General features: G+C 42.5%; 39 protein-coding genes and 2 tRNA genes. 17 read left to right on the top strand and 24 right to left on the bottom strand.

Annotated features, from left to right (window positions below; translation table 11 throughout):
* Positions 1-88 precede the first annotated feature (88 nt).
* Entirely contained in the window at positions 89-421 is a 333-nt protein-coding gene (locus tag V5804_RS06175) for a DUF3276 family protein (RefSeq protein WP_369590505.1), read from the top strand.
* Between the two features lie 102 nt (positions 422-523).
* Here the strand turns inward: V5804_RS06175 and V5804_RS06170 are convergent, their stop codons facing one another.
* From V5804_RS06170 to mgtE, 4 genes are all read right to left on the bottom strand, one after another.
* Positions 524-802, bottom strand: a complete 279-nt coding sequence (locus V5804_RS06170) for a type II toxin-antitoxin system RelE/ParE family toxin (protein WP_369590504.1) — start codon at positions 800-802, stop codon at positions 524-526.
* Between the two features lie 84 nt (positions 803-886).
* Positions 887-1,123 carry a hypothetical protein gene (locus V5804_RS06165; protein ID WP_369590503.1) on the bottom strand — a complete coding sequence of 79 codons (237 nt, stop codon included), beginning with the start codon at positions 1,121-1,123 and terminating at the stop codon, positions 887-889.
* A gap of 16 nt (positions 1,124-1,139) precedes the next feature.
* On the bottom strand, positions 1,140-1,598 hold the full coding sequence (locus V5804_RS06160) for a DUF5362 family protein (RefSeq protein ID WP_369590502.1): 459 nt from the start codon (positions 1,596-1,598) through the stop codon (positions 1,140-1,142).
* 58 nt (positions 1,599-1,656) lie between these two features.
* A complete protein-coding gene (gene mgtE, locus V5804_RS06155) occupies positions 1,657-3,027 on the bottom strand; it encodes a magnesium transporter (protein ID WP_369590501.1) in 1,371 nt (456 codons plus the stop codon).
* Positions 3,028-3,198: 171 nt separating this feature from the next.
* Between mgtE and ychF the strand changes: the two genes are divergently transcribed.
* Positions 3,199-4,296: a redox-regulated ATPase YchF gene (gene ychF, locus V5804_RS06150; protein WP_369590500.1), complete on the top strand. Its 1,098-nt coding sequence runs from the start codon at positions 3,199-3,201 to the stop codon at positions 4,294-4,296.
* A 93-nt stretch (positions 4,297-4,389) separates the two neighbouring features.
* A complete protein-coding gene (locus V5804_RS06145) occupies positions 4,390-5,346 on the top strand; it encodes a class I SAM-dependent methyltransferase (protein ID WP_369590499.1) in 957 nt (318 codons plus the stop codon).
* 655 nt (positions 5,347-6,001) lie between these two features.
* Here V5804_RS06145 and V5804_RS06140 read toward each other — a convergent pair.
* From V5804_RS06140 to V5804_RS06120, 5 genes are all read right to left on the bottom strand, one after another.
* Positions 6,002-6,508, bottom strand: a complete 507-nt coding sequence (locus V5804_RS06140; protein ID WP_369590498.1) for a hypothetical protein — start codon at positions 6,506-6,508, stop codon at positions 6,002-6,004.
* Positions 6,509-6,930: 422 nt separating this feature from the next.
* Positions 6,931-8,091: an efflux RND transporter periplasmic adaptor subunit gene (locus V5804_RS06135; RefSeq protein WP_369590497.1), complete on the bottom strand. Its 1,161-nt coding sequence runs from the start codon at positions 8,089-8,091 to the stop codon at positions 6,931-6,933.
* Entirely contained in the window at positions 8,088-12,461 is a 4,374-nt protein-coding gene (locus tag V5804_RS06130) for a CusA/CzcA family heavy metal efflux RND transporter (protein ID WP_369590496.1), read from the bottom strand. The genes V5804_RS06135 and V5804_RS06130 overlap by 4 nt, the downstream gene beginning before the upstream one ends.
* A 294-nt stretch (positions 12,462-12,755) precedes the next feature.
* On the bottom strand, positions 12,756-13,136 hold the full coding sequence (locus tag V5804_RS06125; RefSeq protein ID WP_369590495.1) for a hypothetical protein: 381 nt from the start codon (positions 13,134-13,136) through the stop codon (positions 12,756-12,758).
* Positions 13,137-13,470: 334 nt separating this feature from the next.
* The gene (locus V5804_RS06120; protein ID WP_369590494.1) at positions 13,471-13,755 is read right to left on the bottom strand and encodes a hypothetical protein; all 285 of its coding nucleotides are present in this window, start codon (positions 13,753-13,755) and stop codon (positions 13,471-13,473) included.
* Between the two features lie 368 nt (positions 13,756-14,123).
* Between V5804_RS06120 and V5804_RS06115 the strand changes: the two genes are divergently transcribed.
* Genes V5804_RS06115 through V5804_RS06100 form a run of 4 tightly spaced genes read left to right on the top strand, consistent with a single transcriptional unit; the run spans position 14,124 to position 21,124 of the window.
* Positions 14,124-16,058 carry an N-6 DNA methylase gene (locus tag V5804_RS06115; protein WP_369590493.1) on the top strand — a complete coding sequence of 645 codons (1,935 nt, stop codon included), beginning with the start codon at positions 14,124-14,126 and terminating at the stop codon, positions 16,056-16,058.
* A gap of 1 nt (position 16,059) precedes the next feature.
* Positions 16,060-17,286 carry a restriction endonuclease subunit S gene (locus V5804_RS06110; RefSeq protein ID WP_369590492.1) on the top strand — a complete coding sequence of 409 codons (1,227 nt, stop codon included), beginning with the start codon at positions 16,060-16,062 and terminating at the stop codon, positions 17,284-17,286.
* Positions 17,277-17,828 carry a hypothetical protein gene (locus V5804_RS06105; RefSeq protein ID WP_369590491.1) on the top strand — a complete coding sequence of 184 codons (552 nt, stop codon included), beginning with the start codon at positions 17,277-17,279 and terminating at the stop codon, positions 17,826-17,828. The genes V5804_RS06110 and V5804_RS06105 overlap by 10 nt, the downstream gene beginning before the upstream one ends.
* A gap of 17 nt (positions 17,829-17,845) precedes the next feature.
* A complete protein-coding gene (locus V5804_RS06100) occupies positions 17,846-21,124 on the top strand; it encodes a type I restriction endonuclease subunit R (protein ID WP_369590490.1) in 3,279 nt (1,092 codons plus the stop codon).
* A gap of 157 nt (positions 21,125-21,281) precedes the next feature.
* Here V5804_RS06100 and V5804_RS06095 read toward each other — a convergent pair whose 3' ends face one another.
* Positions 21,282-21,674 (bottom strand): YidH family protein, encoded by a 393-nt coding sequence (locus V5804_RS06095; protein WP_369590489.1) that lies wholly within the window; start codon positions 21,672-21,674, stop codon positions 21,282-21,284.
* 276 nt (positions 21,675-21,950) lie between these two features.
* Positions 21,951-22,024 (bottom strand) — tRNA-Ile (locus V5804_RS06090).
* Positions 22,025-22,330: 306 nt separating this feature from the next.
* On the opposite strand from V5804_RS06090, the gene V5804_RS06085 reads away from it, so the two are divergent.
* From V5804_RS06085 to V5804_RS06075, 3 genes are all read left to right on the top strand, one after another.
* The gene (locus V5804_RS06085) at positions 22,331-22,864 is read left to right on the top strand and encodes a DUF892 family protein (RefSeq protein WP_369590488.1); all 534 of its coding nucleotides are present in this window, start codon (positions 22,331-22,333) and stop codon (positions 22,862-22,864) included.
* Between the two features lie 316 nt (positions 22,865-23,180).
* A complete protein-coding gene (locus tag V5804_RS06080; protein ID WP_369590487.1) occupies positions 23,181-24,221 on the top strand; it encodes an LLM class flavin-dependent oxidoreductase in 1,041 nt (346 codons plus the stop codon).
* A 52-nt stretch (positions 24,222-24,273) separates the two neighbouring features.
* Positions 24,274-24,972 carry a sulfite oxidase-like oxidoreductase gene (locus tag V5804_RS06075; RefSeq protein WP_369590486.1) on the top strand — a complete coding sequence of 233 codons (699 nt, stop codon included), beginning with the start codon at positions 24,274-24,276 and terminating at the stop codon, positions 24,970-24,972.
* Between the two features lie 102 nt (positions 24,973-25,074).
* Here V5804_RS06075 and V5804_RS06070 read toward each other — a convergent pair whose 3' ends face one another.
* From V5804_RS06070 to V5804_RS06045, 6 genes are all read right to left on the bottom strand, one after another.
* Complete coding sequence (locus V5804_RS06070; protein ID WP_369590485.1) at positions 25,075-25,932, bottom strand: aldo/keto reductase; 858 nt, start codon at positions 25,930-25,932, stop codon at positions 25,075-25,077.
* A 118-nt stretch (positions 25,933-26,050) separates the two neighbouring features.
* The gene (locus V5804_RS06065) at positions 26,051-26,830 is read right to left on the bottom strand and encodes a GLPGLI family protein (RefSeq protein WP_369590484.1); all 780 of its coding nucleotides are present in this window, start codon (positions 26,828-26,830) and stop codon (positions 26,051-26,053) included.
* A gap of 2 nt (positions 26,831-26,832) precedes the next feature.
* Positions 26,833-29,628 carry an outer membrane beta-barrel family protein gene (locus V5804_RS06060; RefSeq protein WP_369590483.1) on the bottom strand — a complete coding sequence of 932 codons (2,796 nt, stop codon included), beginning with the start codon at positions 29,626-29,628 and terminating at the stop codon, positions 26,833-26,835.
* A gap of 771 nt (positions 29,629-30,399) precedes the next feature.
* A complete protein-coding gene (locus V5804_RS06055; protein WP_369590482.1) occupies positions 30,400-31,203 on the bottom strand; it encodes a DUF4249 domain-containing protein in 804 nt (267 codons plus the stop codon).
* 200 nt (positions 31,204-31,403) lie between these two features.
* Positions 31,404-33,728 (bottom strand): TonB-dependent receptor, encoded by a 2,325-nt coding sequence (locus V5804_RS06050; RefSeq protein WP_369590481.1) that lies wholly within the window; start codon positions 33,726-33,728, stop codon positions 31,404-31,406.
* A 210-nt stretch (positions 33,729-33,938) separates the two neighbouring features.
* The gene (locus V5804_RS06045; protein WP_369590480.1) at positions 33,939-34,646 is read right to left on the bottom strand and encodes a DUF2243 domain-containing protein; all 708 of its coding nucleotides are present in this window, start codon (positions 34,644-34,646) and stop codon (positions 33,939-33,941) included.
* Between the two features lie 386 nt (positions 34,647-35,032).
* On the opposite strand from V5804_RS06045, the gene V5804_RS06040 reads away from it, so the two are divergent.
* On the top strand, positions 35,033-35,617 hold the full coding sequence (locus V5804_RS06040) for a hypothetical protein (RefSeq protein WP_369590479.1): 585 nt from the start codon (positions 35,033-35,035) through the stop codon (positions 35,615-35,617).
* A 280-nt stretch (positions 35,618-35,897) separates the two neighbouring features.
* Here V5804_RS06040 and V5804_RS06035 read toward each other — a convergent pair whose 3' ends face one another.
* The 4 genes from V5804_RS06035 to V5804_RS06020 form a co-directional block, all read right to left on the bottom strand.
* Positions 35,898-37,163: an MFS transporter gene (locus V5804_RS06035; protein WP_369590478.1), complete on the bottom strand. Its 1,266-nt coding sequence runs from the start codon at positions 37,161-37,163 to the stop codon at positions 35,898-35,900.
* A gap of 468 nt (positions 37,164-37,631) precedes the next feature.
* Entirely contained in the window at positions 37,632-38,618 is a 987-nt protein-coding gene (locus V5804_RS06030; protein WP_369590477.1) for an aldo/keto reductase, read from the bottom strand.
* 191 nt (positions 38,619-38,809) lie between these two features.
* Positions 38,810-39,688 carry an AraC family transcriptional regulator gene (locus V5804_RS06025; protein ID WP_369590476.1) on the bottom strand — a complete coding sequence of 293 codons (879 nt, stop codon included), beginning with the start codon at positions 39,686-39,688 and terminating at the stop codon, positions 38,810-38,812.
* A gap of 330 nt (positions 39,689-40,018) precedes the next feature.
* A tRNA-Ser gene (locus V5804_RS06020) sits at positions 40,019-40,105 on the bottom strand.
* Positions 40,106-40,285: 180 nt separating this feature from the next.
* Here V5804_RS06020 and argB point away from each other — a divergent pair.
* Entirely contained in the window at positions 40,286-41,074 is a 789-nt protein-coding gene (gene argB / locus V5804_RS06015) for an acetylglutamate kinase (protein WP_369590475.1), read from the top strand.
* A gap of 65 nt (positions 41,075-41,139) precedes the next feature.
* Positions 41,140-41,952 (top strand): pyrroline-5-carboxylate reductase, encoded by an 813-nt coding sequence (gene proC / locus V5804_RS06010; protein ID WP_369590474.1) that lies wholly within the window; start codon positions 41,140-41,142, stop codon positions 41,950-41,952.
* Positions 41,953-42,009: 57 nt separating this feature from the next.
* On the opposite strand, the gene V5804_RS06005 is transcribed toward proC, so the two are convergent.
* On the bottom strand, positions 42,010-42,348 hold the full coding sequence (locus V5804_RS06005; RefSeq protein ID WP_369590473.1) for a hypothetical protein: 339 nt from the start codon (positions 42,346-42,348) through the stop codon (positions 42,010-42,012).
* Positions 42,349-42,978: 630 nt separating this feature from the next.
* Between V5804_RS06005 and V5804_RS06000 the strand changes: the two genes are divergently transcribed.
* The 3 genes from V5804_RS06000 to V5804_RS05990 all read left to right on the top strand — a co-directional run bounded on the left by V5804_RS06000 (position 42,979) and on the right by V5804_RS05990 (position 51,098).
* The gene (locus tag V5804_RS06000; RefSeq protein ID WP_369590472.1) at positions 42,979-46,206 is read left to right on the top strand and encodes a SusC/RagA family TonB-linked outer membrane protein; all 3,228 of its coding nucleotides are present in this window, start codon (positions 42,979-42,981) and stop codon (positions 46,204-46,206) included.
* A gap of 20 nt (positions 46,207-46,226) precedes the next feature.
* Positions 46,227-47,768 (top strand): RagB/SusD family nutrient uptake outer membrane protein, encoded by a 1,542-nt coding sequence (locus tag V5804_RS05995; RefSeq protein WP_369590471.1) that lies wholly within the window; start codon positions 46,227-46,229, stop codon positions 47,766-47,768.
* Between the two features lie 501 nt (positions 47,769-48,269).
* Positions 48,270-51,098, top strand: a complete 2,829-nt coding sequence (locus V5804_RS05990; protein WP_369590470.1) for a hypothetical protein — start codon at positions 48,270-48,272, stop codon at positions 51,096-51,098.
* Positions 51,099-51,172: 74 nt separating this feature from the next.
* Here V5804_RS05990 and V5804_RS05985 read toward each other — a convergent pair whose 3' ends face one another.
* The gene (locus tag V5804_RS05985) at positions 51,173-52,495 is read right to left on the bottom strand and encodes a vanadium-dependent haloperoxidase (protein WP_369590469.1); all 1,323 of its coding nucleotides are present in this window, start codon (positions 52,493-52,495) and stop codon (positions 51,173-51,175) included.
* Between the two features lie 3 nt (positions 52,496-52,498).
* Positions 52,499-56,077: a VCBS repeat-containing protein gene (locus V5804_RS05980; RefSeq protein WP_369590468.1), complete on the bottom strand. Its 3,579-nt coding sequence runs from the start codon at positions 56,075-56,077 to the stop codon at positions 52,499-52,501.
* 475 nt (positions 56,078-56,552) lie between these two features.
* Here V5804_RS05980 and V5804_RS05975 point away from each other — a divergent pair.
* Positions 56,553-57,671: beta-N-acetylhexosaminidase (locus tag V5804_RS05975; RefSeq protein ID WP_369590467.1), on the top strand; the 1,119-nt coding region annotated here is incomplete at its 3' end.

Here is a 57,671-nt window from a genome sequence, read left to right as displayed (position 1 = left end):
ATATTTGTGCCGATAACAGGCTTTTTTCTTTTGTAATTTTAAAAAAGCATTATATTTATCGCCGTCAAACAAATATAAACTATTGCAAATGGGAGATTTTGATAGCAGGGACCGGGAAGAGGTCTATTCGAAAAAGGTAAGGGCCGGTAAAAGGACTTATTTTTTTGATGTGAAAGCCACGCGCTCTAACGATTATTACGTAACCATCACAGAAAGCAAAAAGCGTTTGGAAGACGGCGTTTTTGTAAAACACAAGATCTTTTTGTACAAAGAAGACTTCGAGAAATTTGCAGAAGGCTTAAAAGAAACCACCGAATACATCAAAGCAAACCAGGAAGTTGCCGAAAAACGCTACGAATTTGTGGACAGCAACGAAAGCAGCACTTCTAAAATCACTGACGATATTTCTTTCGAACTATAATTTAACTTAAACACCCTAAACTTTATCAATACAAAATCCTGCTTTCGGGCAGGTTTTTTTGTTTGGGGCAAGAAACCAAGCAAATTTTTGAAGCTACACTTCTCAGGGGAAATTTTTGTAAATGTTTTTTCTGTGTTCCGCGACAACTAACCTAACAATATCTCCTTCTTCTAAAACAAATCCTACACGATAATTACCGGTTTTGTATCGGTAACATTCCCGCTGATCCTTTCTGTTAGTTTTAAGCTTTTTGATATTATTGATAGCTGTCAGATGATGGGCAGTTTCAATAGCTTTGATAAAATCTGATATGTTTATTTGAACATCTTTAGGCAGACTATTCGCAGCTTTAGCGAAAACTTTTTCGACGATATACTGCATTAAGATAGATTAAAGATTGCTTGCCCGGAAACGACAAAGGCAAGGCTGTAAAAGTTATTTTTGCTTAAATAATATATTGACAACTTATTTACCAAGCCGGGAAAGAAAATCAGCCGTTTCTGCGGGAGATAAAATATCGTTTTGAATACCTGCATCAATCGCACGGATCATTGCGGCATCTTCTTCATCTTCTGTAAAATCCAACACCTCAACATTAACATTCAAATGCTTTGCAAACTCAATTACATCTTGCTTTTGCTGTTCTGTGGTTACCTCTAAAACAAGTTTCATATCGTCCAAATATACTTTTAAATCTTTCAATAATTATAAGAACCTTTTACCTTGAAACGCCGCCAGTTAAAGTCCCAATCAAAACCATCAAATAAAACACAATGAAGGAAATAATCAAAATCCCAAAAAACCGGAAATAAGACTTTAGTTTTTGAAAAGCCAGGTTAAGGTTCACCTGGTCGCCGTATTCAAAACCTTTTTTTATCGCGCCGCCAAATTGGTACAAATATAAAGAAGGTATAAAAATAAGCACGCCAAACAGAAAGTACATAAAGCTCAGCCCGCTGCTCAACGCTTTCGGATTAAGGCCGGTGCCGTAAGTTTGCTGCAGTTTACCAACTACCGAACCAACCGAAAACGCACTGACGATGGTTAAAACACTGAAAACAAAACCGGCGCTCCCTAAAAAGTTGGCCCATTTTCCGGCTTCGCGCATGTAGGCTTCTGCTTCAAAAGTGATCAGCATTTCGCTTGCTTCGCCCGTTGCTTCTGTATTTTCTTCCATTTTTTGAAATTTTAATTACGGTAAATATTTTATCTTCTAAAACAATACTGTTTTTACCCTATAAAAGTTTGCCTTGCATAATCATTACGGCGATAGAAAAATAAATAACCAAACCGGTTACATCCACCAAAGTTGCCACAAAAGGCGCGGATGAAGTGGCCGGATCCGCACCCAGTTTTTTAAGCAGTAAAGGAAGCATCGAACCGGCAAGCGATCCCCACAAAACCACGCCTACCAAAGCGCAACTTACAGTCAATCCAACCAATTGCCAATGCGGGCCATAAATGTGCGAGAATAAACTCCAGACATAGATCCGCATAAAACCAATTAAGCCCAGCGTGATGCCCAACATCAAACCGGATAAAATTTCGCGCCGCATCACACGCCACCAATCGGCAATGGTTACTTCGCCCAAAGCCATGGCCTGGATAATTAATGTTGAAGCCTGTGAACCGCTGTTGCCGCCACTCGAAATAATTAAGGGCACAAACAAAGCCAACACTACCGCTTTGGCAATTTCGTCTTCAAAATAAGCCATCGCAGTAGCGGTCAACATTTCGCCCAAAAACAAAATGATAAGCCAGCCCACACGTTTCCTAACCAGCTTTAGCAATGGCATGTCCAAATACGGCTCGTCTAAAGCTTCTGTACCGCCAATTTTCTGGATGTCTTCGGTGTATTCTTCGTTGGCAATCCATAAAATATCATCCACGGTAACAATGCCGAGTAAAATATCGTCCTGGTCGGTTACGGGCAAAGCCACACGGTTGTTCATCCTGAAAACGTTGATGGCTTCTTCCTGCGGGTCGTGTACGTGGAGGGAAATCAGGCGGTCGTCCATCAGTTCGCTGATTGGCGTTAAAGGATCAACCAGCAAAATATCGCGGATACGGATATCGTCCAGCAAAACGCCCTCATCATCAATCACATAAATCACATCAATCGTTTCCGAATTTTTACCGTAACGCCTGATGTGCGCCAAAACATGGTTCACGTCCCAGCTTTTTTTAACGGCAATATAATCGGGCGTCATCAACCTTCCTATGCTGTCTTCTTCGTAGCCCAACAACGCCAAAGCTTCTTTTCTTTCGGCCGGAGGAAGCAAAATGATCAATTTTTTTACCGCATCGCCATGCAGTTCGCTGAACAAAGCTGTCCGGTCGTCCGGCGGCAATTCGGTAATCAGTTCCGTAACTTTTGGCCCCGAAAGCTTTTTGATGATCCGTTCCTGCGTTGGAAAATCGAGGATACGAAAAACATTGACCGCCCGGTTGATGGATAATGTTTCGATAAAAGTGGCTGCATGTTCGGGATATTCGTCAATCAGATGTTCTACATCCGATATGTTCAGATCGTCCAGGTATTCTTTCAACTGCTGCTCTTTGCCGTTTTCCAGCAGCGCTTCAATTTCCGCTATGTTTTCTTCCATAGTAATATTTTTTTATTTTGATGACCTTCGGAAACCGTCGGCAAAAATCGTTTAATTTTTTGAATTAAAGAGGCTGTTTTACTGCTATATTTGCCGCAAATTCCAGGGCAGCCGTTAAATAGGTTATACGTATTGTCATGCTGTTTTTACACGATAAAAATTAATAAAAATATGGGGTTACAATGCGGGATTGTAGGATTGCCCAACGTCGGGAAATCAACGTTGTTCAACTGTTTGTCCAACGCCAAGGCACAGGCAGCCAATTTTCCTTTTTGCACCATCGAACCAAACGTTGGCGTAATTACGGTGCCGGACGAGCGGATCACCAAATTAGCAGAACTGGTTAACCCGCAGCGTGTTGTGCCAAACGTGATCGAAATAGTTGACATTGCCGGACTGGTAAAAGGCGCCAGCAAAGGCGAAGGTTTGGGCAACCAGTTTTTGGGGAATATCCGAGCCACCAATGCCATTATCCATGTGCTGCGTTGTTTTGATGATGACAACGTGATCCATGTGGATGGTTCTGTTGACCCGATCCGTGATAAAGAAATTATTGATACCGAACTGCAGTTGAAGGATTTGGAATCCATTGACAAAAAACTGCAAAAAGTAGAACGCGCGGCCAAAACCGGCGACAAAGAAGCCAAAAAAGCTTTTGAAGTTTTAGGCGTTTTTAAACAGCATTTGCAGGCAGGAAAATCGGCACGGACGGCGCAGGTTGCCCCGGAAGATTTGGAATATGTGGAAGATTTGTTTTTGCTGACGCTGAAACCGGTGCTGTATGTTTGCAACGTGGATGAAGCTTCTGTAACCAAAGGCAACGCTTATGTAGAAAAAGTGAAAGCAGCCGTGGCCGAAGAAAATGCCGAAGTGCTGGTGATTTCGGCACAAATAGAATCAGAGATTGCGCAGTTGGAAAGCTACGACGAACGCCAGATGTTCCTGGAAGATCTCGGCTTAACAACTTCCGGCGTTAATTTGATGATCAAAGCCGCTTACCGTTTGCTGAAACTGGCCACTTATTTTACGGCCGGCGTTCAGGAAGTTCGGGCCTGGACGATCACGCAAGGTTTTACCGCACCACAAGCCGCAGGCGTCATCCATACCGATTTTGAAAAAGGTTTTATCCGTGCCGAAGTGATCAAGTACGAAGACTTTGTAAAATTAGGATCAGAAGCGGCCTGCAAAGAAGCCGGAAAACTAAGCGTGGAAGGCAAAACTTACATCGTGCAAGACGGCGATATTATGCACTTCCGATTTAATGTGTAAGGTTTTTGTTCAGGTAGAAGTGATTTTGCCGATACTGTTTTTATGCCGATAAAAACAGTATCGGCATAAAATAATTTTATAAATACATTTTGAATGGTCCCGGAAAAAAAAGCATATACCGCCGAAAATTGCAGAATTTGCAATTCACCTTTTTCAAAGGAATATACGCTGAAAGAAAGGATGTTTGGGTTCAAAGATGAGTTCCGCTATCAGCAATGTTCTTTTTGCGGTTGTTTGCAGATAGCAGAATTGCCTGAAAACATAACAAAGTATTATCCTCCGTATTATTACGCTTATGCACAGAAAATACCTGTTTTAAAAAAACTACCGCTAATGAAGCGGTTGTTTAAAAGCATCAGGCTACAAAAAAAATACAAAAAAAATGTTTATCCGCTTACTTATTTAAAACCAATAAACACAGGCATAAACGACAGGATTTTAGATGTTGGCTGTGGAAAAGGTTTGTTGATTTGCCAGTTGTTTAACCAGGGATTTGAAAATGTGGAAGGGGTGGATAAATTCATCCCGCACAAATATGACCATGGGCATGGTGTAAAAGTGAGGAAGAAAGACCTTGCAGAATTAAAGCCCCGGTTTTATGATTTGATCATGATGCACCATGTTTTAGAACACATGGACCAGCAAAAAGACGCTTTAACTGACTGCCGTAATTTACTAAAGGATGATGGCTGCCTGATGATTAGGATCCCGCTGATTGGAGAGGCCTGGAAGCTTTATCAGGAGGACTGGGTTCAGTTGGATGCGCCGAGGCATTTCTTTTTACATTCGTTAAAGAGCATGCAAATTCTGGCCGAAAGTTCCGGTTTTGAAATCAGGCACACGGTATTTGATTCTACAGGTTTTCAGTTTTGGGGGAGTGAGTTATATAAAAAAGATATACCCTTGTTCTCTGAAAAGGACGATTTTAAACTGATTGATGCTGAAAAAATGTTTGATTTGGACGAATTAAAAGCTTATGCGCATGAGGCCGAGCAGCTTAATATCCATTGCAAAGGAGATTCTGCCGCATTTTATTTATACAAGAAATAAATATTTGTTTTCCGCTAACCGGAGATTAGCAATTTCTACCTGCTTTCTAATTTATGCAACCGTCCTGTCAACGGGACGGCAATGAATTTCTTTCATCATACATTCTTTAAATCAAATCAAAACAGTTTTCAAGGTTTTTGTTTAGGCTGAAGTGATCTTGCCGATACTGTTTTTATGCCGGTAAAAACAGTATCGGCAAACTTGTTTAAACTTTTATTATTTCATTACATCCTTCATTTACAGTTTATCAAGGACACACCCCTGACCCCTCTCGAGAGGGGAAGCATAGCTTGCTACCTTTCTAACGTTTGGAAAGGCGACGTTTACAGGTTCCCCTCTCGAGAGGGGCAAGGGGTGTGTCCTTAATTTTATGCCATAAAAGAAGCATCCGGAATTAAGTTTAAACAGCTTCGCATAAAATTAATTGACCACCTGTCGTTCGTTATTTTTCAATAAAAACCTGTGGATTTTTTGGCGGTTATACGCTACCGCAAAAAATTAAGTTCCGAAAAGAAACTGAAATTATACCGGTAAAAGAAGTATGGGAAGGTGTAATCTTTTCAGTAAAAACAGGATCTGTTTGCTTTAAGCCGAATAGCCAATACTGTTTTTATGCCGGTAAAAACAGTATCGGTGGTTTTGGATTAAAAATGGGTTAAGCGCCTATTTTCCCTAAAAATATCCCGATCACAAACACAATCCCGCCGCCTACAATTACCTGCAAAATGGTGGAAACCAAGGGCGTTTTCATAAACCGATACCTGATAAATGCAATGATCAGCAGTTCTACCACCACCACCATATAAGCCAGGTGCAAAGCCGTTTGCAGGTTGCCGATTAAAAACGGCAAGGTGTGCAGCATACCACCAAAAGCCGTAGAAAAAGCCGTAATGGCACCGCGTGTTATTGGTGCGCCCCGGCCGGTAACCGTTCCGTCGTCAGACAGTGCTTCTGCAAGCCCCATGCTGATGCCTGCGCCCAATGATGCCGCCAGGCCAACATAAAAAGCTTCGATCGGCCGCCCGGTTAAACCTGCTGTTGCAAAAATCGGCGCCAGGGTAGAAACAGAACCATCCATCAAACCCAGCAAAGCAGGCTGTACTTTTTGGATCACATATTCGCGCTCTGCCTTGGTTTCTGCTTTAGTTTTTACGTCGTCCATTATTGTTCATTTAAAAAAAGGGATTGTTTGTCCCGCACAGTTTGTCAATGATAACTTTAAAAATTTGTTTGGTTTATTTTTGATGCTTCTTTTATCGGTATAAAATCAAGATCAATTTTATAGGGGTAAAAGAAGCATGGTGATCAGTTCTAAAAATATGTAAGGATTTGTTTAAAAACGGATTTGAATATATATTTTAATTGCCGTTGGCTTTAGCCAACGGAACAATAGCGGGCGTTAAAAGGCTTTAGCCAAAAAAAATATCTTATATTCGGCTAAAGCCTGCTTTCTAATTTATGCAACCGTTGGCTGAAGCCAACGGCAATGAATTTCTTCCAAAATATATTCTCTGAATCAAATTTAAACAGCTTCTAAAGATTTGAACAAAAATCCACCGTATTTCAAACTCTGTTTCAAAAAAATTAATCTTCTTCGCCCGTGTTTTTCATCGCCGATAAAATAGAAAATGCGCCTTTCAGCACAAACAATTGGTTGGCCAGTTCCGGTTTTTTGAGCCTGATCTCGTTCCAGCCATTTTCCTGGATACCAATCTCAACAGGGATCATGCTGAAAAGCATTGCGTTTTTAGGCTGAGGCTTGGCGGCAAAAATAAAAGGCTTTCCGCCAAAATTAATTAAAGCGCCATCCGGAACGGCCATCGTATTTTGAGGTTTGGTTTCGATGGATGCCTGTAAAAACATATTGGGCAACAGGCGCGGATCGGTTTTCAGGAAATGGCAATGCACCATTACGCTTCGCGAACTGTCCAGCATCCTGCCGATCAAAATTATTTTTCCGGGAAAAGTTTGGCCCGGAATACTTGGCAGTGTTATTTTTACTTTGTTGCCGATTTTTATTTTGGAGATGTCCTGTTCAAAAACGGTTAAAGCGGCGTGGATGTCGCTTGTATTTACTAATTGCATCAGTTCATCGTTTGGGTTGATGTATTTTCCGATGTTCACGTCCACTTTGGATATGTAGCCCGAAATAGGCGAAAAAATGGTAATATAGGGTTTGATGGATGAGGCCGACAACCGCTGTGGGTTAATGCCGAGCATCCTTAATTTTTGCGCCAAACCTGCCGCCTGCGCCTGCTCGCTGTTGTAGTCTGCCTGCGATTGCTGGTATAATTTTAGCGGACTGGCCTGCTGTTGGCTCAGTTCGCGCTGGCGTACCATTTCCTGCTTTAAAAACACCATGCGGCTGGTTGAAGTCAGGTAATCCTGCTGAATGGTGATGTAATCCTGGTTTTCAACCGTGGCCAATACTTGTCCTTTGTGTACCGGTTCGCCGGGCAGCATCGCTGTTTGTTTTAAAAACCCGCCCAGCGGTACGTTTACCGAAATCAAGTTTTCGGGCGGTACATCTACTTGTCCATTCACTTGCACAAAGCCCGATAACGGGTGCATGGATAAACGGCCGGTATCAATTCCGCCGTTTTTAATTTGTGCCGAATCAAACGCAATGCTGTTGTTTTTTTCCTTTGGCTGCTGTTGCTGCGGTTCGGATTGATCTTTTTTATCGCTGCTGTTTCCGCAACCTAAAAGCAACAGGGTTAATATAATGATATAATTAATTTTCATGGTTTTTGAGGTTGTGCCTGGTAATACCAGATGGTGTTGATGGTTTGGTCTAACTGCAGCAAGGCATCCAGCCGGTCGTTTTGGATTTGTATGGCCTGGTTGTACAGGTTCACCCATTCAATATAGCTGATGCCGCCGCTTTTAAAAGACAGCGTAGCCGTTCGCAACAGTTCCGCTGCCTGGTTTAAGGCCAAAGTTTCAAAATAATTAATGGATTGTATTTGCTGGTTGTAGCGCGTTACGGCCTGCCGCCATTGTTCCAGCCACTCGTTTTGTTTGGCCGTTAAGGTATAAGTTGCCGCTTTTTGCTGCAAAGTGGCAGCTTTAACGGCCGAACGGTAAGAACCCAGAAAAAGCGGAATGTTAACACCAGCCAGATAAGAAGAAAAACGGTTGCTGCGCAATAACAAAACATTGCCGTCACGAATATCCGGCCCCACAAAACTTTGGTTGTTGTAGCCTAAAGTAATTTCGGGCAATTGGCGCGAACGGTTTACTTTGACCTGCAAACCACTGACCGTAACCTGCTGTTTGGCCTGCCTTACTTCCGGGTTTTCTAATGCGGCCAAAGAATCCGAAGAAAAATTTTGTTGCCACGCAGGAGGCGATTGGTCAACCGGCAAAAGCTGCATTTTGGTGCCGAGCAGAAGTTGCCAGTGGCTTTGCAGTATGTTGATTTCTGACAAAAGCTGCAAACGCTGGTTTCTGATCGTTCCGGCCCTGGCTTCGGCACTGGTTAGGTTGATGCGGGAAGTCTCGCCCAAATCAAACCTTAATTTTTCCAGCCGGATCACTTCTGTATAAACCGAATCCTGTACTTTTAACAACTGCAGCTTCGCCAAATCGGTAGCCATTTGCAGGTAAACGTCGCGCACTTGGTAAGCCAGCTCGTTGCGCAAAGCTTCCTCCTGCAAAGCGGTTAAACCGGCTTCGGCCTTTAAAAAGTTGTGCTGCGCCTGATAAACACCTGGCAGCGGGAAATTTTGCAGCACCGAAACGCGGTTGTCGGTATTCGCGCTGTTGATCCTCCCCTGGTCAAACTGCAACTGCGTTTTCGGCACTTCGTATGCCGTGCCCAAATTTGCACCGGCGGCCAAAGTGCGGTTTTGTGCAGCTTTTAAATAAGCGTTTCCGGCCCATGCTTCTTTTACCGCATCATTTATGGTGATCGCTTTTCCAACCGGCTGCTGTGCGTGAAGAGGAAGCGTAAGAAAAATCAAAACAACAGCGGCAACGGTAGCTTTAGGTTGATTTTTGGAAGATTTGACCGCGGCAAAAAGTTTGTATAAAGCCGGCAGCACAACCAACGTCAGCAAGGTAGCCGTAATCAAGCCGCCGATAACAACGGTAGCCAAAGGACGCTGCACTTCGGCACCGGCACTGGTAGAAATAGCCATCGGGAAGAAACCCAAAGATGCTACGGTAGCAGTCATCAGCACAGGCCGAAGCCGGTTACTGGTCCCTTTGCGGATGCATTCGTCCGTGTCTTCTTCGCCTTCGGCACGCAAACGGTTAAACTCGCTGATCAAAACAATGCCGTTTAAAACAGCTACGCCAAATAAGGCAATAAAGCCAACGCCCGCAGAAATACTGAAAGACATGCCGCGCGCCCACAAAGCAAAAACGCCGCCGATAGCCGCCAAAGGTATCGCCGAAAAAACAAGCAATGCTTCTTTTACCTGGTTAAAAGCAAAATACAGCAGCACTAAAATAAACAACAGCGAAGCCGGCACAGCTATGGCCAAACGTTTTTTGGCCGATTTCAGGTTTTCAAACTGGCCGCCATAATCTACATAATATCCGGCGGGCATTTTAACTTTTTGCTGGATCTGCTGCTGCAGGTCGCTCACCACGCTTTGCACATCGCGGCCGCGCACGTTAAAAGAAACCGAAATGCGCCTTTGCCCGTTTTCCCGCTGGATCTGGTTTGGCCCGTCTTTAATGCTAATGGTTGCCACCTGGCTTAAAGGGATTTGCACGCCGCTCGGCGTATTGATCTGCAACTGATCCAAATTGTTAAAGTTGGAACGCGCCGTGTCGGCCATCCGCAGCATCACATCAAACTGCCGCTCGCCTTCGTAAATACTTCCTGCTTTTTCCCCTGCAAAAACAGCATTCACCACATGGTTTACCTGGTTAATGCTGAGGTTGTATTGCGCCAAAGCAGCACGGTTATAATGCACCACCAATTGCGGCAGGCCGGTTATTTTTTCGGTATAAATATCTGCCGCGCCTTTTACCTTGCCGGCCAAGCTGCTTACTTTTCCGGCCAGGCTGGACAATTGCTGCAAATCGTCGCCAAATATTTTAACAACCACATCCTGCTTTGCACCGGATATCAGCTCGTTAAAACGCATTTGCACGGGATACTCAAAACCAACATTTAAACCGGGGATTTGGGCAAGCGCTTTGCCAAAAGCATCTTCCAGACCAGCGTAATCATGCGCCGTTTTCCACTGTGATTTATCTTTCAGGATGATAAAAACATCACATTGTTCCAACGACATTGGGTCGGTTGGGATTTCTGCGGAACCGATCCGGCAGGTTACCTGTTCTACTTCCGGGAATTTTTTCAGTTCATCACAAGCCATTTGCATCCCTTTGATGGTTTGTGTTAAAGAGGTGCCGGGCAGAAAACGGGCATCGAGGGCAAAATCCCCTTCTTCCAGTTGCGGAATAAATTCTCCGCCCAAAGACCGGAAAATAAAAAAAGCAGCGGCAAACAGCGCAACAGCTATCAGCATAACTATTTTGGCATGTTTTAAAGCTTTTTCTAATAATGGCGAATAATATTTGTGGACGAAAGCCATCAGCTTATCCGAAAAATTGGTTTTTTGTTCTGCTTTTTTACTGATGGTCAAGGCCGTCATCATCGGCACATAAGTGATGGAAAGCAGGAACGCGCCAACGAGTGCAAAGGCAACGGTTTCTGCCATCGGCCTGAACATTTTGCCTTCAATCCCTTGCAAACTTAAAATAGGAAGGTAAACAATGAGGATAATCACCTGCCCGAAAATGGCCGCGTTCATCAGCCGTGAAGCCGAAGTTTTAACTTCTTCGTTTATTTCCTCCTGGGAAAAATCGCCGCGGTTATTTGCCTTAATTTTATCCCGTAAATGATGCATCACGCCTTCTACAATAATCACGGCGCCATCTACAATCAACCCAAAATCCAATGCGCCCAAACTCATCAGGTTGGCCGAAACGCCAAACAAGTTCATGATGATGAGCGCAAACAGCATCGAAAGCGGGATCACGGAAGCAACTACGAGACCCGAACGTAGGTTTCCGAGAAAAATAACCAGCACAAAAATGACGATCAATGCGCCTTCGATCAGGTTTTTTTTAACGGTGGAGATGGAATTGCCCACCATTTTGCTGCGTTCGTAATAAGGCACAATGGTTACGCCTTCGGGCAGGCGTTTTTTGATTTCTTCTACCCGCAGCTTTACATCTTTTACCACCTGCATGGCGTTGGCGCCTTTCAGCATCAATACAACGGCACCGGCAACTTCACCGTAATGGTCGTTGTACATCGCACCAAAACGCAAAGCATCTCCTTCGCGCACGTTGGCTACTTCGCCTAAGCGTAACGGAAGCCCGCGGATGTTTTTTACCGGCATGTTCCGCAGGTCTTCTAAAGTGGAGGCCATGCCTTCGGTGCGGATATAGTAAGCGTTCGGCCCTTTTTCGATGTAAGCACCGCCGGTATTTTCATTGTTTTGCTGCACGGCATTGTACAAATCGTCCAAAGTAATGCCCATGCCTTTTAAACGTTCGGAGTTGATGACCACCTGGTATTGCTTCAGTTTTCCGCCCAAACTGCTTACATCGGCCACGCCGGGAACGCCCAGCAACTGCCGCCGTACAATCCATTCCTGCAACGTGCGCAGTTCGGTCAGCGTGTAGCGGTTTTCGTACCCGGGTTTTGGCACCACGTAATATTGGTAAACTTCGCCTAAACCAGTCGTTACCGGCCCCATATCGGTTTCGCCAATGTTTGGCGGGATCACGCCTTTTAACTGGTTCAGCCGCTCGCTTACCTGCTGGCGGGCGCGGGCAATATCCACATCGTCATTAAAAACAACGGTAACGTTTGACAAGCCGAAACGGGAAATGGAGCGCATTTCCTTTAGTTCGGGCAATGAGGCCATCACCCTTTCTATCGGCATGGTGATGAGGCGTTCTACTTCGGGCGCGGCCAGCGATGGCGAAACGGTGATGAGCAGCACCTGGTTGTTGGTGATATCAGGAACGGCATCTACAGGCAAACGCGATGCCGAATAAATGCCAAAAGCACTCATCAGCAACACCAATAAACCTACAATAAGCTTGTTCCTGACCGAGAATTCTATAATTCGATCAATCATTTTTATCAGCTTAAATTAATAACATGTTTAAACTTTTGTTTTTTTAAGAATAAGGCTATTTATAACAACAACCAAATCCCCCTTGCCCCCTTCAAAAGGGGAAGCCTGTCGCCTACCTTTCTAAAATTTAAAAATTCGGAGCAAGGTAGGCACCCTGGCCCTTTTCCCCCTTTGAAGGGGGTTAGGGGGATGACCTTAATTTTTACCCGATAAAAGAAGTATCTGGAAATTAGTTTAAACAACTTCAATAATAATACTTCTGCAAAAATATTACAGAAAATAATTGGGGATAATTTATGCTGATTTTGGAGGCTGAAAAACCTTGCCAGGAAAATTGTGCGGGATGAAAGCAGAAAAATAAACAGTTTTTGGTTCGAGGTAAAAAGGGTGCAAACAAGCAATACCGACAACGGCCGGAGGCATGGACAATTGGATTATTAAATTGTGGTTGTCCAGCGTTTTGAAAGGCAGTTGCATGTCCTGGGCGTAATCATCGTCCACAACGGTTTTATCAAAATAGTGCATTTTTAAAAAACCGATGACCGTAGTGCCGGGGTGCAAACGCACATGCTGACTGTAATGCTGCAACAGCAAGGGAAATTTAAGGAATTCGCCCAATACTGTATTTTGCAATAAAAATAAAATCAGGAGAAATCGGGCCAAATGGTATTTCATTGTTCTTGGGGAAACAACTTTTGGCCAATAAAAGTTTTTGGGTTGAAGATTATAAAAAGTTTTGGCAATACTTCTTTTATCGGGTAAAAACTGGTGTTGATGTTTTTGTCATGCCGAAATTTTTCGGCATCCCATCAGAAAGGCTATGATCTTGGAAGAGGGATCTTGAATAAATTTCAGGATGACCAACGGCAATGCTTCTTTTACCATGCAAAAATTGGTGTACTTTATGTTTTTGTCATGCCGAAATCTTTTCGGCATCCCACAAGAAAGGTTAAAACCGTGGAAGAGGGATCCTGAAAAAATTTCAGGATGACTAATGCTAATGCTTCTTTTATCGGGTAAAAACTGGTGTGTTTTTGTCATGCCGAAATTTTTTCGGCATCCCACCAGAAAGGCTATGATCTTGGAAGAGGGATCCTGAAAAAATTTCAGGATGACAGGCCAATGCTTCTTTTATCGGGTAAAAATTGGTCTGTTTTATGTTTTTGTCATGCCGAAATCTTTTCGGCATCCCATAAGAAAGGTTAAAACTGTGTAAGAGGGATCCTGAAAAAATTTCAGGATGACTAACGGCAATGCTTCTTTTACCAGGTAAAAATGGGTGTGTTTTTGTCATGCAGAACTTGTTTCGGCATCCCATCAGAAAGGCTATGATCTTGAAAGAGGGATCCTGAAAAAATTTCAGGATGACTAATGGCAATGCTTCTTTTACCGCCTAAAAATTGTTGTGCTTTAGGTTTTTGTCATGCCGAACTTGTTTCGGCATCCCATCAGAAAGGCTATGATTTTGTAAGAGAGATCCTGAAAAAATTTCAGGATGACTAAAGCCAATGCTTCTTTTATCACCTAAAAATACGATTGCAACTATCGGTACAAACAGTTCGTTCGATGGTTCAAACCATCACCTTCGTTCCACCAAACAATCTCATTTTCTTAAGCCGGTAACTGTATTTCTTTTCTGTAATTTGCTTTCCTGATAAACACATGACAGCAGAACAACTTAAGCAATTAGAAACCAGCCTTTGGCAGGCAGCAGACAAACTACGGGTTGATAGCGGCCTGAAAGCAAGCGAATACGCAACGCCAATTTTAGGTTTGATCTTCCTTCGCTTTGCTTCTATCAAATATAACAAAGTTAAAAACGAGATTGAGCAAGAGCTGGAAGCGCAAAAAAACAGCCGTTTACAAAGAGAGCGGCCCGATATCGCTATTGATAAATGCGGCTTTTATTTGCCGCCCGAAGCCGAATATGACTATCTGCTCAACCTGCCGGAAAAAGAAGACATTGCCAAAGCCATTAAAGTGGCCATGGAAAAGATTGAATTTTATAAACCGGATTTAAAAGGAAGTCTGCCTAAAGACGAGTATTTTAAACTGGTAACCGACCACAACAAAACCCTGCCAAAAACGCTGTTAAAATATTTTAAAGATATTCCGGAAGATGCAAGCGGTGATGTTTTCGGCAAAGTGTATGAATATTTTTTGGCAGAGTTTGCTTTGGCGGAAGGCCAGGGCGGCGGCGAATTTTTTACGCCCATCAGCGTGGTAAAACTGATGGTGGAAATTATAGAACCTTATCAGGGCAAAATTTTGGACCCGGCCTGCGGCAGCGGCGGCATGTTTGTGCAAAGCTCTTACTTTGTTGACCGCCGGAAAGAGGAACTGCACGATACAGACACCAAAAACTTGTATGTATGCGGTGTAGAACGGACTCCGGAAACGGTGAAACTGGCAAGGATGAACCTGGCTGTAAACAACCTGCGCGGCGAAATAAAACCAGCCAACAGTTATTACGAAGACCCTTACGACAGTTACGAAAGCTTTGATTTTGTAATGGCCAATCCGCCTTTTAATGTAGATGACGTAAACCTGGAAAGGATAAAAAGCCAAAAGCGTTTCAGCGAATACGGCATCCCGCAAAACAAAACCAAAAGCAGCAGCAAAAACAAAGAGAAAGAAGCGGATACCGTTCCGAACGCCAATTATTTATGGATCATCCTTTTTGCCACTTCGCTAAAACCAACTGGCAGGGCGGCATTGGTGATGGCCAACAGTGCCAGCGATGCGCGGAACAGCGAGGCCGAAATCCGTAAAAACTTAATCAAAAGCGGCGTGATTGACTGCATGTTGACCCTGCCCAAAAACATGTTTTACACCGTTACCTTGCCTGCTACCTTGTGGTTTTTTGATAAATCGAAAGCTGGTTCGTTCTCCTCCCCTGTTGAGGGAGGCCGGGAGGCGACGGTATTGTTTATAGATGCCCGAAATATTTTCAGGCAGGTTACGCGTGCCTTGCGCGAATTTACCGCAGAGCACATCCAAAATATTGCAACCATTGTGCGCTTGTACCGTGGTGAAACAAAACGCTTAACCCAACTGCTCGAAAAATACAAGCAACAGGCAGATGCGCATGAAGCCAAAGCGACAGAACACAAAAATATAGTGCTAAAAACAGTATCGGTTTATGAAAAGGCAAAAGCGGATTGGGAAAACCTGCAGGAAAAAATTACCGCAGCGCAAGGCGATGCCAAACAACTGAAAGCCGAACAAAACAAAACCGCCACGATTTTAAACAAAGCCCAAAAAGAAAAAGACGAGGCCGAAAAAGTGCACCAATCCGCGAGCAATCAAGCGGCTTATTACCAGGCGCATATCCACTGGCTGAACGAACGTTTCCCAAATGGTGTTTACGAAGATGTAATTGGTTTGTGCAAAGCGGCAACTTTAGCAGAAATTGAAGAACAGGATTACAGCTTAAACCCCGGCCGTTATGTTGGTGTGGTGATTGAAGAAGACGGTTTAACAGAAGAAGAGTTTTTGGCGGAGATGAAGGAAAGGCATGAAGTTTTGAATGCTTTGAATGAGAAAGCTGCTGATTTAGAAAAAATAATTGAAGAAAACTTAGTTTCGTTGTTTTAAAATGGAAGACAAGTCAATATATAAGTTAGGAGATGTTTGTGATTTGATTACCGATGGCAAACATGGCGACTGTCAGGATGAAGAAAATTCAGGATATTATTTTTTAAGTGCAAAAGATGTATTTGATGGAAAGTTGAATTATGAAAGAGGAAGGCAAATAACGAAAGCTGATTTTCTTGATACTCATAGAAGAACAAGATTAAGCCCAGGTGATATTCTTATTACAAATAGTGGTTCTATTGGCAGAATGGCAATTGCTCAAGATCAACCTTTAACTCATCAAACGACCTTCCAAAAGAGCGTAGCTATTTTAAAACCGAAAAGTTCTATTGTTTTTGGGCAATATTTATATTATGAATTACTGGCTTTAAATCCCATATTAATCGATATTGCTGTCGGCTCTGCTCAAACAAATTTGCTATTGGGGGATTTGCGGAAATTCAAAATATCCGTTCCTAATTTAATAATTCAAAAACATATCGCTTCCATTCTTTCAGCTTATGATGAATTAATAGAAGTAAACAACCAACGCATCCAAGTATTAGAAGAAACCGCACGCCAACTTTACAAAGAATGGTTTGTACGGATGCGGTTTCCAGGATATAAAAACGCAAAGTTTGAAAAGGGAATACCGGAAGGTTGGGAAGTGAAATCTTTATATGAAATTGCAGAAGTAACTTATGGCTATCCTTTCAAATCAGAATTATTTAATGAAAATTCACAAGGTTTGCCAGTAATAAGAATAAGAGATTTATTAGAAGGGGCAACAAATACTTATACTCCAGAAATAGCAGATGACAAATATTATGTTTTAGATGGAGATATTTTAGTTGGAATGGATGGTGAGTTCCATTTTTGTAAATGGGCAGGAGTAAAAGCTTGGATTAATCAACGAAATGTTAGATTTAGACCAAAGCTTAAAACTGATATTTCTAAATATTTCTTGTATCATGTTCTTAAACCTCAAATTGAGTTTTTAAATGAAATTATTGTCGGAACTACAGTGGCTCATTTAAGTGCTTTAGATTTGAAAAAACTTAGGTTTTTGATTCCTCAAAAAGAATTATTAAAAAGATTTAAATTAATTTCTGATCCTATTTTTGAACAAGAGATCATACTAAAAAAGCAAAACACACAACTTCGTCAAATTAGAGATCGCCTATTGCCAAGGTTAATCAGCGGCAAGCTAAAAGTAAAAGCAGCAACAGAAGAATTGATATGCCCGTAATCCAACATAAATTCAAAAAACACCAGGTTAGCCTGCAAACAGAAATACTGTTTTTAGGCACTTTTAATCCGGATATCCCTACCGGCCCGGATTTTTTTTATGGAAGGCCGAGAAACTTTTTGTGGCACTTGTTGCCGCAATGTTTTGGTTTTGAGCCATTAAAAGAAGCACCGCTTTTAAGCAAGCAAGCGTTTATGGCCGCACACAAAATAGACTTTGCCGATTTGATTGCTGCTTTAGAAGTGCCGGAAGGCGAAGAAACCAATGTAGAGGACGACTTTATTGACAGCCACGTGCAGCAATGGAAAAATATAGTGGCACTGCTAGAAACTTTGCCCAATTTAAAAGCGGTTTATTTTACCCGGAAAACTTTTAATGGCATCCCAAACATAAAAACGCAGGTTGGCTTAATCAAAAATTATTGCCATAAAAGAAGCATCCGTTTTTGCAAACTCGAAACGCCGGCGCGCTTTTACAATCCCGAAAAACAACAGCAATGGGTTGATACCATCGTTTTACAAACTTCCTGTTTAAAACCTTAAATTAAGCTAAACCAAAAATGGCCCGGACTTTTATCGCCAACCACATTTCTGAAGACCAGATCGAAAAAGCAATCATCAGCGTTTTTGTTGATCGTTTGGGCTATCGCCATCTTAATTGTCTGATGGAGGATTTAACCGGCCGTTCTGCAGAATCGGAAGTGGTAATCGAACCAATTTTACGGAAAAAACTGACCGCACTTAACCCCAACGCGCCAGCCCACGCCATAGATAAAGCAGTAGAACAATTGACCAAAACGCGCCTGGACCAGCAGGAACTGCAAGCCAACAAAGAACTTTATTTTTTAATCCGCGACGGGGTGAGCGTTCAAATAAAAAACGATCAGCATAAAAACGAACCGATTACCGTTAAAGTAATTGATTTTGCGGATGAAACTAAAAATGACTATTTAATTGTTTCGCAGCTTTGGGTTAAAGGGCAATACATCCGGCGGCGGCCCGATCTCATCCTTTTTGTAAACGGGTTGCCATTGCTGTTTATCGAGCTTAAAAACAGCACCATCGCTGTGCGCAATGCATATGATGACAACCTGACTAACTATAAAAAAGATATTCCTCTACTTTTTCATTACAACGCGCTTTGCATTTTAAGCAATGGCCTGGAAACCAAAGTGGGCAGTTTTAATTCGGGCTATGGCCACTTTTTTAACTGGTTGCGGGTGGAAGATGAAAAGGAAGTGCCGGACAAGGAACGCATCAAAGATTATGCGGTAAGTTTGGATTACGCCGTTTTAGGGCTTTGCGAGAAAAAACGCCTTTTGGATTATTTTGAAAACTTTTTGATCTATTATAACGGTCAGATAAAAATTGCAGCCAAAAACCACCAGTTTCTGGGCGTAAACAATGCTGTCCGAAATTTTGCTGCCCGTTTATTGCACGACAAGGAAAATACCGACCAGGCCAATAAAGGCAAGCTGGGCGTTTTTTGGCATACGCAAGGCAGCGGCAAAAGCTACAGCATGATTTTCTTTTCGCGCAAAGTGTTCCGAGAATTCACCGGAAATTACACTTTTTTAATCGTTACCGATCGCGAAGATTTGGACAAGCAGATTTACCGCAACTTTTTAGAATCCGAAGCCATAAACAAAGCCGATAAATGCCAGCCTAAAAACAGCGGAGAATTACGGGAAATGCTGCAAACCAACCGCCGTTATATTTTTACGCTGATCCAAAAATTCAGGTTTCCTAAAGGGAAAGCTTACCCGGTTTTAAGTACCCGGAACGATATTATTGTGATTGTTGACGAAGCGCACCGTACACAGTATAAAGACCTGGCCGATAACATGCGGGCAGGTTTGCCAAATGCACAATACATGGCCTTTACCGGCACACCTTTGCTTGGCAGTAAAAAGCTGACGAATGATTGGTTTGGGTCAACGGTTTCAGAATACAACTTTAAACAAAGTGTGGAAGATGGTGCCACGGTTCCTTTGTTTTACCATAAACGCGTGCCCGAAGTGCTTTTGCAAAACAATGACCTGGATGATGATTTGGCCGAAATTGTAAGCGATGAAAACCTGACCGACGAGGAGCAGCAAAGGCTGGAACGGGAATTTGGCCAGGAAATGTCTGTTTTGAAAAGCGATGACCGCTTGGAAACCATTGCAAAAGATATTGTTTACCACTTTCCGCGCCGTGGTTATTTAGGCAAAGGCATGGTGGTAACTTTAGATAAGTTTACCGCCGTAAAAATGTACGACAAGGTAAAACGGCTTTGGGACGAAGAAAAACGCGCTGTACAAACCCAAATCAATACAACTGCCGATAGTAATGAAAAAGCTTTGTTAAAAGCGATGTTAGATTGGATGCGCAAAGCAGAAATGGCGGTGATTGTAAGTGAGGAAGCCGGGGAAGAAGAGAAATTTGAGAAAAATGGTTTGGATATCCGCCCGCACAGAAAGCGGTTGCAAACGCCGGACGAAAACGGTTATGACCTGGAATACAAGTTTAAAAACAAGGAAGATACTTTACAATTGGTTTTTGTGTGCAGTATGTGGCTAACCGGTTTTGATGCGCCAACAGTTTCTACGCTTTACATAGATAAACCGATGAAAGACCATACGCTGATGCAAACCATTGCCAGGGCAAACCGCGTAACCGACTTTGAAATAAACGGCAAGCCCAAAAAGAATGGTTTGATCGTTGATTATTATAACGTTTTCAAAAACCTGAAAAAGGCTTTTGCTTCTTATGGAGAAGGCACAAGTATCAGCGGCCAACCGGACGAAGATGCGCCGGTGCAGGAAAAAGACCAGTTGTATGTGCTGTTGCAAGATGCCATCAATGAATGTGATCAATATTGCCAAAGTATTGGTGTTCACCTTAAAAGCATTCTGGATGCCAATCTGGTTTTTGGCAAGCTTGGTTTGTTTGATGAGTATGCAGATTTGATATTGAAAAATGACGATCAAAAGAAGCAATTTGCAGTTTACGACAATACCATTGATGCTTTGTATGAAGCTTGCCGGCCTGAAATATTAGGCAAAAGAAAAGGTTTTCCGTTGGTTGCCGTGATCAGTTATTTGAGGCAGGTTATTGATGGCAAAGCAGAAAGAGGGGATTTAGACAGTGCAAAAAGAAGGATTAGCCAGTTGCTGGACGAGAGTATTGTAGCAAGTGAGGAATTTAAAAAGACGGGGAATATCCTGGGTGAACCTGAAAAAGCAAATTACAATATCAAGTCTTGGAAATTGATTGATTTGAGCAAACTGGACATTGCCAAACTGAAAGAACAATTTAAAGAAGCCCCTTATAAAAATATAGAAATTGCAGATTTAAGGGCTTTTATCGCCGGAAAGTTAGAGCAAATGATGTCCGCAAATATTACCCGTACAGGCTTTGCCCAAAAGCTTCAGGAAATCATAGATAAATACAATATTGGCGGATCGGCAACCGAAGATTATTTTAATGATTTGGTAGATTTTGTGGATCAGTTAAAAGCAGAAGAACTGCGGGCAGCAAGAGAAGGTTTATCTGAAGCGGAACTTGAAATTTTCGACCTGTTGAAAAAAGAGAACCTGACAAAAGAAGAAGACCAGAAAGTAAAACTTGCAGCCAAAAGTTTGCTGCACCGTTTATATCAAGAAAAACCAACCGTATTATTACAGAACTGGCATAAAGACTATCAAACCCAGTTGCAGGTAAAATCTGTCATCCAGGATATTTTAGATAAAAACTTACCGGATACTTATGACAAGGCGATTTACGACAGCAAATGTAATATTGTTTTTAACCACCTGTTTGTCAATGCTGCAAACGGAGGAAGGGCATTGGCATAGATAACAACCATGCTTCTTTTACCATATAAAAATTGGCGAAGGTTTTGTTTTGGATCTATTCAGTTTGGTAGGAACACCAAATTTTGCATGGTAAAAGAAGCATCATTATTAGTATGAGTCAGCCAAAAGTTTAAACAAAAGTATTTTACCTATTACACTACAGGCTGGGCAGCAGGTACCATAACAGCAACAGGCTTATCAAAACAATTGCAATGGTGAGTGATAAAGAAAGCACAAAAGAAGGTTTGTAAGTTTTGTTCAGCAACTGTTTTTCGGTATAATAATACCTCACATAGCTTAACAAAGCAAGTAATGCACCCATGGCAACTAAGGCAATGCCAATTCCCTCTGAAAAACCTTTACCGGGCAGGATTACTTTTCCTGCCAGCACAACAGACAACTGTTTGATAAACAAGGAAAACTTGACCACCACAAAGCCAAAACCCATTAAAGCGATACTGGTACGGATCCAGGCCAGAAAAGTACGTTCATTAGCGAGATGATCGCTTGGGCTGGCCGCTGGTTTATTTGTGTTTGGCTGTTCTTGCATTTAGTTTCTTTTTTCGGATAACAAGTTTGTTCCCGCGCGTTTCCAACTTGTTTTGCCAATAGCATATTTATGCTTAAAGCAGGCGGGAAACTTTAGGCACTCACTTAATTTCTATCTTTAAATAGAATTAAAATTACAGATTTGAAGACTATCAGTTTAAGAAATTAAAGCAAGTTGCTTAAATCCTCTGTTTTAAGCACTTTTTAGCCAAAAGTATTTGTATAAACATAAAAAACGGCCTTTACTCCTTTGTAAAGGCCGTTTTAAATATTGGGGTGCGCCCACCTGGGCTCGAACCAGGGACCAAAAGATTATGAGTCTTCTACTCTAACCAACTGAGCTATAGGCGCTGCTTTTGGGCAATGCAATTTTACAAAAATGCTTTGAGAATTCTTAGAAAAATCTAAAAAAATATCTAAACAATTGGACATTATGATGCTTATTGACTTAGCTTTTTTATATCGGCTTTGGTTTACAATTTTATCAATAATATTATTTTTAATTATTATTTGTTTATTAATTAAAAATAATATTTCTTTGGTTAAATATAAGCCTAAATCTGGCAGGATCGTTAAACCTGCCTAATGTATTTTATTTTTGCCGATCTCTTTATTTATGTTCGTTAATACTGTTTTTGTATCGGTAAAATCAAGATCATGGAAAAACCCTTTTTGTGTGGAAACCTGCAGTTAAATGAAAATTCGCTCAACAAAGTTTTCTTGTTCAACCTCAACCAAATTTATTCTATTTTACAAAGCCTCACCCAAAGTTTACCCGTTTTGGCGGATAAAACCTGTTTTGGGGATTTGCATTTTGTGGTTGAAGAACTTTTATCAGAAGTTTTTGAACAGATCGGCCACATAGAAACTGTTTTTTTGCAGCTAAAAGAAGTACCGGCAAAAATTGGCAGCCCTACCGCAAATGATATTTTAAAATTGGCAATCGGTTACCATGAAGACGAAAACCAGCACAAGCTATCCAACGATTTGGCACTGGTATTTCATCTGCAACAAATTTTAGTGGTAAAATGCCATTATTTCCAACTGCTAAAATCAATTGCAAACTCCTTGAACGATATTACGGTCAAAGAAAATATCCAATATTGTTTTGACCAATGTGCTGAAAACCAAACTTTATTTAAATTGATTGCAAAAGAATATATGGAAAGCCGTGTCAACGTTTTCTTATAATACTTATATTTATAAACTGATCAATACTTTCCCAATCCTGCAATTTTACCCGAAACCGTTTACGCGTTAACAATCTGCAACGATGCTTCTTTTATCGCATAAAATTTATTTATTGCAAAATTTTCTAATCAATATAATCCAAATTGTTGTTTGATTCAACGCTTTAATTTTAAATAATCAGGCTTGTGTGGATTGCAAGTCAAATAACCAAAGCAGCCCTGCCCTTCCGCTTTTTTAAATTAAATTTGATTAAGCAACAACAAAAGTTGTTTTAAACCTGAGCTTGTTTTTTAAACATCACTAAAGCAAAATAAAAATGGCTGCAAAGCAATTATCAGATATTTCTTTTTCGGTTTTAGATTTGGCAACCGTGGTGCAAGGCACAACACCTGCAATTACTTTTCAACGCAGTTTGGATTTAGCCAAACATGCCGAAAATTTAGGTTATAAGCGGTACTGGTTGGCCGAACACCACAATATGGCTGGCGTGGCCAGTTCGGCAACTTCGGTTTTGATTGGTTACATCGCCGGTGGCACTTCTACCATCCGCGTTGGTTCGGGCGGCGTGATGCTGCCAAACCATGCGCCATTGATTGTGGCAGAACAATTTGGAACCTTGGCTTCTTTGTATCCAGAGAGGATTGATTTAGGTTTGGGCCGCGCGCCGGGAACAGACCAATTAACCTCGATGGAAATCCGCGGCGAAAATTTTAATGCCGACCATAATTTCCCAAAAGATATTTTAAAGCTGCAAAATTTCTTCTCCGCAGAAAACAAAAACGGCAAAGTGAGGGCAATTCCGGGCGAAGGTTTGGATATCCCGATCTGGGTTTTGGGTTCGAGCACAGATAGCGCGCGTGTTGCGGCAGCTTTGGGCTTGCCTTATGCTTTTGCCAGTCATTTCGCGCCAACTTATTTTTTAACGGCGATTGATCTTTACCGGAAAAACTTTCAGCCTTCCGAAAATCTAAAAAGCCCTTACGTGATGGCTTGTGTCAACGTGGTTGCTGCGGATACCGATCAGGAAGCTGCCAAACTGGCTACTTCGGTACAGCAATTTATTTTGGGCGTGATTACCGGAAAGCGGGGCCTTTTGCAGCCGCCAATTGAAAATATAGACCGGATTTGGAATATTTACGAGAAAGAATCGGTACAGCAAATGATGAAATATGCTTTTATCGGCGGGCCGGAAAAGATCGAAAAAGAAATGCAAGCTTTTATCGCACAAACGCAAGTGGACGAAGTAATGGCCACTTCGCATATTTTTGAGCATGAGGCCAGGTTGCATTCATATGAGGTTTTTGCAGAAGTTTTATCCGGAAAAAAATCTGACAAGCCGGAATTAGCTGCATATTAGCATACTGTTTTTATCACCTAAATTTTAGTAATCCCTGCCGATACAATTTGCAATGGAAGAACCGGAAAAACTGAACCGCATCATCGAAACGAGGATGAAACTGAAAGCCCGTTTTGAAGAAAAAATGAAGCTGACGCCATCCACCGCTGATGATACGCCAAAAGGTTCGGGCAAAATTAACCGGCACGGCATGCCCGAAATCCCGATCGGGCAAACGGCAACCATAAAATGGCCGGTTTTAGATTTGGGCTATCAACCTAACATTCCTTTAGAACGATGGCGGTTAACCCTTGATGGCGAAGTAGAAAACCCAATCCGCATGACCTGGAAAGAATTTATGGCGATGCCGCAAACCAAAGATACTTCTGATTTTCATTGCGTTACAACCTGGTCTAAGTTAAACATGCACTGGAAAGGCGTTAGCTTGCTTGATCTGGCCGCTTTGGTTCAGCCTAAAGAAACCGCCACGCATATTTTGTGCTACGGCTACGATACCTACACCACAAATTTGTCTTTAGAAGAAGCCTTAAAACCGGATGTTTTGCTGGTGCATGCTTTTGAAGGACAACCTTTGGCCAAAGAACACGGCGGCCCGGTACGGATGGTTACGCCGCAATTGTATGCCTGGAAAGGTTCAAAATGGATAAAACGAATTCAATTTTTAACTGCTGATAAACCTGGTTTTTGGGAAGAACGCGGCTACTCGAACACGGCTTATCCCTGGCGCAACGACCGTTACAGCGAAGAATAAAGGTTTCTCCGGCAAAAGATTTAAAATTGATAAAAACTAAAATGCTTCTTTTAGCACATAAAATTTAGTGTGCTAAAAGAAGCATTTTAAGTTTCTGGTTTTTTATTGAACGGCCGATAAACTTTCCAGTTCTTCCAAATCTGCTGTTGTTAATTCGATAGAAGCCGTTTTCATGTTTTCTTCCAAATGCTTTACGCTCGAAGTTCCCGGGATCAGCAAAATATTTGGCGAATGGTGCAACAGCCAGCTCAGCGCAATTTGTTGAACGGTGGCATTTTTTTTCTGTGCAAGTTCGTTCATCTTTTTCATGCCTTCTTCGTTGCCGCCATTTAACGGATACCACGGAATAAAAGCAATATTGTTCTCGGCACAAAACTGCAGTTCGGCTTCCCACTTGCGGTTATCCACGCTGTACATATTTTGTACGGAAACAATTTCGACAAATTGCTGCGCTTTTTTGATGTCCTCAACGCTCACTTCCGATAAGCCAATGTGCTTGATTTTGCCTTCCTGCTGTGCTTTTTTCAAAAACTCCAACGAATCTTCAAAAGGCACATTTGGGTCAATGCGGTGCAACTGGTACAAATCAATCTGCTCCAGTTTCAGGCGTTTCAAACTGCCTTCCAACGCTTCTTTTAAATGATCAGGGTGCGAATTAATCGGCCATTGGTTTGGCCCGGTCCGGGTTAAGCCGCCTTTGGTTGCAATCACCAACCCGGTTTTGTACGGATGCAATGCCTCGGCAATCAGTTCTTCCGATACATGCGGCCCGTAACTATCGGCCGTATCAATAAAATCAACACCCAGTTCTACCGCACGTTGCAAAACCCGAATTGCTTCGGCCTTATCTTTTGGCGGCCCCCAAATTCCATCTCCGGTAATGCGCATTGCGCCATAGCCTAAACGGTTTACGGTCAAATCGCCACCGATGGCAAACGTTTCTTTAAATGATGCACTCATGGTATTTTCTGTTTATGTTGAATTTTAAACAGCAGGAAAACCGTAATTGTTCTGCCGGTGCAATCAGTACAAAGTAAATTTTAGGGGCATAAAAACAGTATGGATAAAGCCAGGGCGATCACAACAAAAAAGCCTTCATCGCAATTTGTTTATAATTGCCCCAATCTTTCAAAGCCGATTGCAAGGTTGCACGCAGTTCTTTATCGTTTACCGCTTTGCCTTTGGTTGGCGGCGACAATGCTTTGGCCGACACGGTTGTATCGGTAACTTTGGTGGCAAACCAACTGATGTTTTCGTGCGGAATGGCCACGCCCAAAATCATCCCCGGCAAACCGGAAAACAGTTCTGGGCCGCCCAGAACCATAATTTCATCGGTATAAAAAGCAACCACATAAACAGAATCCAGGATCAAAGCATTGGCGCGGCGGCAATTGTAACCGGCAATTTGGCGGGTTTCACTGGTGATTTTCCAGTTGATTTTGCGCGTGCTGTCTTTCAACAAAAACGTTTGTTCAAATACTTTTTTCTGGCTGATGATACGGTTGGCAGACAAATCCGTATAAGTAACATTGTTCTGCTCGGCCATCGGGTTATCATCAAAATAAGTGTTCGAACCACTTTCTGTATTTTCCAAAGGTGTAAACATCGTTTTGTCTTTAGAAAAACTAAGTGTGCTTTTAAATACCTTAAATTGTGGTTTGTTTTTTTTATAACTGTCAAAAGCCTGCTGCATAAAGCTTTCGTTGTCTTTGTTAATGCTTTTTTTGATGAGTGCAAACATGTTTACACTTTTATCAAATTCGATAATGCCATTGGTAGAAAAATGGGTGTATTGTGCATACAAGTTTTTACCTGTTAAAAACAGTATGATGAAGATCAACAAGTTTAGTTTTTTCATAATTATTTTGTTGGTTTTGTGCCGCCCATTTTGTTAAAATCATAACTTAAAGAAAACATAAAATATCTGCGGATGGTGGTATAAGTTTGTTGTGAAATATTGCCGGCATAAGCACTACGGTTGAAACCAACATTTTGGTTAAGCAAATCATTAACCGTAACAGACAAGTTAAGGTTATCTGTTTTTAAGAATTTTTTGCTGATGGTTGGGTTGATAATTAACCTTTCAAAACTTTGGTTAAAAGATTGCGTTTTTGCCTGGTACTCGTAATTGCCGTCATAACCAAATTCAATTTTGTGCGGAAGATAAACCCTGAAAGAACTATATCCATTTAAACCAAAACCATTGTTGTTGATATTAGGCTGCAAAGATGAACCGCTGACGGTATAAGTTGGTCCAAAATCGAAGTATATTTGAAACTTTTTCTGTTTGTACTTTTGCAAGTTTATAGCACTTCTATAAGTGTAAGATTTTGTTTTGTTCAAAACACTGTTGGTATAATTGTAAGAAGTGTTACCGTTTGCATTGATGTTTATACCCACATTAAAATCCAGCATTTTAATCTTCCGGCTAAAATTGGAATACAGATAAAAGTTTGCCGGGCTATTACCAATAAGATTGGATGACTGGTAAGTTGTTTTTCCGTTTGCGTTGGTTGTTGTATTGTTAACAATTGCATTGGAAATTAAGTTGTAGCCAGCACTAAGATAAACGTATTGTTCGCTTAAAACTTTATAAGAATTATAATTCAAATTAAAGCTGTTGGTAAAAGAAGGCCGCAAGTCCGGATTGCCCAAAAATAAATTTAAAGGATCTGTGTTGACCAAAACAGGCTGGATCTGATCAATTGTTGGCTGTTGCGTATTACCATTATAACTCAAACGTAAAGATTTTTGCTGCGAAAACTTATATTGATAAGTAGCCTGCGGGTTCCAATTTAAAAAGTTCCGGTTAAACTTGTCATTAGTATATTCGTTTATTTGTTCAAACTTTACATCGGTTGCCCTGGTGCCAAAGTTTAAAATTGCTTTGCCTTTTTTATAGTTAAAAATTGCACCAAGCTGGTTGTTCAGTTGGTTTAACTTGTAATTGTTGCTTAAAGTTGTATTCAAAGCGGTGTACTCTCCTACCGTTGTTTGATCAAAAGATTTCCGGTCGGCACTGCTGTTGTTCAAGCCCAAACCATAATTTAGAATAACCGAAAACGCTTTGGTAAAAGGTTCAGAATAAGTAATGTTGGAATTCACAATTGTACTTAAAATATGGCTGGTTTTATATTGGTTGATCAATTGCGTACTATCCAAACCACCAGTCATTCTGTTGTAAAAATGGATGTCGGAATTGAGGTAACCTTTTGTATCATTTTCATCATAAGCACCGCTAAGGCTTAAGGAAAACGAACGGCCTGTCTTTTTAAATTTGTGAGTATAAAAAGCAGTGGCGTTAAATATATTCTCGTTGCCGTTGTTGGTCAAACTCCGGTTACTGCGGTTTAACAACGTATCAAAACCAGCGTAACTTGATGATTGATAAATGTTGTTGCTCCGGTTGTTTTTTATAGTGCCGTCAGCAGTTATTTTTAAGTTAGAAGCCGTGTCCAGTTTAATCTGATAAATGGCATCTACCTTTTGCCTGAACATATAATTGTCAAAGCTGTGGTTTGAGTTGCTGTTTTGTACGCCCGTTGGCAAATTGTTTTGGTTGATACTGTTATCGGTGCCGGTAACGCCCAAAGAGCCAATTTTGTAATTGGCATTGATGGATTCTTTATCATTGTTCCACTTGGTATCGTAATGCAAACCACCTGTCCTGGCCACGGGTATGCCGCGGTTGTTGTACCTTCCGTCAAAAGATTCCAGTTCGTCCCGACCATTATTTGTAATCGAAATACCGCCGCCATCGGTAAACTCTATGTTGTTAGAAGAAGCATATTTGCTGTTGTCTTCCCAGCCTAAACCTGTTTTGCCGGTATTTGCCAAAGTGCCATAAGCCGAAAGCTTTTGTTTGGCCTTGAATTTATTGAACATCGCCTGGCCTTCGTAATAACCATCCGTTCCAACGCCGGCCGAAACCTTGCCAAAGTAGCCGTTCTTTTTATCTTCTTTTAGTTTAATGTTGATGGTTTTATTTTTCACGCCATCATCAATGCCGGTAAAAGTGGCCTGGTCGCTTTTTTTATCGTAAAGCTGCACCTTGTCCACCATATCGCCACGGATGTTTTTGGTAACCAACGTCGGGTCATCGCCAAAAAACTCTTCGCCATCCACCAAAACTTTGTTTACGGTTTGGCCTTGTGCGGTAATTTTTCCGTCTTTGTCCACCTGTATCCCGGGCAACTGCTTCAGCAAATCTTCCACTTTAGAGTTGGGCTGAATTGTAAAAGCAGCCGCATTAAATTCAGTGGTATCGCCTTTAATTTTGATGGCGGCAGCCGTACCTTTTATCAATACTTCTTTTAGCAGCCTTTCTTTCAGCAACATACTGATGCGGCCAACATTTTGTTCTTTTTTTACAGAATCCAACTGAAACCGCTCTACATAATCCGCATAAGCCGGGTACGTAACCAGTAAAATAAACTTTCCTTTTTTAAGGTTGCCAATTGTAAACTCGCCGTTTTCGTTGGTGCGGGTAAACTTGACCAGCGTAGAATCTTTTGCATTTAACACCGCAACCGAAGCATAGACCAGTTTGATATTGGAGGCGGTATCGGCAATTACACCTTTAACAGAACCTGTGTTTTGGGCAAGCAAAAAATTACCGGCCGCCAAAAAAATCAATACAAGTACCAGTGTTTTCATTGTTTAGGTTTAGGAAAACAAGGTATTATTAATTATTTAGTTTATGCAAATTATTTAGTTAAATATTTGTTAAAACTTTATTGGTTTTTTTTGATAAGGTTTCTATGCTTCTTTTACCACCTAAAAATTGGTGCGTTTAGGTTTTTGTCATGCCGAAATTTTTTCGGCATCCCATCAGAAAGGCTGTTATCCTGGAAGAGGGATCCTGAAAAAAAATTCAGGATGACAGGTCAATGCTTCTTTTACCGGCATAAATTTAGTGTGCCTTTGTCATGCCGAAATTTTTTCGGCATCCCATCAGAAAGGCTGTTATCTTGGAAGAGGGATCCTGAAACAAGTTCAGGATGACAATGCGCAATACTTCTTTTACCGGCATAAATTCAGTGTGCCTTTGTCATGCCGAAATTTTTTCGGCATCCCATCAGAAAGGCTATTATTTTGCATGAGATTTCTGAAAAAAATTTCAGGATGACAATGCAATGCTTCTTTTACCGGCATAAATTCAGTGTGCCTTTGTCATGCCGAAACTTTTTCGGCATCCCATCAGAAAGGCTGTTATCTTGGAAGAGGGATCCTGAAAAAAATTTCAGGATGACAAAGCGCAATACTTCTTTTACCGGCATAAATTTAGTGTGCCTTTGTCATGCCGAAACTTTTTCGGCATCCCATCAGAAAGGCTAATATCTTGGAAGAGGGATCCTGAAAAAAATTTCAGGATGACAATGCAATGCTTCTTTTACCGGCATAAAATTGGTGAACATGCACCAATTATTACTTTACCACAATTGTTTTGGTTTGCGTGGCATGCGCGCTAAAATAGCCCAAAGCATTGTTGGATAGATTGCTTGGCGGATTGGATGGCGTAACACCGCCGCCCGGCCCTTGCTGCTGCTGCTGTTCCAATGTAAACCAATAAGTGTAATTGGCTTTGTCAATACACTGCATTTCTACTTTTACCACATCACCGGGATAAACATCAATATCGTCCTGCCGCAACTGGGCGGTTACATGCTTGCCGTCTGTCAGGTCGTCATTATAAACAAAAATGCCGTTTACCTGCACGCCGTTTACATACATCAAAAAAAGGTACTGGTTTTTGATACCGGCCGGGTCAAAGTACGAAACTGAAATTTCCTTTCGGTCTTTGCCGTTGTTAAACTCATCATTTTTTGCGGTAATGGTATCTAAAGCAATGGCTGGCGGCATGGTAGAACGGGCCGTGTAGGTTTTACCGCCAGTTTGCACCGTTAAGTTATAAGTATTCAGGCTGATACCCTGCAACTGGCCGGACGAATAGTTTCCTGCAATCCCTTCTGATAAAGTATAACTTTTGCCGGATTGATCACTGATGGTTACCGTTGCACCGCTTACCGGCGGGTAAGTATTGGTGCTGGTGAAGGCCACATTTTGGCTCAGCTTAACAATTGATGTATTGTTGTTGTCAACGTTTGCTTCAACCACCAGTTGCCCGGAAGCATCTTTCAGTTTCAAATCAACCACTTTTTGGCACGAAATTATTACCGGTAAAAGAAGCATCATCAAAGCTGTGCTGAAACTTATGTTCTTGGTTTTCATAATAAATTGTTTAAACTTAATTTTCCTGACAAATGCTTCTTTTATGGCTTCAAAATAAAAAACACACCCCTAACCCCTCTCGAGAGGGGAAATATGGCGCCTACCTTTTTAACGATAGAAAGGTATCAAACTGTGCTTCCCCTCTCGAGAGGGGTTAGGGGTGTGTCCTTCATAAATACATTAAATAAATAGAAAAATGTTTAAAATTTAAAATTCCAGGTTACAGATGGGATGGCGGTAGAAAAAATACTGGTTTCCAAAGCTTCTGTGGTGTTTGGAACGGTTTTGCTGTCGCGGAAAGTAATAATATAAGGGTTATCGTAGCCGTAAACATTGTAAATGCCAAAAGTCCAGCTCGAATGGTATTTTTCATGTTCTTTGCCTTCCAACGTAGCACCCAAATCCAAACGGTTGGTGGGCGGCAAACGGTAGCCGTTGCGCTCGGAATAAGAATAAGTGGTCAAGCCGTTGATGTTGTATTTTCCTGTTGGATAAGTAATGGCATTTCCCGTACCGTAAATAAAAGTGGCAGAAAATGTCCAGCGTTTGTTGAGGTTGTAAATGCCAACGATCGAAAGATCATGCGTGCGGTCTTGCTTTGCCGGAAAATAATTGCCGTTGTTGATCGCATCAAACTTTCTTTCTGTGCGCGATAAAGTATAACCAACCCAGCCGTTAAAACGCCCGTACTTTTTTTTCAAAAACAACTCCAAACCATAAGCCCTGCCCGAACCAAAAACCAACTGCGATTCTACATCCTGGTTGATGCGCAGCTGTGCGCCGTTTTTATAATCAATTTGGTTTTGCAGCCATTTATAATAAACCTCGGCCGAAAACTCGTACCGGTTTTCTTTAAAATTTTTAAACCAGCCGGTAGAAACCTGGTCGGCAATTTCGGGCTTGATATTAACGGTGCTTAAAATGTACAAATCTGTAGGCGAACTGCTGGTTGAATTGCTTAACAAATGGATGTTCTGCGTATTACGGTTGTAGGAAGCTTTGAGCGAAGTTTCCTCGTTCAGCAAATAACTGGCCGATAAACGTGGTTCTAAATTGAAGTAAGATTTTACAACTTTGCCCGAACCATAAGTTTGCGAAGTTAAGGCATCGCCGGCGGCATCATAAGTTTTGAAAGTGCCCGGCCCTTGCAAAAACATCCCGCTTAAACGCAGCCCGTACAAAACCGTCAACTTATTGCCTGCCTTCCATTCATCGCTGATGTAAGCCGCATTTTCAAAACCATAGCGTTTTTCTACACTTTTACTGTTGAAACTTGAGGTTGCCGAAGAAGTAACATCGCCCGGAAAAATAGCATGGTGCAAAACATTCAGCCCGAATTTGAGCGTGTGGTTGTTGTTTAAAGAATATTGCAGGTCTTCTTTTAAGTTGAAATCTGTAATTTGAGAGGTAACTTTAAAGCTGTTGGTGGTACTGAAACTCTCGACCGCAAAATTATAATTGCTGTACACAAGCGAAGTGTTTGAAAACAAACGGTTGGTAAACAAATGGTTAAAGCGCAAAGTGCCGGTAGCATTTCCCCAGTTTGTGCCGAAAGTATTTTTCAGGCCCAAAACATCTTTGCCAAAATAACCCGAAATGTAAATGGCGTTTTTATCGTCAAAATGATAATTTGCCTTGGCGTTGAGGTCGTAAAAATACAAAGTGCTTCCTTTCAAAGTGGTGTCTTTAGAAGCTTTCAAAAAAACATCAACATAAGTGCGGCGTGCGCTGATCATGAACGAGCCTTTATCTTTTACCAACGGGCCTTCTATTTTCAGGCGCGATGAGATCAGTCCGATTCCGCCCTGCACCGTAAAATTCTGGTTGTTGCCTTCGTTCATTTTCACATCCAAAACCGAAGACAAACGGCCGCCATATTCCGCCGGCATTCCGCCTTTGTACAAGCTTACATCTTTTATCGCATCCGAATTGAAAGTGGAGAAAAAGCCAAACAAGTGCGAAGCGTTATAAACCGTTGCCTCGTCCAGCAAGATCAGGTTTTGATCGGAAGCGCCGCCGCGAACGTAAAAACCGGTATTCCCTTCCCCGGATGATTTTACGCCGGGCAATAAGGTAATGGTTTTTAAAATGTCCCTTTCGCCCAGCAAAACCGGCACTTGGTTTATTTGCGCCATGTTCAGTTTTTCCAGGCCCATTTGCGGCGACGTAACCTGGTCGTTATTGGGTTTATTGGCACTGATGGTTACTTCCTGCAAATTGGTTTTCGAGGAAAGTGAAACATTGACTGTTTGGCTTTTATGGAGCGAAATTTTTCGGGCAAAAGTTTGATAACCAATATAACTGAATAGCAGCGTGTAGTCGCCTTCGGGCGCATCAATAGAATAAAAACCGTAATTATTGGTGGAAGTGCCGTTGCGTGGCAGTTCCTGTATCCGGATGGAAGCGCCGGGCAGCTGCTCGCCCGTGCTTGCATCTTTGATATTGCCGCTGATAACAAACTTTTTTTGTGCAAACACATTGGAAACGGCAAGCAATAAAATCAAAAAGGATAAAAATTTAAACATCAAGCGGAGTTTAGCATTATCCGGCTAAGGTATTGCTAATTGTAGCAACTAAAGATGTTAAATATTGCAATTGCTTTTGTTGGTTCGATGATTTTTAGGTGGTAAAAGAAGCATTCGCCCTAACAAAAGCAACTATAATTTAACAAGTGTTAAGGACGAAAGCTGAATTTGTTTTTTTAAAGTGTAGATACTGTTTTTATGCCTATATTTTCAGTCTGCCGCAACTGCATCGGGCAAAGTATTTTTTCTGATCATCACGCTTCCCAAAACAATCAAAAAGACGGAAAATGACAAAAACCCATAATTCCACAGCGAAACGTTTGCCGTAATTTCCCTTACGTTGTGCAGTTTCAGGATTTGGTGGTCTATCAAACCTTCGATCAAATTAAACAAGCCCCAGCCCAAAACCAGGCTTCCCCAAAAAACTTTTTTGGTGATGATGACATCTTTCCTGAAAAACAATTTGAACAAAAGGACGATGCCAACCAGCACCACAACGAGGCAAAACGCATGGAAAATACCATCCCAAAACATGTTCACGCTTTTGTTTAGCAGCGTTACGGGCGGGATTTTGTTGGACAGCATTTCGTGCCATTGCAAAATCTGGTGCAAAAAAATGCCGTCTATAAACCCGCCCAAACCAATCCCTATAGTTGTTGCTGCGGAGATCAGCGGCACCGCGGTTAGCTTTTGGAGCTGATACGCCTGGTTTCTTTTCTCTCTCCGCGAAGCCAAAACCGAAAGCGCGGCAACCACCAAACCCAGCACGATAAAAGCCAGCAGCATGGTAAAAAGGTTGGGGTAAAAAGTGCTGTCGAAGATGCCTTTCTGCAGATTTTTATTGCAGGTGGTGCAGGCAAACGCTGCATCTGCTGCAAACAGCGGTACTAAAAAAACAATGCTTTTTTTAAGGTGCATAAATTGACGAGTTTTAAGGTTTGGATCAGGTGCGGGCAACAAACAGGAACAGAAAAAGGGCTGCAATAAAAATATATTTTTAAGCAATTGGTTTGCTATAAAAGAAATTATAAAAGCGCGGTGCCGGAGCGTTGCTGAAAACCCTTTGGCAATAATAAGGTAGGAACTTGGATTTCAGTAAGTTGCTGTTGATGAACGGTGCATTTAAAATGCTTCTTTTATGCCATAAAAATTGGTGCCGAAGATGCTGTTTATGGGTACAAAACCTATTTCAAAAAACTTGCTTTGACGGGCATTATCGAAAATAAATAAAACTAAACCGGAATTTATGGCGTTCTAAACCCAGCTTATTAACAGATTTTATAAATTTCTAAACTTAATCAATCATGAAAAAAGCAGGTTTAATAATGGCAGTGGCGATGTTTTTCTGGATAGTCCAGGATGCGACCGCACAAACAACTGGTACAGGTACTGGTGCAGGTTCATCAACCGGATCTGGTACAACGATGGGGACTACCGGTACAACAACCGGAACCGGCACAACGATGGGCACAGGTTCTACAACAAGCGGAACCAGGGCAACCACTGGCAGGGCCGGCAGGGCCAGGACAACCAGAGGCACAAATATGGGAACCGGTAATGTTGGGACAGGCACCACCGGAACCATAGGAACTGGCACAACTGGCACTGGCACAACCGGTACAATTGGGTCTGGCACAACCGGAACCATCGGAACCGGAACAACTGGTACTACCGGAACGATTGGAACCGGAACCATGGGAACTGGACAAACCGGAACAGGTACAGTTGGAACCGGTACAGGCACAACAGGGACTATTGGAACCGGAACAGTTGGAACGGGAACAACCGGAACAGGAACTGGCACAACAGGAACTACCGGAACAGGTACAACTGGAACCGGAACTGGTACAACCGGAACAGGTACTACAACTACACCACCGCAAAAGTAAGTCTTAGAACTACTTTTGGTCTTTTTGTAAAGATTAAGGACAGGACGTAGCAATGGGTTGCTTCAATTTTTATTGAAGCAACCCATTTTTGTTTTTAGGTGGTTTTTGGAGTGAAAAAAGTAATGATCTACATTGAAGCTGTTTAAAAACGAATTGAATGTAATTTTCATTGCCGTTGGCTTCAGCCAACGGTACAGTAGCAGAGCGCAAGCTGCCAAAATTTCATTGCCTAAAAGAAGCATATAAAACAACAGGCCAAACAAAATTTAAACAGCGCTGATTATTCGCTTACCAATTTTGTTGCCCTAAAAGAAGTATTGAAGCTTGCCCTGCTTAAAACCAAAGCAACCAACAAACTGGCACCGCAGATAAAACCGATGACCGGCGCCGTGGTAACGCTCATCCCCCAGCCCGAAACGTAAGCGCCAATCACATCGCACAAATTAACAATGGCCATGTACGTGGTAAACTGCGAACCTTCTACCTTCGCCAGGCAAAGCGCCATCAAAACCGGCATGGCGGCCACGCTAAAAATAGGATCGGCCAGACTGTACAGCAAAACGCCGCTGGTGCTTACACTGCGGTGGAACCATAAAAAGCCGAGGCTGTCAAACACCAAAAAAAATGCACAAATGGCGATCACCACCAGCAACTGCAATTTTCCGGGGCCAATCCGGTCGGCCAAAATCCCTCCGCCCAAAGTAACGGCAATGGTAACCGCGCTTCCCCAGGTGCCTTGCAAAACTGAAAGCTGGTTATCGTCCCAATGCAAATTATGGATGAGATGAAAAGAAAACGAGCGGATAAAAATACTGAGGCACAGGTAAACCAAGGCAATCAAACCAAAAACCTTTAAACTGTTTTTAAGCACAATACCTTTGTACAACTGTTTAAAAAGCCATTTCAAATCGGGGTTTTCTGTTTTTTGCTGAGGCGTATGGCCACTGGTTTTAAGGCCGAAAGATGGCCGGTAACTATCAGAACGGTCAATTTTGGTGATGTAAGTAAGCACCGTAAACAGTAGCAGCAGCAAAGACTGAACGGCCGCCGCATAAAAAAACCCGTAATAATGCAGCAAGGTAGAAAAACCGGCCGCGCCAACGGCTACACCAAGCAGCAAGCCCGAGCGCATAAAAGCATTAATGCGGCCCTGCTCGTCAACCGGAACGATGGCGATGGCAGTGGCATCCACACTAGCATCCTGAATGGAAGCAAAAATACTGTGGATAAAAAAAGCAACCATGATGTAGTTCAGCTCTTTGACCGGGTTTTTGACCAGCAAAAGGCTCAGCGTAACCAGCAACGCCGCAAATTGCGAAAAAACAATCCAGTGCTTGCGGTGGCCCATCCGCGAAAACTGGTAACGGTCAATCAATGCGCCCCAGATAAACTGAAAAACCCAGGGGATACCGATCACGGCATCAAAAGAACCGATGGTGAGGGCGCTAACGCCTTTGCCAATCAAAAAGTTGGCAATAGCCGTTAAGGCAAAACCCGCCGGGATGCCCTGCATGGCGTACAAATAAAAAAACGTAAAGTAGCGCAAGCGAGCGCTTTTTTTAAGGACTGGTAATTGTACAGGCAAGTAAAATTGTTTTTATACCGCATTAACACCACAGGCAGCACAATGTTTAGCCGGAACCAGGATTGGTTTTACATTAATTTTTGGACGGTAAAAGAAGCATGAACTTAAATAGTTTTTTCAAAATTTGAATTTTTCTTTACTGGTGCAATCTTATTTCTTTTAAACAAGCTTGCCCTTTTGTATAGTGATAATTATAAAACGAAAGGCATATCAAATTTAGAAATAACATTTTCACTGGTTCATGTATTTTTAGAAACCAAGGGCCTATGTTAAATTTATATCAGAAAAACCATAATGCTTCTTTTAGGCATATAAATTTAGGGTTGTGTATTTTACACCGATAAAAACAGCATGGGAACTCTGTGTTTTTTGTTCGATAAAAAAAGCATAGAAAATAAATTTTAAACAGGTCCTAAGTTTTTTTTACATTTAAGAAGCTACCATGTCTATCAATGGTTTAGGGTACCGGTCTCCTTTTATCGCGCCAATTTTAAAAGCTTCGTTCAAAGTGTTCATTTCTTCCGTTGTGAATTTAATATCCAGGGCTTGCAAATTTTCTTCCACACGTTCGGGTTTACTCATTCCCACAATAGGGATAATATCTTCTCCTTGGTTAAGTGCCCATGCCAAAGCCAATTGGCCCGCCGTTACGCCTTTTTGTTTTGCCGCTTCTTTCAAAAATTCTACCTTTTTTAAGTTATGTTCCAAATTTTCACCCTGAAACCTCGGGAACATATTTTTGTAATCATTTTTTGGTAAAGGAAACTTCATATCACCGGTTAAAAAACCGTAATAAAGAACAGAATAAGGTACCACACTTACACCTAATTCTCTGGCGGTGGGCAAAATTTCAGTTTCGATAAACCGGGTTGCCAACGAATATTCAATTTCCAAAGCAGCAACCGGATGAACTGTATGTGCCTTTTTTAACTGTTCGGCATTGGCTTCCGACAATCCTAAATAACGCACTTTTCCTTCCTGGATTAAATCTTTTATAGCTCCAACGGTTTCTTCAATGGGCACGTTTTTATCAATACGGGCAGGCTGATAAAGGTCAATTTCATCAACCCCTAACCGCATTAACGAATAGGCACAGAAGTTTTTAATGGCTTCCGGCCTTCCGTCTAATCCTATAAAACGGCCTTTGTGGTCTCTTAAAGCACCTGTTTTAACACTCAAAAAAACTTTGTCCCTTCGGTCTTTGATCGCTTCACCTATTATCAGCTCGCTCATGCCCATACCATAAAAATCAGCGGTGTTTAAAAAATTTATACCCCGGTCAATGCTATATTGCAACGTTTTAACCGTTTCCTTTTTGGTGGCTTCCCATTCGCTGCGGTTTTCTGCCGACATGCGGGAACCCAGTGCTATGGCAGAAACATCCGGACCGTTTTTTCCCAATTTTTTTGTTTTCATATATTTATAAATTTTAAATGCCAATTATGATCCAACTATAATCTTTTTAAGAAGGCTGCCAAAAACAATCTTTTTTAGCGATTTCCCTTCATCCCCTGTTTTTTGTTTGTGGCGACACAACAAAGGTTAAGTTTGGCAAGTGTAAAAGGAAGGCCTAAATGGATGAGGAATTGTTCTAAATGTCGGAATTTTCAGGATAAGGTTTTCCGGTATTGATTAGGGCTCATTCCGGTGTTGCGTTTAAAAAATTTCCCAAAAAAAGAAGGGTTCACAAAGTTTAATCGTTCTGAAACCGAAGAAATATTTAATTCTTCGGTTTGCAATAATACCTTTGCTTCAAGACAAACAATTTCATTAATCATCTCATTGGCAGTCTTTCCGGTTTGTTCTTTTAATGTTTGTGAAAGGTGTTTGGCGGTAACAAACAATTTTTCAGCATAATAACTTACCGCTCTGTTTTCGGCAAAATGTTCAGCGAGCAGTTCCTTAAATTTTTGCGTAATAAAATAAGGTTGTGAATATTTGTTTAAATCTTTTATGGTCCGAATTTCCTGTAAACCTTCCACTTCCAAAAGCAAAACCCTTATCAATGCCTGTGTACTTTCAACCTTATTTGAATAGTTGGAGCTGGCCTTTTTCTCAATCTGATCGAATATATTTTTAAGGGCGGCAAAACCGGCATTTGTTAAAGGGATAAAACTATTTCGGCCCTTTTTTAAAAACTGCAATTTTTTTACAAATAAAGTATCCAACAATCCTGCAACAACAAAATCTTCTGCATAAAACAAGCTGATGGTTTCAAAATTTTCATTTGTTACCATCCATTGTCTAATTTGATCGGGGCTAACTGCCACAAGCCCAGGGGCGTTAACAACATAAGTTTCTAATCCTACCCTTAGTTTGGCTTCCCCTTTAATTACAATACCAAGGCTGTACATATCAGAACGGTGAGGTTCGAAGTATTTATTGGGGGCAACATCCTGCGGTTTAAAAACAAAAGATTTAGATTCCGCCTCCAGTCCGAATTTTTCTGAAAGCTCAGATACATTAAGCCTTTTAATCTCTTTCATCAAATTTGGTTTTAATGTTTATCACTAAAACTGATAGGGGCGATTCCATCAATCACGTACAAACTAAATCTTAAAACGGCCCCATTAATTGTTGTTTGTTTTATACAACTTGCCACCTTTCGTTTGTACAACGCAAAGGGAGGCTTCACCCATTCCTTGTTGCCCATGCAATGTTATTAAAAGCAATTCGCTGAGCAATTAAAAACCCTTAAGTTCACTCACCTGATGACAATTTTTATCTGAAATTGGCGGATAAAAATTTGGACTAAAATACAAAAGCCTGAAATCAATTGATTTGCAGGCTTCTAATAGATTTGTTATCAAAATTTGCGGAGAAGGTGGGATTCGAACCCACGATACCCTTGCGAGTATACAAACTTTCCAGGCTTGCTCTTTCGACCACTCAGACACCTCTCCGTGTTTTTTTGGATTGCAAAGTTAAAATTTTCCGTTGGTTACGCTAATTTAATTTTTGCCCGCCAATTTTATGCCGGTAAAAGAAGTATAGCATCTATTTCTTTAAATGTTGGTTCTTCGGGCGCTTCCAAACAAATCATTCCTTATTTTCGGCACCAAATAAATAGGGGTAAAAGAAGCATGAAGCTCTACGTAATTAAAATTGGCGGCAACGTAATTGACAATTCAGAAAACCTGCACCGCTTTTTAAAAGATTTTGCAGCGTTAAAAGGGTTGAAAATCCTCGTTCACGGCGGCGGAAAAGTGGCCACGCAAATCTCCTCTTCGCTGGGGATTGAAGCGCAACTGGTAGATGGCCGCCGCATTACCGACATCGAAACGCTACGCGTGGTTACGATGGTTTACGCTGGATTGATCAACAAAAACATGGTGGCGCAATTGCAGCGTTACCACAACAACGCCATTGGTTTAACCGGTGCCGACGGCGATTTTATCCGTGCAAAAAAACGCCCGGTTAAAACAATTGATTATGGTTTTGTGGGCGATTTAGATGCGGATTCGATCTCCGCAGAAAACATTTGCAAATTGCTGGATGCTTCTTTTACACCTGTTTTTTGTGCATTGACACACGATGGCGAAGGCCAGTTGCTGAACACCAACGCCGATACGATTGCCTCTGCCCTCGCCGTTGCCCTGGCCAAAACCTACGAAACGACTTTGATTTATTGCTTTGAGAAAAAAGGCGTTTTGCAGGACATCAACGATGAAGATTCTTTGATCCGCGACATCAACCCGGAACGTTACGAGCAATTAAAATTAGAAAAAATAGTTTCCGAAGGGATGCTGCCGAAGCTGGACAACGCTTTTGCCGCGATAAAAAGCGGTGTAAAAGAAGTAATTATTGGCCAGGCCGATGAACTGCATTATTTGAATACCGAAAATAGTTTTGGAACGAGTTTGAGAAAGTAGCAAGTATTCAGTATCAGGTATCAAGTCTGCTTGCACTTACTTAAAACTTACAACTGAAAAAAAACATGATTGACAAAAAAATAGCTATCCTCGGCAGCGGCAACATTGGCTTATCGCTGGCCAAAGGTTTGGTAAAAGCCGGGATTTGCGAAGCCGGACAAATTACGTTAACACGCCGAAACATTGCGGCTTTGCAACCGCAAACCGAAGCCGGATTTTTGGTTTCCAACGATAATTTTAGGGCGGTAAAAGAAGCATCCATTGTCATCATTGCCGTTTTGCCGCAGCAATTGAACAAGTTGCTGGACGAGATCAAACCGGGCATCAACCTGGAAAACCAATTGTTTATTTCTGTAATTTCTGGGGTAAGTTGTGCCGATATCAAAAAACAATTACAAGCCGAAGTTCAAGTAGTTCGCGCGATGCCAAATACGGCCATCGCGATCGGCCATTCCATGACTTGCCTGGCCACCGATAATGCTTCCGCAGAAAACCTGAATTTGGTGAAATCCATGTTCAATACGGTTGGTTTAAGCATCGAAATTAACGAAGAACTGATGACGGCCGCAACGGCTTTGTGCGCCTGCGGCATCGCTTTCTTTTTGCGTTCAATACGCGCGGCATCGCAAGGCGGAACGGAAATTGGTTTCCACGCGCACGATGCTTTAAAAATGGCGGCGCAAACGGCAAAAGGCGCGGCTGATTTGTTGCTGCAACTGGCCTCTCACCCCGAACAGGAAATAGACAAAGTAACTTCGCCAAAAGGCTGCACCATTGCCGGCCTCAATGAAATGGAACACAACGGTTTCAGTTCGGCCATGATCAAAGGCATCAAAACCTCGGCCGTAAAAGCCGGGGAACTTTATAAGGAAGATTGATCAATGCTTCTTTTATCGGCCTAAATTTAGGGTGATAAAAGAAGCATTGCCCCAATTTTAAATTTGCCACATGGTTGGCGTATCCCTGTATTCGCTGATTTGTTCGATAATCTCTTCCACTTCATTGCTGGACAGTTCGGTTGCGCCATCGGCCGTGTAGGTGAACAGGCGGCCCGGCTGCTCAAACGTGATGTAGCCCATGTAATCCGGGTCGTTGTTTTTTTCTAAATGCAGGTTGGCTTCCTTCTCAAAAAACTGGTTCCTGTCGCCGTTTTTCTGGTCGCGGTAAACACTGTATGTGTATGTTAAAACCGCATGGCCATCCGCATGTGCCTGGCTGTCGGGCATGATAATCAAAGGGCGTTTTTTTGCGATGGTGATATGAATGGGTTTCATAAAAATTGCTTTTTTTAATTAATTGTTTAAAATTAATATAGACAGTTAAAAACTGCTGAAAGTTTTTGAAAATTTATTTCTAAAGTTGTTTGAACTTTTATTATTCATTACATCGTTCGTTTACACATATTTATTAAAGGACACACCCCTTGCCCCTCTCGAGAGGGGAAGCATGGCTTGCTATCTTTCTAACGATTGGAAAGGCAGCGTTTGCAGGTTCCCCTCTCGAGAGGGGCAAGGGGTGTGTCCTTTATTTTTATGCCATAAAAGAAGCATACGGAATTAAGTTTAAACAACTTTTCTGCAAAAACCAGGTTTCTGCAAACTGCCTCCTGCCTTAAAACGGCATACTGTTTTTACCCATCCTTTTTATTGCTTTGATATCCCGGCCTTGCTTTTTGGCCACCGGGCAATAATTGGATGTAGTATGTTAAAAAAGTATTACACTTTTCGGGCCTGCCAAATATAGATTTGCCTGTACCAATTGTAACGTTTTTATTGTAAAACCCTGGCCTGTCCCCACAGGTCAGGAAGAGATAAAAATAAGACAGGCGCACCAAATACGAATACTGGTTTTTAGTGTAAAAATCCGTTTTAATTGAATTTACTGTACACCTAAATTAACACAAGATGATCAAAAAGTTACTCCACAAAAAGCTTCCGGGTAAAAAGTTAAGCCTGGGCTTTTTATTTGCAATTTTCACCTTTTATAGTTCGTATGCCCAAGACAGGCAAATTACCGGCAAGGTAACTGCCGGTGATGACGGCAGCAATTTGCCCGGCGTAAGTGTACAGGTAAAAGGCACAACCACAGGCACAGTAACTGCGGCCAATGGCACGTATGCTGTTTCTGCCCCGGCCAACGCTACCCTGGTTTTCAGTTTTATTGGTTACACCCGGCAGGAAATTGCTGTTGCTAACCGCAGTGTAATCAACATAAGGCTGCCTTTGGACAATACTACTTTAAAAGAAGTTAATGTGGTATCGGTTGGTTACGGCACGCAAAGGCGCAAAGATTTGACCGGTTCTGTCAGCTCTGTTACTGCCGAACAAATTGCAAAAACCCCGGTTACCACGTTAGACCAGGCCATACAAGGCAGGTCTGCCGGTGTACAGGTAACCAATAACGATGGCGCGCCGGGCGGCGGCGTTCAAATCCAAATCCGGGGCATTGGCAGTTTCGGGACCAATGAACCTTTGTATGTTATTGATGGTTACCCGGTTACTACCGGCTTAGGTTCTATCAACCAAAATGATATTGCTTCGATTGACATTTTAAAAGACGCCTCTGCTACCGCCATTTACGGCAACAGGGCTGCAAACGGTGTCGTGATTATTACCACCAAAAGAGGCAGAAAAGATGGCGTGGATGTTTCGATAGATGCATTGACATCGGTACAATCTCAACCTAAGATGTACAATGTGCTTACGGCACAACAGTTTGCAACTTTAGCGGTGCAAAGATCAGCCGCTAACCTTGATAACTTCCAAGCACAACCGGAATGGAGCAACCCGGCTTCTTTAAGGAATATTGATTGGCAAAAAGCACTTTACAAAACCGGACTAAAACAGAACTATAACTTTGCCATCCGCGGCGGAAACGAAAAAGTCCAGGCAGCATTTTCAGCAGGCATCCTTGATCAAAAAGGCATCGTTTTGGGCTCTGATTTTAAACGGTACAATGCCGGTTTAAATGTGGATTACACGGCTTTAAAATGGCTTAGATCATCTACAAGTTTAAAATATACGCGCAGCGACAGTAAAATCAGTTTCGGTACGGGCGGGCAAAATGCCGGGCTTGGAATTGGTAGTTTGACCAAATTGATCCCAACCATAACCGGCAATAAATTGACCGACCAGGTTAAAGATGCGAATGGTAATTATGGCTTTTACAACCCGACAAACCAATTTATCAGCTACTTGGCAAACCCGGTTTATGCGGTAGAAACCCAGGACCAGAAAAACCCGACCAATTATTTTTTGGGCACCACATCTTTAGAAGCCACTATTTTTGACGGGTTAAAAATCAAAACAAACCTGGGCGTAAATACCAATGACTACTCTGGTTATTATTTTACACCTTCTGATACCCGCACTGTTGATCAATACGGACAGGCAGGTACAAGTGTACTTTCTTATTTTTCTCAAAATGCAAACAACACATTTGATGTTCTGTGGGAAAACACATTGTCTTACTCCAAAACTTTTGGTGCCCACAGCATTGATTTTGTAGGAGGTGTATCTGAACAAAAAAATACTTTTCGCCGGATAGGTGTATCAGGAAACGGTTCGGTAAGCGATGCGCTAAGAACTGTACAAGGTATAACAACAGCTACCAACCTCTTTGGTGATGAAACCAATACAGCCTTAGCTTCCCAATTTGCAAGGTTGAACTATAAATTTATGGACAAATACCTGATAACAGGAACGGTAAGACGCGATGGTTCATCCAGGTTTGCCCCGGGTCATCAATATGGTGTATTTCCCTCAGGGTCGGTAGCCTGGCGGGTAAAGAACGAATCTTTTTTGAAAGACGTGCAGTCTGTGTATGATTTAAAAATCAGGGCAAGTTATGGCAGCGTTGGTAATCAGTTAGGCATTAACCCGTTTCAATACCTTAGCCAGTACACTTCCGGCGGCGCCCAGGCATCTGCTGATAACGTTGGCTATCCTTTTAACAAAATTTACCAGCCCGGTTTGGTGTTGGCAGCATTGCCAAACCCTAACCTGAAATGGGAAACATCCAGGCAAACAGATATTGGCTTTGATTTGGGTTTATTAGGCGGAAACCTGAACGTAACGGTAGATTATTACAGAAAGGACTCCCGCGACTTTTTATTGCAGATACCTGTACCTGCACAAACCGGGTTTACTACAGCTGCCAGAAATGTTGGCAGTGTAAGAAACAGCGGTTTAGAGTTTAATGTGGAATACCGCGAATCTAAAGCTCCGTTTAAATACGGCATTGGTTTAAACCTGACAACGGTAAACAACAAGTTACTGACTTTGGCAGATGGGCTCGATGCAGTTTATAATTTTTCTAACCTGGGCCTGCCAAACGTAGGCGGCAATACCTGGACTGTTTTTAGCCAGTCAAAAGTTGGAGGCCCGATTGGTGCGTTCTACGGCTTTAAATCTGCCGGTATCTTTCAAAACCAGGCTCAGATAGATGCACTGAATGCTGGTACAGTAGCAAAAAATGGCGCAAACACTTTTTACCAGTCATCGGCAACGCAACCGGGCGACCGTAAATTTGTAGATGTTGACGGTGATGGCAGGATCACTGATGCGGACAGGGTACAATTGGGCAGCCCGATACCCAAATTTTTTACAGGCTTAAACTTAGATGCATCTTACAAACAATTTGATTTTAACGCATTTTTCTATGCCTCTGTTGGCAATAAAATATTCAATTATGCAGAGCGTACTTTAGAAACTTTTGGTGCTACGCAAGGCGGCATCGGTATCGAAAACATCAGCCAGCAATATTTGGCCAATGCCTGGACGCCATCCAACCCTTCTAACCGTTATGCCAGAATAACCAAAGCAGATGACAATGGCAATACGCGCCCATCCGACGTTTATGTGGAAGACGGCAGCTTTTTAAAATTAAAAAATTTACAAATAGGCTATACGCTTCCTGTAGCCTTGGCCAAAAGCATTGCCTTGTCAAGGATAAGGTTGTATGTGAGTGCACAAAACCTGTTTGTCATTACCAAATATACAGGCTTGGATCCGGAGATCGGGCAAGTGGCCGACCCTGGCAACGGGGCAAGAAGCGTAACAACTTCCGGCATTGATGTGGGCACTTATCCTTCGTCCAGGTTTTATACGCTTGGGTTGAATGTTACCTTTTAATCAAATTAAATATCAAAAACATGAAACTAAAAAACTATATAACTGTCCTTTCCCTCGGCGCTGCTTTAATGCTTCCCTTAGGTTGTTCCAAGGATTTTCTTAATCAAAAAGACACCTCAAATATTTCCCAGGATGTATTGTTTACAAAGCCTGATGATGGCATCAGGTTGGTAAATGCCATTTATGATACTTTTGACAATGTGGATTTTATGCTCAAATCCCTTTGGTACCAGGCCAATTTCCTTTCCCAGGATTTTAAAAATTATGGTTCCGATACTTTTTTTGAGCGTTACGAAGTACCAACAAGTTTTGATCCGCTCAACACCTTTTGGGTACGTTGCTATCAAGGGATTGCAAGGGCAAACTCTGCCATCCCGATTGTTGCACAAATGAAAGCCAAAGGCATTATTGATGATAAACTGGCCAATCAATTAACTGGCCAGGCTTATTTTTTACGCGGGCTGTTCTACTATTACCTGGCATCAAATTTTGGCGGCGTTCCCTTAGAATTGCAAACCGTAACTGATGCAGGCCGTCATCCGCGCAATACGCAGGATGAAGTATTTGCATCCGTAGTTGCTGATATGAAAACTGCTGCCAGCCTTTTGCCCTCGAAAGAAGAATACAATGCCGATGACTTAGGCCGTGCAACCAAAGGTGCGGCTTATGCCTACGAAGGCGCTGCGCAAATGTGGCTCAAAAAATACAGTGATGCGGTGGCCTCTTTTAACCAGTTGGATGGCAAATACCAGTTGATGCCTAATTATATTGATGTTCACGAGTTTAGCCACCAAAACAATGCCGAATCTGTGTTTGAGGTACAGTTTATTGTAGCATCCGGGGCTGATCAGTCCTGGGGCCACTCCAACGATTCGCACTGGCTGTCTTCGTTTGGTATGCCCGAAGAAGTATCAAACTTTGGTTATGCTTATGCAGATAAAAAACTGTATGATTCGTTTGAAGATGGCGACACCCGTAAACTGGCAACCGTTATCGGCCCAGGCGATGTACATCCAAGCCCCGCTATCAAAATTTCCATGTACCCTAAAATTATTGCCAACTATACCGTAAATGGGGTTACCATGAATACCTGCGGAACGGTGGCCAACCCCTGGAAAGGCGCCGACGGATTGCGGTCGGGCTATTATGGCACTAAATTTTGGAGAGACCCAAGTATAACCGGCTCTACCGGCCCGTCAAATATTTTTAGCGGACAAAACGTGATCATGATGCGTTACGGCGAAGTGTTGTTAAGCAAGGCCGAAGCGCTTATCAAAAGCGGGAACCAGGCCGCGGCAATGGATATCATCAACAACCAGATCAGAAAAAGGGCTGGTTTGGGTGCCAAAACAGGAGATGCCACACAAATCTTGTTAACAGAATACCGCCATGAACTGGCTGGCGAGATGTCTCTTTGGTTCGATTTAAGAAGGTCAGGAGAGCAATTTAACTATGTTAAAAACACTTATGGCATTACCATTCCCAACGGAAAAGATTTAATGCCTATCCCTCAAACCGTAATCGCCAACAATTCAACCATCACCCAAAACCCAGGTTATTAGCAATCAGGTTTTAATTTTGAAGACCGCCTTGAAAACCAAGGCGGTTTTTTTGTTTTTACGGATGCTGTTTTTACCCCTATAAATTTGGTGACAGGGAGTTGCCGCCTTTATCAGCTTAAAAACAAGAGTCTGTTTAAACTTATGTTTGAAGAAACGGCAATGCTTCTTTTAGCCTATAAAAATCAGTGCGGTTCGCATCCGTCTTTGAAAATTTAAAAAAGTTTAATGTTTTTTATGGGATAAAAGAAGCATGAAAACCAGGCTAAACCAGATTTAAACAAGCTTTTGATTCAATGAAATCAAATAAAAATTTACGCCGTATGAAACGAATGGCTTAAATTTATAACCTGAACCTGTCCGAATACCGTCCAATATTTTCGATGCTTCTTTTACCGCATAAAAATCATTGGCGCGTTTTACTTATTAGCATTGGAAACAGGTTTTACAGGCATAAAAGAAGCATCGAGAACAAACCGGATAAAATTTAAGCAGGCCCTTGCCATGAGCGATAAGTTTAACAAAACCATTTTCCTAGCCTGTGTTGCTGCTTTCTGCCTGTTGTCATCCGCTACCTTTACATTCGGCCAAACCATCGCCAACAGGTTTTTAAAAGACGATGTAACCGCAATTAAGGCCGCAGGCGAACGGATGCCGGTGGAGAAACTTTATTTGCAGACCGACAAGCCCTACTACAACAGCGGCGACACGCTCCGTTTCAAGGCTTATCTGCTGGACGCCGGCTTCCTTCTTCCCTCGCCCAGGAGCGGACTGCTTTATGTGGAGCTGGACGACGTGGCAGGCACGGCCGTAAAACGGGTGATGGTGCCCGTTGTCTCCGGTCTGGCATGGGGCAATATCGCACTGGACGAAAAAGAGGTTCGCGAAGGAAGCTTTGTTTTGCGCGCCTACACCAACTGGATGCGCAATTTCGGGGAAGGCTACATCTTTAAAAAAAACATTTATGTTTCTGCAACAAACGGCCCCGCTACCCTGGTCAGGGCCATGTTCAAAACAGACAGCGCGGCAGGCAAAAACAAGGTAGGGGCCAGTTTACAGCTTGCCTCGACCGGCAATATCCCTGTGGCGCTGAAAGACATGAAACTGCTGGTAACGGACGGAAGGCATGTTTTGGCCCGGGACAAAGTTACGACCGGCATAGACGGAAGCCTGAAGTTTGGCTTTGGCCTGCCCGACAAGACAAACCTAAAAAACCTAACGGTAAAAGCGCAGCAGGCCGGCAACGGTGCAGACACGGCCACTTTAACCATCCCGGTAAACATCAACCGGCCCGAAAAGACCGACCTGCAGTTTATGCCCGAAGGCGGCAGCCTAATTGCAGGCACCAATGTAAAGATCGGCTTTAAGGCCGTTGGCGAGGACGGCAAAGGCGTGTCCCTGGCAGGAAAAATCTACAACGGCAAAGGGCAGGAGATAACCAGTTTCAAAACCGCCCACGCGGGCATGGGCAATTTTGAACTCATGCCGCAGGCAGGGGAAAACTATTATGCCAAAATAACGCTGCCCAAAGGGGTTTCAAAAGAATACCCTTTGCCTTTGGCCAGCCTTTCGGGCACCTCGTTGGCCGTAAAACCGCTGGGCAACGATACGTTGATGTTGGTTATTAACGCCACAAAGGACTTAATGGGCAAACCGGCCGCCTATTACCTGATCGGCCAGTCGCGCGGCGTGGTCTGCTATGCGCAGGCCCTTGGCTTCGGCAATAATATACCGGTAAAAGAAGCATTGCCCGGCTCGCTTTTCCCAACGGGCATCGCCAGGTTTACCTTGCTGGACCAAAACCACCTGCCGCTAAACGAGCGGCAGGTGTTCATCAACCATCATGACGGGCTGCAGATTGGCATCAGTACCGACAAACGAATTTATAAAACCCGCGACAGCATTGCCCTTTCCATCGAGGTAAAGGACAAAGACGGCAGGCCTGTAAGCGGCAGTTTTTCTTTGACGGTAACGGACGACGGCCAGGTAAGGACCGATAGTTCAGGCGGCAACATCCTCAATAACCTGCTGCTTACTTCTGACCTAAAAGGCAATATCGAAAACCCGGGCCATTACATTGAAGGCGGCAAGGCCGAAGAACTGGACAACCTGATGCTCACGCAAGGCTGGGTTGGTTATAGTTGGAAAGATATTTTCAACCCGGTTAAAACGCCCATTGCCTACCCCGCCGAAAAAGAGTTTTTGGTACAGGGGACAGTAACCAATGCGTTTAACAAACCGGTTGTGGCCTCAAAAGTTATACTCATTTCAAACAACCCACCAGGGTTCAGAGACACGGTTACCAACACTGAGGGCCGTTTTTATTTTAAAGGATTAGTGCCTGTAGATACCGCTTTGTTTAAAATACAAGCAAGAACCAAAAAAGGCAGCAGCTTTAACGTGAACATAGATGGTGAAGAATTTAAGCCGCCTGTGTTTAGGCCATCGGCACCAATACTTCCCTGGTATGTAAACACTGACACCATTATAGTGGCGAACGTAAACACAAAGGCGGCGCAGCTAAAGGCAGTGGACGATTTGTTGGGAAAAGGCCTCCGTTTAAAAGAAGTAACCATCAAAGCCAAAAAAATTATTTCCGGTTCTAAAAACCTGAACGGCCCGGGTGAATATGATGAAGCGTTTGACGAAAAAGACATGGTAAAAGCCAACAAAACAACTTTGGGGGATTTTTTGGAAAAGAACGTTAGGGGCTATGTGGTTAGCGGGATTTGGGGAAAGGCCCCTTGGGATTATGTACTAAATGGAAAAAGAATACACTTTATAATTGACGGGATGGACTTGGAATATGGTTACGACTTTACCAAGACACTTAGTAGGCTTGAACGCTTCCTATTCATTAGAAATAACCTTGATTATTTTACTGCCGAAGAGATTACAGGTATCGAAGTGATGTATAATAGCCGTTTTATTGGAAGCTACGGTGTGCAATATGCACCTATCGGAGGGCTTCCCAATGGCGAGGAACATGCCTATCTGGAAATAACCACCAGGTCAAAAAAAGGACCGTTTATGAGGGTAACGCCAGGCACTTACCTGTACAAAACTTTGCCTTTTGCCCTTTACAAAGAATTTTACCGGCCCAAATATAATGCAGGCAACAGGGAAGTTGCCATGGGGACTGACCTGCGCTCCACCATCCATTGGGCGCCAAATGTTATTACCGATGCCGAAGGCAAAGCGGTAGTTTCCTTTTACAGTGCCGACAAACCTGGCATTTATACCATAATAATCGAGGGGACAGATTTACAAGGGCAGATCGGCTACCGCAGACAAAAAATAAATGTGGCAACAGCCGCTCCTTCCCGTAAATAAAGAAAATCACCCAAAAAATCAGGACTTACCTAAAAAGTAGTGCTAAAAGAAGCATCGGCCAAAACTGAAAGAAGTTATTGCTTCAGCTTTAATTTGCCCAGCATGTATTCGCTTACTTTTTTGCCTTGCTCCGCACCAACATCCACACTGTTGCGGTAATGGATGCCGCCGTAAAACCGGCTGATCGAAGCTTCGTCCGCAGCTTGTACAAATGATTTAAAGTTCCGTTTCATGCCGATGTATTTTAAATCGCTGGTGTCCTGGAAATTGAAATTATCGCCAAACAAACGTGTTAACATCACGGCTGCCGAACGTGTAATCGTACTGTGCCCGCTTGGATATTCGGGAAAAGGCGGCGTTTGCAGCATCGGTTCCCAAGAGCGGTCAATCTTGTCATTGATCACTGTAACCGGCCGGATGTAGGCACTTTTGTATTTTTCCTGCCAGCAGCACGTAAAAGCATCAAACATGGCAACCGAAGTTAGCGCATAAGCCTGGGCAGTTTTTACGGCATCGGCATGCGTTTTTTTACAGGCAATTTCGGTGATGCCAATCCAATGGCCGCCCGGCGTAATCTTTTTGTTGGCAAAAGTCATGTGGCCGGAATGCTGCAACACAAAGGGGTTATCGTCCCAAAACGTAGCAATATCTTTTTGGTCCTGCGTTAAATTTTTGGTTTGGTTATAAACGTCCAGGTTTTGTTTAAAGTAGATACTGTTTTTATCGGTACTAAATTTGGGCGGCGGCGGCGGTGCAAACTGTTCCGAATTATCCAGCACAAAAGTGTGCATCGTTCCCCAGCAATATTCTACGCCGTCTAAATAATCGGGCGGCGTTGGGTGCCATTTTCCGGGATCATTACTGCCCAAAAACTTTGGCTTGCCGCGCGTTTGCAGATAATTATCGGCATTGGAACGTTTTAAAACCACTTTGGCCACCTGCTCGCCATAAGCTACAGAACGCGCATAAGTAGAATCGTCCATTTGGTCTTTAAAAGAAGCATACACGCGGCCTTCATAGTTTTTGAGTGAATCAACCGAAAAAGTAACCTTGCGCACCACCGTAAAAAATGCTTGGGTAGCAGCCAGCGTGTAGTTGTACTTTTTGCCTTTTTGCGGTTCGGGCATTGCCCCAAAACCGTTTAGCTGTTGGGTAAGCGAAACATATTTTGGGTTTTGATGGCGGATGGCCTCGTAAGAAGCCAGCGAAGCGTAAGCATAAATACGGCAGGCAACCGGCGGCGTAAACACATCGTAAATGATGAGTTTGGTCAACTGGTCTTCATTTTGGTGCAGCACTTCTGTCTCGCTCATCCCGGCTACTTTTGCTTTTTTGCAAGCCGAAAAAAACATGCCTAAAAGAAGCATTAACGTTAAAAATGGATATATCCTCTTCATTTTTTAATTCAAATTGATATTTCTGGACTGCCCGTTTGTGTTGGTAATGACAACGCTTTTAACGTCAGTACCAACATTTATAAACCTGCCCGACTGCGACAAAAAGGAAGAGCCGTAATAAAACTCCTGCTTTTCGGTTTTGCCGTTTTTATAGTTGATGATGGCCGAAGCATCCAAAGGTTGTAAACGGATATTTTTGATACTTCTTTTAAGGGCATAAATTTTTAGGTCGCCTTTATTCTGGCTGGCGGCAACCAGATAGTTGCCGTTGCTGCCTTGCAGTTTTACCAAAGCTTTGCCGTTTCCGGGAATGTAGATGCCGCTTTGCAAAATAGAAAGCGGTTTAAAGTTTCCTTTGCCGTCGCCTTTCAACAACAATCCGTTCAAAGCATCGTAGCGGCCAATCGAAACATCGGTGCCGTAATCATTGCCGTTCATCAATACATCCAAAGTGCCGTCGCGGTCAAAATCATCAACCACCATTCCGTTTAATGTTGAAAATTGCGCTTCATTTGGCAGCGGGATGATCGTAAATTTTCCATTTCCTTCATTACGTAAATAACAGGAACGCAGTTCGTTTGCAGCCAACCTTAACGCGCCTTTTCGTTGTTCGGGCGATAAAATATCGTCCATCGTAGCCGTAGCATAAGATTTATAATTGGTAAATTTTTTCTTCATGCTGATCATCTGTTTCAGCAAATCTTCCCTTCCCGGTGCCGGAAACTCTTTTCTGTCTCCATTTTGATCTGGTAAAAACAGCGAAGGAATTGCCGTATAACTGCCATTATTATCAAAATCTTTTGCCGTGATGTAAACTGGATATTGATCGCTCGCCTGGTAAAGCGTATTCAAACCAACATTCCCAACGATATAATCCATCTGGCCGGTATGCCTGAAATCTCCGGCGACAATCGAGTTCCACCAGCCTGTTTTTTTGCTGATGCCTGAATTTTTTGTTGTGTTTACAAAAACACCTTTTTCATTTTTAAGGAACGTAACCGGCATCCACTCGCCTACTAAAATTAAATCAGGCCAGCCGTCGTTATTATAGTCTGTAAACAAAGCATCACAAACCAAACCTATGTTTTGCAAAGCAGGCGCAACTTGTTTGGTTACGTCAGTAAATTTTACAAGTCCATTTTTGCTATCATTTCTAAAAATAAAGCTTGAAACAGGTTTTGGGTAATTCCAGGGATCAACTCTTCCTGAAACGAACAAATCTAATTTCCCGTCTTTGTTGTAATCCACGGAACGGACACAAAGCTTGCTGGTAAAGTTTTGGGGCAAAGCGTTTTGTGCCAAAGTGAAATTTCCCTTGCCATCATTTAAATAAAGCCGGTCCTGATAATTTGGGCTGTTGGGCGCGTTTTTGTAGCCGCCGCTGGCGATGTACAAATCCGGTTTTCCGTCGCCGTTGGCATCAAACAACAGCAAACCTTCATCCTGATAATCATTGCCGATACTGTTTTTACCGGGTAAAATTTGGCGTTGCAAAAACCTGCCTTTTTGTTGCTGCAAAAAAACCTGCGCCGAGAAATTTGCATTGCCGCCCATCACCAAATCATCCAAACCGTTTCCGTCCACATCGCCAACGGCCAGACCCGGCGCGTATTCCGAAAACTTGTGCGGCAGCAGTTTCTGGACAGTAAAATCGGCAAAATCGTAAGCATTGTGCTTGTAGTTTACGCCCATTTCCCGCGTTACTTCTTTAAACAACGCAGCCGAATTCAATAAAGGAAGTTTTGTTGTCAATGCTTCTTTTGCATCGGTAAATTTGACTTGGAGAATTTGATCAGCCTTAATATTCCTAAGCACTTGCTTTTTGCCGTTTGGCCATTCAACCACCACAGAATCCACCAACGTAGTTTTGCCCAAACCAAAATGCGCGATGTTTTGCATGGACGACAGGTAGCCGCGGTAAGGCGAGTTTTCGTAAAACTGGTGCTTGCCGTGGTTGTAATAAATATCGGCAAATGCACCTAAACCGTTTAGGTTTTGCCGGTCGCCTTGAAATTTGATTTGCAGAAAATGTGTATTAGCCGGGTTTTTTTCGCGCGAAGTATTTTTGTAAACCAAAGCTTCATCATCAATATTGTTCACAACCATATCCATCGCGCCGTCGTTGTTTAAATCGACATAAACCGCTCCGTTGGAAAAAGTTGGGACCGATAAGCCCCAATTGTTCGTTTCATCACTAAAGGTTAAATTGCCTTTGTTTTGAAAAGCGTAATTGTGCAGTTTCACCTGTGGGATTTGATCAAACAACTGTTTTTTTGAAGTGACGGTATAAGCTTCGTCGCGGTAAGTCATAAAATCATGGTCAGAAACATCCCTTGGAAAACCGTTGGTGATCACTACATCCCTAAAACCATCATTGTTGAAATCGGTGATTACCGGCGTCCAGCTCCAATCGGTTTGTGCAACACCGCTCAAAAAACTGATCTCGCTAAAAGCCGGGCTTCCAATCGAATCCTGCTGGCCAACGCGCGGCCCTTGGTTTAACTGTAGGGTATTGCGCACATATTGGTACTGGTAATTGTAAAAATCGAAGTTTTGGTAGGTTTGGTAACTGCTTGGGCCAAGCATCATTTTTTTGCGGTAGTTGTCTTCCGGGTTCATGTCCAGCTCAAAAACATCCGCCAAACCATCGTTGTTTATATCCTGGATATCAAGGCCCATTGCATTAAAGGAAGTGTGTTTGAAATACTCGTGTGAGCGGTCGGTAAAAGTGCCGTTGTGGTTGTTGATGTATAGGATGTTGGAGGAAATGAAATCGTTGGACACATAAATATCTTTCCAGCCGTCGCGGTTGATATCGGCAATCACTGCGGAATGTCCGTAACCATAAACGGTAATGCCAGCCTCTTTAGAAACATCATGAAAAACCGGGTGCTTTGCTGCCACGTCTGCATCGTTCCGGTACAACCTGCCTGTACTTTTATTAAAACTGCCTTTGCCGGAAGCGCCAAAACGCAACTGGTCGTTCCCGGTTGATGCTTCGTTTACCGTTAAATATAAGTCGAGGTCGCCATCGTTGTCGTAATCAAAAAAGTGGGCCATGGTAGATTGGACGTTGATATCTAAGCCATATTCTTTGGCCATATCCTTAAAATGCGGAACGCCGTTTTTGTCTTTCCCCTGGTTGATGTACAAAATGTTCCGCCTTTTTGCCGGGTCTTTGTAAATGGTATTGCAGATGTAAATATCCATCAACCCATCGTTGTTGATATCAATGACGGAAACGCCCCTGCCCCACCGGCCCATGCCGCCAACGCCGGCCTCGTCGGTAATGTCTTCAAACTTAAAACCGCCTTTGTTGAGGTACAATTTGTTGGAAACCATATTGCCCGAAAAGTAAATATCGGGCAAACCATCGTTGTTAAAATCGCCGATTCCCACGCCGCCGCCGTTGTAAATATTTACCAAATCCATCGGGTTGATGGAATCGGTTTCGGTAATTAAATTATTAAAATGAATGCCCGAATGCGAAGAAGAGACCGCTTCAAACAAAGTTGGTTTTTTACAGGAAACCAGTGAAAAAACGATAGCAACAAAAAAGAAAAGCAGGTAAACTTTTGCCATGTAAAAACAGTATCGGGATTAAAATTGGTGCAGCAAATTTACCTTTATCAGCCGGAGTTAAAAAAGGTAAAATTGGAATGTGTTTTGGTTGATTGCGTTGGTTTATAGATTGTAAATGTAGGCTTTAAGAGTTTCTGCGGATAATGGATTTTCAGCAAAAACTAAGCTAAAACAAACAAAGAAATTGTTTAAACTTAATACCGGATGCTTCTTTTATGGCATAAAAATTAAGGACACACCCCTTGCCCCTCTCGAGAGGGGAACCTGCAAACGTCGCCTTTCCAAACGTTAGAAAGATAACAAGCTATGCTTCCCCTCTCGAGAGGGGTTAGGGGTGTGTCCTTGATAAACTGTAAATGAAGGATGTAATGAAATAATAAAAGTTTAAACAAGTTTGATTTTTAATGTTTAACATAAAAATCCAAAAGCCGGAAACCCAAATTTCAAAAAGAAATAATTAAGTTGCAGCAAAAAAATGAATTTTCGCCGCGCCTTAAATTTTTTATCCTGCCGGTTTCCAAAGCTGTTGGTTTCGGTTTTTAGCGTTGCGTTTTTTGTGGCTGATACTTCTTTTGCACAACAAAAATCAGTGTTAAAAGAAGCAGCTGTCATCCCGAAACCAATCCAATACGAACTGCAAAAAGGAAAATTCAGGCTAAACAAGGCCACCTTTCTAAACGCTGCGCCTGCGATCAACGCTGCCACCATTTCGCTCTTTAAACAAGCAGTTTTTTCGTTCGCGCATACTGTTTTTACCCACCAAAAAAGTAGTAGTAAAAACAGTATCGGCTTAACGATAGATTCGGTTTTGGTTCCGCAGAAAGAAGGTTATCAATTGAGCATTGGCCAAAACGAAATCAAAATAACTGGGCACGATGATGCCGGTGTTTTCTACGGAACGCAAACTTTGCTGCAACTCATCAACCACGATAAAACCGGAAATTACAGCATCAATAATTGTAAAATTAAAGATTATCCCAGGTTTGGCTACCGCGGGATGGAACTGGATGTGAGCCGCCATTTTTTCCCGGTTTCGGTTATCAAAAAATGGATCAATGTTTTGGCTTTTTACAAGATCAATACCTTTCATTGGCACCTGACAGATGACCAGGGCTGGCGTATCGAGATCAAAAAATACCCGAAACTGCAATCGGTTGCTGCTTACCGGAACGAAACATTGATCGGCCACAAAAAAGAAATGCCGCACCGTTTTGATGGCCGTCGTTACGGCGGTTTTTATTCGCAGGAAGAAGTAAAAGACATCGTGAAATTTGCCGCGGAAAGGCACATCGGCATTATCCCCGAAATTGAAATGCCCGGTCATGCGCTGGCGGCTTTGGCGGCTTATCCGGCTTTGGGCTGCACCGGCGGCCCTTATCAAACTGCCACTTTTTGGGGCGTTTTTGATGATGTTTACTGTGCCGGGAACGAGGAAACTTTCCGTTTTCTGGAGGATGTTTTGGATGAAGTGATCCCGCTTTTTCCTTCAAACTACATCCATATTGGCGGCGATGAATGCCCCAAAACGAAATGGAAAACCTGCCCGAAATGCCAAAAGCGCATCGCCGACGAACATCTAAAAGACGAGCAGCAA

It is taken from the genome of Mucilaginibacter sp. (genome assembly GCF_041088075.1).
GTDB lineage: Bacteria > Bacteroidota > Bacteroidia > Sphingobacteriales > Sphingobacteriaceae > Mucilaginibacter_A.
This window is presented reverse-complemented; position numbering and strand designations above follow the sequence as displayed.

What these genes read in the sequence shown, in the direction of transcription:
- V5804_RS06140 (WP_369590498.1), bottom strand. Translation starts at nt 6,508, where the DNA reads ATGGACGACGTAAAAACTAAAGCAGAAACCAAGGCAGAGCGCGAATAT.
- V5804_RS06160 (WP_369590502.1), bottom strand. Translation starts at nt 1,598, where the DNA reads ATGGAAGAAAATACAGAAGCAACGGGCGAAGCAAGCGAAATGCTGATC.
- V5804_RS06070 (WP_369590485.1), bottom strand. Translation starts at nt 25,932, where the DNA reads ATGAGTGCATCATTTAAAGAAACGTTTGCCATCGGTGGCGATTTGACC.
- V5804_RS06040 (WP_369590479.1), top strand. Translation starts at nt 35,033, where the DNA reads ATGAAAAAAGCAGGTTTAATAATGGCAGTGGCGATGTTTTTCTGGATA.
- V5804_RS06110 (WP_369590492.1), top strand. Translation starts at nt 16,060, where the DNA reads ATGGAAGACAAGTCAATATATAAGTTAGGAGATGTTTGTGATTTGATT.
- V5804_RS06100 (WP_369590490.1), top strand. Translation starts at nt 17,846, where the DNA reads ATGGCCCGGACTTTTATCGCCAACCACATTTCTGAAGACCAGATCGAA.
- V5804_RS05995 (WP_369590471.1), top strand. Translation starts at nt 46,227, where the DNA reads ATGAAACTAAAAAACTATATAACTGTCCTTTCCCTCGGCGCTGCTTTA.
- argB (WP_369590475.1), top strand. Translation starts at nt 40,286, where the DNA reads ATGAAGCTCTACGTAATTAAAATTGGCGGCAACGTAATTGACAATTCA.
- V5804_RS06060 (WP_369590483.1), bottom strand. Translation starts at nt 29,628, where the DNA reads ATGAAAACACTGGTACTTGTATTGATTTTTTTGGCGGCCGGTAATTTT.
- V5804_RS06095 (WP_369590489.1), bottom strand. Translation starts at nt 21,674, where the DNA reads ATGCAAGAACAGCCAAACACAAATAAACCAGCGGCCAGCCCAAGCGAT.
- V5804_RS06105 (WP_369590491.1), top strand. Translation starts at nt 17,277, where the DNA reads ATGCCCGTAATCCAACATAAATTCAAAAAACACCAGGTTAGCCTGCAA.
- V5804_RS06075 (WP_369590486.1), top strand. Translation starts at nt 24,274, where the DNA reads ATGGAAGAACCGGAAAAACTGAACCGCATCATCGAAACGAGGATGAAA.
- V5804_RS06045 (WP_369590480.1), bottom strand. Translation starts at nt 34,646, where the DNA reads ATGCACCTTAAAAAAAGCATTGTTTTTTTAGTACCGCTGTTTGCAGCA.
- V5804_RS06025 (WP_369590476.1), bottom strand. Translation starts at nt 39,688, where the DNA reads ATGAAAGAGATTAAAAGGCTTAATGTATCTGAGCTTTCAGAAAAATTC.
- V5804_RS06145 (WP_369590499.1), top strand. Translation starts at nt 4,390, where the DNA reads ATGGTCCCGGAAAAAAAAGCATATACCGCCGAAAATTGCAGAATTTGC.
- ychF (WP_369590500.1), top strand. Translation starts at nt 3,199, where the DNA reads ATGGGGTTACAATGCGGGATTGTAGGATTGCCCAACGTCGGGAAATCA.
- V5804_RS05990 (WP_369590470.1), top strand. Translation starts at nt 48,270, where the DNA reads ATGAGCGATAAGTTTAACAAAACCATTTTCCTAGCCTGTGTTGCTGCT.
- V5804_RS06115 (WP_369590493.1), top strand. Translation starts at nt 14,124, where the DNA reads ATGACAGCAGAACAACTTAAGCAATTAGAAACCAGCCTTTGGCAGGCA.
- V5804_RS05985 (WP_369590469.1), bottom strand. Translation starts at nt 52,495, where the DNA reads ATGAAGAGGATATATCCATTTTTAACGTTAATGCTTCTTTTAGGCATG.
- mgtE (WP_369590501.1), bottom strand. Translation starts at nt 3,027, where the DNA reads ATGGAAGAAAACATAGCGGAAATTGAAGCGCTGCTGGAAAACGGCAAA.
- V5804_RS06050 (WP_369590481.1), bottom strand. Translation starts at nt 33,728, where the DNA reads ATGTTTAAATTTTTATCCTTTTTGATTTTATTGCTTGCCGTTTCCAAT.
- V5804_RS06125 (WP_369590495.1), bottom strand. Translation starts at nt 13,136, where the DNA reads ATGAAATACCATTTGGCCCGATTTCTCCTGATTTTATTTTTATTGCAA.
- V5804_RS06130 (WP_369590496.1), bottom strand. Translation starts at nt 12,461, where the DNA reads ATGATTGATCGAATTATAGAATTCTCGGTCAGGAACAAGCTTATTGTA.
- V5804_RS06005 (WP_369590473.1), bottom strand. Translation starts at nt 42,348, where the DNA reads ATGAAACCCATTCATATCACCATCGCAAAAAAACGCCCTTTGATTATC.
- V5804_RS06085 (WP_369590488.1), top strand. Translation starts at nt 22,331, where the DNA reads ATGGAAAAACCCTTTTTGTGTGGAAACCTGCAGTTAAATGAAAATTCG.
- V5804_RS06055 (WP_369590482.1), bottom strand. Translation starts at nt 31,203, where the DNA reads ATGAAAACCAAGAACATAAGTTTCAGCACAGCTTTGATGATGCTTCTT.
- V5804_RS06170 (WP_369590504.1), bottom strand. Translation starts at nt 802, where the DNA reads ATGCAGTATATCGTCGAAAAAGTTTTCGCTAAAGCTGCGAATAGTCTG.
- V5804_RS06080 (WP_369590487.1), top strand. Translation starts at nt 23,181, where the DNA reads ATGGCTGCAAAGCAATTATCAGATATTTCTTTTTCGGTTTTAGATTTG.
- V5804_RS06030 (WP_369590477.1), bottom strand. Translation starts at nt 38,618, where the DNA reads ATGAAAACAAAAAAATTGGGAAAAAACGGTCCGGATGTTTCTGCCATA.
- proC (WP_369590474.1), top strand. Translation starts at nt 41,140, where the DNA reads ATGATTGACAAAAAAATAGCTATCCTCGGCAGCGGCAACATTGGCTTA.
- V5804_RS06000 (WP_369590472.1), top strand. Translation starts at nt 42,979, where the DNA reads ATGATCAAAAAGTTACTCCACAAAAAGCTTCCGGGTAAAAAGTTAAGC.
- V5804_RS05980 (WP_369590468.1), bottom strand. Translation starts at nt 56,077, where the DNA reads ATGGCAAAAGTTTACCTGCTTTTCTTTTTTGTTGCTATCGTTTTTTCA.
- V5804_RS06135 (WP_369590497.1), bottom strand. Translation starts at nt 8,091, where the DNA reads ATGAAAATTAATTATATCATTATATTAACCCTGTTGCTTTTAGGTTGC.
- V5804_RS06120 (WP_369590494.1), bottom strand. Translation starts at nt 13,755, where the DNA reads ATGACAAAAACACACCCATTTTTACCTGGTAAAAGAAGCATTGCCGTT.
- V5804_RS06175 (WP_369590505.1), top strand. Translation starts at nt 89, where the DNA reads ATGGGAGATTTTGATAGCAGGGACCGGGAAGAGGTCTATTCGAAAAAG.
- V5804_RS06065 (WP_369590484.1), bottom strand. Translation starts at nt 26,830, where the DNA reads ATGAAAAAACTAAACTTGTTGATCTTCATCATACTGTTTTTAACAGGT.